The 53,167-nt window shown below is 66.9% G+C and carries 53 protein-coding genes; 29 read left to right on the top strand and 24 right to left on the bottom strand.

All coding sequences use genetic code 11. The features are described from left to right. Positions 1 to 197: 197 nt before the first annotated feature. The 4 genes from ACQCVD_RS09875 to upp all read right to left on the bottom strand — a co-directional run bounded on the left by ACQCVD_RS09875 (position 198) and on the right by upp (position 4,085). Positions 198 to 1,607: an NAD(P)H-quinone dehydrogenase gene (locus ACQCVD_RS09875; RefSeq protein ID WP_426823588.1), complete on the bottom strand. Its 1,410-nt coding sequence runs from the start codon at positions 1,605 to 1,607 to the stop codon at positions 198 to 200. A gap of 61 nt (positions 1,608 to 1,668) precedes the next feature. Beyond that, the gene (locus tag ACQCVD_RS09870; protein WP_426823587.1) at positions 1,669 to 2,859 is read right to left on the bottom strand and encodes a M20 family metallopeptidase; all 1,191 of its coding nucleotides are present in this window, start codon (positions 2,857 to 2,859) and stop codon (positions 1,669 to 1,671) included. A gap of 59 nt (positions 2,860 to 2,918) precedes the next feature. Next, complete coding sequence (locus ACQCVD_RS09865) at positions 2,919 to 3,377, bottom strand: helix-turn-helix domain-containing protein (RefSeq protein WP_426823595.1); 459 nt, start codon at positions 3,375 to 3,377, stop codon at positions 2,919 to 2,921. A gap of 72 nt (positions 3,378 to 3,449) precedes the next feature. After that, positions 3,450 to 4,085: a uracil phosphoribosyltransferase gene (gene upp / locus ACQCVD_RS09860; RefSeq protein WP_426823586.1), complete on the bottom strand. Its 636-nt coding sequence runs from the start codon at positions 4,083 to 4,085 to the stop codon at positions 3,450 to 3,452. Positions 4,086 to 4,145: 60 nt separating this feature from the next. On the opposite strand from upp, the gene ACQCVD_RS09855 reads away from it, so the two are divergent. From ACQCVD_RS09855 to ACQCVD_RS09845, 3 genes are all read left to right on the top strand, one after another. Continuing rightward, on the top strand, positions 4,146 to 4,430 hold the full coding sequence (locus ACQCVD_RS09855) for a hypothetical protein (protein WP_426823585.1): 285 nt from the start codon (positions 4,146 to 4,148) through the stop codon (positions 4,428 to 4,430). After that, positions 4,430 to 5,371, top strand: a complete 942-nt coding sequence (locus tag ACQCVD_RS09850) for a C40 family peptidase (protein ID WP_426823584.1) — start codon at positions 4,430 to 4,432, stop codon at positions 5,369 to 5,371. The genes ACQCVD_RS09855 and ACQCVD_RS09850 overlap by 1 nt, the downstream gene beginning before the upstream one ends. Before the next feature lie 64 nt (positions 5,372 to 5,435). After that, a complete protein-coding gene (locus ACQCVD_RS09845) occupies positions 5,436 to 6,665 on the top strand; it encodes a hypothetical protein (RefSeq protein WP_426823583.1) in 1,230 nt (409 codons plus the stop codon). Here the strand turns inward: ACQCVD_RS09845 and ACQCVD_RS09840 are convergent, their stop codons facing one another. Continuing rightward, positions 6,666 to 7,565, bottom strand: coding sequence for an adenosine deaminase family protein (locus tag ACQCVD_RS09840; protein WP_426823582.1), 900 nt, complete (start codon positions 7,563 to 7,565; stop codon positions 6,666 to 6,668). A gap of 69 nt (positions 7,566 to 7,634) precedes the next feature. Here ACQCVD_RS09840 and ACQCVD_RS09835 point away from each other — a divergent pair, with 69 nt between their 5' ends. After that, complete coding sequence (locus ACQCVD_RS09835) at positions 7,635 to 8,837, top strand: serine hydrolase (RefSeq protein ID WP_426823581.1); 1,203 nt, start codon at positions 7,635 to 7,637, stop codon at positions 8,835 to 8,837. Between the two features lie 11 nt (positions 8,838 to 8,848). Here the strand turns inward: ACQCVD_RS09835 and ACQCVD_RS09830 are convergent, their stop codons facing one another. From ACQCVD_RS09830 to ACQCVD_RS09815, 4 genes are all read right to left on the bottom strand, one after another. After that, positions 8,849 to 9,655 (bottom strand): RDD family protein, encoded by an 807-nt coding sequence (locus tag ACQCVD_RS09830; protein ID WP_426823580.1) that lies wholly within the window; start codon positions 9,653 to 9,655, stop codon positions 8,849 to 8,851. Positions 9,656 to 9,753: 98 nt separating this feature from the next. Further along, positions 9,754 to 10,830, bottom strand: a complete 1,077-nt coding sequence (locus ACQCVD_RS09825) for a YhjD/YihY/BrkB family envelope integrity protein (protein WP_426823579.1) — start codon at positions 10,828 to 10,830, stop codon at positions 9,754 to 9,756. A gap of 116 nt (positions 10,831 to 10,946) precedes the next feature. Continuing rightward, positions 10,947 to 11,978, bottom strand: coding sequence for a tryptophan--tRNA ligase (trpS, locus tag ACQCVD_RS09820; RefSeq protein WP_426823578.1), 1,032 nt, complete (start codon positions 11,976 to 11,978; stop codon positions 10,947 to 10,949). A 5-nt stretch (positions 11,979 to 11,983) separates the two neighbouring features. Next, on the bottom strand, positions 11,984 to 12,862 hold the full coding sequence (locus ACQCVD_RS09815; protein WP_426823577.1) for a helix-turn-helix domain-containing protein: 879 nt from the start codon (positions 12,860 to 12,862) through the stop codon (positions 11,984 to 11,986). 174 nt (positions 12,863 to 13,036) lie between these two features. Between ACQCVD_RS09815 and ACQCVD_RS09810 the strand changes: the two genes are divergently transcribed. Genes ACQCVD_RS09810 through ACQCVD_RS09800 form a run of 3 tightly spaced genes read left to right on the top strand, consistent with a single transcriptional unit; the run spans position 13,037 to position 14,949 of the window. Then, the gene (locus tag ACQCVD_RS09810; protein WP_426823576.1) at positions 13,037 to 13,396 is read left to right on the top strand and encodes a GntR family transcriptional regulator; all 360 of its coding nucleotides are present in this window, start codon (positions 13,037 to 13,039) and stop codon (positions 13,394 to 13,396) included. Continuing rightward, positions 13,393 to 14,235, top strand: a complete 843-nt coding sequence (locus tag ACQCVD_RS09805; protein ID WP_426823575.1) for an ATP-binding cassette domain-containing protein — start codon at positions 13,393 to 13,395, stop codon at positions 14,233 to 14,235. Before ACQCVD_RS09810 ends, ACQCVD_RS09805 begins: the two co-directional genes overlap by 4 nt. Positions 14,236 to 14,238: 3 nt before the next feature. Then, positions 14,239 to 14,949 (top strand): hypothetical protein, encoded by a 711-nt coding sequence (locus ACQCVD_RS09800; RefSeq protein WP_426823574.1) that lies wholly within the window; start codon positions 14,239 to 14,241, stop codon positions 14,947 to 14,949. Between the two features lie 104 nt (positions 14,950 to 15,053). Here the strand turns inward: ACQCVD_RS09800 and ACQCVD_RS09795 are convergent, their stop codons facing one another. From ACQCVD_RS09795 to ACQCVD_RS09780, 4 genes are all read right to left on the bottom strand, one after another. Beyond that, positions 15,054 to 15,248 (bottom strand): hypothetical protein, encoded by a 195-nt coding sequence (locus tag ACQCVD_RS09795; protein WP_426823573.1) that lies wholly within the window; start codon positions 15,246 to 15,248, stop codon positions 15,054 to 15,056. Positions 15,249 to 15,335: 87 nt separating this feature from the next. Beyond that, positions 15,336 to 16,229: a trimeric intracellular cation channel family protein gene (locus tag ACQCVD_RS09790; RefSeq protein WP_426823572.1), complete on the bottom strand. Its 894-nt coding sequence runs from the start codon at positions 16,227 to 16,229 to the stop codon at positions 15,336 to 15,338. A gap of 13 nt (positions 16,230 to 16,242) precedes the next feature. Further along, positions 16,243 to 17,142, bottom strand: coding sequence for an exodeoxyribonuclease III (locus ACQCVD_RS09785; RefSeq protein WP_426823571.1), 900 nt, complete (start codon positions 17,140 to 17,142; stop codon positions 16,243 to 16,245). A 10-nt stretch (positions 17,143 to 17,152) separates the two neighbouring features. Beyond that, positions 17,153 to 18,418, bottom strand: a complete 1,266-nt coding sequence (locus tag ACQCVD_RS09780; protein ID WP_426823570.1) for an MFS transporter — start codon at positions 18,416 to 18,418, stop codon at positions 17,153 to 17,155. A gap of 251 nt (positions 18,419 to 18,669) precedes the next feature. Here ACQCVD_RS09780 and ACQCVD_RS09775 point away from each other — a divergent pair, with 251 nt between their 5' ends. The 7 genes from ACQCVD_RS09775 (at position 18,670) to ACQCVD_RS09745 (ending at position 27,351) form a co-directional block, all read left to right on the top strand. Further along, positions 18,670 to 19,719, top strand: a complete 1,050-nt coding sequence (locus tag ACQCVD_RS09775; protein ID WP_426823569.1) for an iron-siderophore ABC transporter substrate-binding protein — start codon at positions 18,670 to 18,672, stop codon at positions 19,717 to 19,719. Between the two features lie 3 nt (positions 19,720 to 19,722). Next, positions 19,723 to 20,772 (top strand): FecCD family ABC transporter permease, encoded by a 1,050-nt coding sequence (locus ACQCVD_RS09770; RefSeq protein WP_426823568.1) that lies wholly within the window; start codon positions 19,723 to 19,725, stop codon positions 20,770 to 20,772. Then, on the top strand, positions 20,769 to 21,812 hold the full coding sequence (locus ACQCVD_RS09765) for a FecCD family ABC transporter permease (RefSeq protein WP_426823567.1): 1,044 nt from the start codon (positions 20,769 to 20,771) through the stop codon (positions 21,810 to 21,812). Before ACQCVD_RS09770 ends, ACQCVD_RS09765 begins: the two co-directional genes overlap by 4 nt. After that, complete coding sequence (locus ACQCVD_RS09760; protein ID WP_426823566.1) at positions 21,809 to 22,612, top strand: ABC transporter ATP-binding protein; 804 nt, start codon at positions 21,809 to 21,811, stop codon at positions 22,610 to 22,612. Before ACQCVD_RS09765 ends, ACQCVD_RS09760 begins: the two co-directional genes overlap by 4 nt. A 15-nt stretch (positions 22,613 to 22,627) precedes the next feature. After that, on the top strand, positions 22,628 to 23,542 hold the full coding sequence (locus ACQCVD_RS09755; RefSeq protein WP_426823565.1) for a siderophore-interacting protein: 915 nt from the start codon (positions 22,628 to 22,630) through the stop codon (positions 23,540 to 23,542). Positions 23,543 to 23,599: 57 nt separating this feature from the next. Further along, complete coding sequence (locus ACQCVD_RS09750) at positions 23,600 to 25,816, top strand: NADP-dependent isocitrate dehydrogenase (protein WP_426823564.1); 2,217 nt, start codon at positions 23,600 to 23,602, stop codon at positions 25,814 to 25,816. A 221-nt stretch (positions 25,817 to 26,037) separates the two neighbouring features. Beyond that, the gene (locus ACQCVD_RS09745; RefSeq protein WP_426823563.1) at positions 26,038 to 27,351 is read left to right on the top strand and encodes an O-acetylhomoserine/O-acetylserine sulfhydrylase; all 1,314 of its coding nucleotides are present in this window, start codon (positions 26,038 to 26,040) and stop codon (positions 27,349 to 27,351) included. A 42-nt stretch (positions 27,352 to 27,393) separates the two neighbouring features. Here ACQCVD_RS09745 and ACQCVD_RS09740 read toward each other — a convergent pair whose 3' ends face one another. Next, the gene (locus ACQCVD_RS09740) at positions 27,394 to 27,594 is read right to left on the bottom strand and encodes a hypothetical protein (protein WP_426823562.1); all 201 of its coding nucleotides are present in this window, start codon (positions 27,592 to 27,594) and stop codon (positions 27,394 to 27,396) included. A gap of 329 nt (positions 27,595 to 27,923) precedes the next feature. Here ACQCVD_RS09740 and metX point away from each other — a divergent pair, with 329 nt between their 5' ends. Together metX and ACQCVD_RS09730 are read left to right on the top strand one after the other, a co-directional pair. Continuing rightward, a complete protein-coding gene (gene metX / locus ACQCVD_RS09735; RefSeq protein ID WP_426823594.1) occupies positions 27,924 to 29,069 on the top strand; it encodes a homoserine O-acetyltransferase MetX in 1,146 nt (381 codons plus the stop codon). Positions 29,070 to 29,319: 250 nt separating this feature from the next. Further along, the gene (locus ACQCVD_RS09730; protein WP_426823561.1) at positions 29,320 to 30,546 is read left to right on the top strand and encodes an HNH endonuclease signature motif containing protein; all 1,227 of its coding nucleotides are present in this window, start codon (positions 29,320 to 29,322) and stop codon (positions 30,544 to 30,546) included. 9 nt (positions 30,547 to 30,555) lie between these two features. Here the strand turns inward: ACQCVD_RS09730 and ACQCVD_RS09725 are convergent, their stop codons facing one another. Together ACQCVD_RS09725 and ACQCVD_RS09720 are read right to left on the bottom strand one after the other, a co-directional pair. Beyond that, a complete protein-coding gene (locus ACQCVD_RS09725; protein ID WP_426823560.1) occupies positions 30,556 to 30,888 on the bottom strand; it encodes a DUF3017 domain-containing protein in 333 nt (110 codons plus the stop codon). Further along, the gene (locus tag ACQCVD_RS09720) at positions 30,881 to 31,735 is read right to left on the bottom strand and encodes a bifunctional methylenetetrahydrofolate dehydrogenase/methenyltetrahydrofolate cyclohydrolase (RefSeq protein WP_426823559.1); all 855 of its coding nucleotides are present in this window, start codon (positions 31,733 to 31,735) and stop codon (positions 30,881 to 30,883) included. The genes ACQCVD_RS09725 and ACQCVD_RS09720 overlap by 8 nt, the downstream gene beginning before the upstream one ends. Before the next feature lie 33 nt (positions 31,736 to 31,768). On the opposite strand from ACQCVD_RS09720, the gene ACQCVD_RS09715 reads away from it, so the two are divergent. Beyond that, complete coding sequence (locus ACQCVD_RS09715) at positions 31,769 to 32,245, top strand: tRNA (cytidine(34)-2'-O)-methyltransferase (protein WP_426823558.1); 477 nt, start codon at positions 31,769 to 31,771, stop codon at positions 32,243 to 32,245. Between the two features lie 6 nt (positions 32,246 to 32,251). Here ACQCVD_RS09715 and ACQCVD_RS09710 read toward each other — a convergent pair whose 3' ends face one another. After that, positions 32,252 to 33,607 carry a PH domain-containing protein gene (locus ACQCVD_RS09710; protein ID WP_426823557.1) on the bottom strand — a complete coding sequence of 452 codons (1,356 nt, stop codon included), beginning with the start codon at positions 33,605 to 33,607 and terminating at the stop codon, positions 32,252 to 32,254. Beyond that, the gene (locus ACQCVD_RS09705; RefSeq protein WP_426823593.1) at positions 33,604 to 34,053 is read right to left on the bottom strand and encodes a PH domain-containing protein; all 450 of its coding nucleotides are present in this window, start codon (positions 34,051 to 34,053) and stop codon (positions 33,604 to 33,606) included. Before ACQCVD_RS09705 ends, ACQCVD_RS09710 begins: the two co-directional genes overlap by 4 nt. A 145-nt stretch (positions 34,054 to 34,198) precedes the next feature. On the opposite strand from ACQCVD_RS09705, the gene ACQCVD_RS09700 reads away from it, so the two are divergent. Next, on the top strand, positions 34,199 to 35,005 hold the full coding sequence (locus ACQCVD_RS09700; protein WP_426823556.1) for a glycine betaine ABC transporter substrate-binding protein: 807 nt from the start codon (positions 34,199 to 34,201) through the stop codon (positions 35,003 to 35,005). 265 nt (positions 35,006 to 35,270) lie between these two features. On the opposite strand, the gene ACQCVD_RS09695 is transcribed toward ACQCVD_RS09700, so the two are convergent. Then, on the bottom strand, positions 35,271 to 35,939 hold the full coding sequence (locus ACQCVD_RS09695; protein WP_426823555.1) for a metal-dependent transcriptional regulator: 669 nt from the start codon (positions 35,937 to 35,939) through the stop codon (positions 35,271 to 35,273). Positions 35,940 to 36,066: 127 nt separating this feature from the next. On the opposite strand from ACQCVD_RS09695, the gene ACQCVD_RS09690 reads away from it, so the two are divergent. From ACQCVD_RS09690 to ACQCVD_RS09675, 4 genes are read left to right on the top strand one after another with little or no spacing between them, the layout of a single operon-like run. Next, complete coding sequence (locus tag ACQCVD_RS09690) at positions 36,067 to 37,011, top strand: metal ABC transporter substrate-binding protein (protein WP_426823554.1); 945 nt, start codon at positions 36,067 to 36,069, stop codon at positions 37,009 to 37,011. Continuing rightward, on the top strand, positions 37,012 to 37,734 hold the full coding sequence (locus ACQCVD_RS09685) for a metal ABC transporter ATP-binding protein (RefSeq protein ID WP_426823553.1): 723 nt from the start codon (positions 37,012 to 37,014) through the stop codon (positions 37,732 to 37,734). Continuing rightward, positions 37,731 to 38,648 carry a metal ABC transporter permease gene (locus ACQCVD_RS09680; RefSeq protein ID WP_426823552.1) on the top strand — a complete coding sequence of 306 codons (918 nt, stop codon included), beginning with the start codon at positions 37,731 to 37,733 and terminating at the stop codon, positions 38,646 to 38,648. The genes ACQCVD_RS09685 and ACQCVD_RS09680 overlap by 4 nt, the downstream gene beginning before the upstream one ends. Beyond that, positions 38,645 to 39,511: a metal ABC transporter permease gene (locus ACQCVD_RS09675; RefSeq protein ID WP_426823550.1), complete on the top strand. Its 867-nt coding sequence runs from the start codon at positions 38,645 to 38,647 to the stop codon at positions 39,509 to 39,511. Before ACQCVD_RS09680 ends, ACQCVD_RS09675 begins: the two co-directional genes overlap by 4 nt. Here ACQCVD_RS09675 and ACQCVD_RS09670 read toward each other — a convergent pair. Together ACQCVD_RS09670 and ACQCVD_RS09665 are read right to left on the bottom strand one after the other, a co-directional pair. Next, a complete protein-coding gene (locus ACQCVD_RS09670) occupies positions 39,508 to 40,902 on the bottom strand; it encodes a GntP family permease (RefSeq protein ID WP_426823549.1) in 1,395 nt (464 codons plus the stop codon). The genes ACQCVD_RS09675 and ACQCVD_RS09670 overlap by 4 nt on opposite strands. Positions 40,903 to 40,962: 60 nt before the next feature. Further along, positions 40,963 to 44,082 (bottom strand): error-prone DNA polymerase, encoded by a 3,120-nt coding sequence (locus ACQCVD_RS09665; protein ID WP_426823548.1) that lies wholly within the window; start codon positions 44,080 to 44,082, stop codon positions 40,963 to 40,965. Positions 44,083 to 44,188: 106 nt separating this feature from the next. Between ACQCVD_RS09665 and ACQCVD_RS09660 the strand changes: the two genes are divergently transcribed. The 4 genes from ACQCVD_RS09660 to ACQCVD_RS09645 all read left to right on the top strand — a co-directional run bounded on the left by ACQCVD_RS09660 (position 44,189) and on the right by ACQCVD_RS09645 (position 47,441). Continuing rightward, positions 44,189 to 44,563, top strand: coding sequence for a hypothetical protein (locus ACQCVD_RS09660; RefSeq protein WP_426823546.1), 375 nt, complete (start codon positions 44,189 to 44,191; stop codon positions 44,561 to 44,563). A 143-nt stretch (positions 44,564 to 44,706) separates the two neighbouring features. Further along, positions 44,707 to 45,588, top strand: a complete 882-nt coding sequence (locus tag ACQCVD_RS09655) for a MetQ/NlpA family ABC transporter substrate-binding protein (RefSeq protein WP_426823544.1) — start codon at positions 44,707 to 44,709, stop codon at positions 45,586 to 45,588. Positions 45,589 to 45,708: 120 nt separating this feature from the next. Continuing rightward, positions 45,709 to 46,767 carry a methionine ABC transporter ATP-binding protein gene (locus ACQCVD_RS09650; protein ID WP_426823543.1) on the top strand — a complete coding sequence of 353 codons (1,059 nt, stop codon included), beginning with the start codon at positions 45,709 to 45,711 and terminating at the stop codon, positions 46,765 to 46,767. Then, entirely contained in the window at positions 46,764 to 47,441 is a 678-nt protein-coding gene (locus tag ACQCVD_RS09645; protein ID WP_426823541.1) for a methionine ABC transporter permease, read from the top strand. The genes ACQCVD_RS09650 and ACQCVD_RS09645 overlap by 4 nt, the downstream gene beginning before the upstream one ends. On the opposite strand, the gene ACQCVD_RS09640 is transcribed toward ACQCVD_RS09645, so the two are convergent. Further along, positions 47,428 to 48,285 carry a sucrase ferredoxin gene (locus ACQCVD_RS09640; protein WP_426823540.1) on the bottom strand — a complete coding sequence of 286 codons (858 nt, stop codon included), beginning with the start codon at positions 48,283 to 48,285 and terminating at the stop codon, positions 47,428 to 47,430. The two genes, ACQCVD_RS09645 and ACQCVD_RS09640, sit on opposite strands and share 14 nt — an antisense overlap. Positions 48,286 to 48,393: 108 nt before the next feature. Between ACQCVD_RS09640 and ACQCVD_RS09635 the strand changes: the two genes are divergently transcribed. Next, positions 48,394 to 49,020 (top strand): AMIN-like domain-containing (lipo)protein, encoded by a 627-nt coding sequence (locus ACQCVD_RS09635; RefSeq protein WP_426823539.1) that lies wholly within the window; start codon positions 48,394 to 48,396, stop codon positions 49,018 to 49,020. Between the two features lie 12 nt (positions 49,021 to 49,032). On the opposite strand, the gene ACQCVD_RS09630 is transcribed toward ACQCVD_RS09635, so the two are convergent. Further along, a complete protein-coding gene (locus ACQCVD_RS09630; RefSeq protein WP_426823537.1) occupies positions 49,033 to 50,541 on the bottom strand; it encodes a Y-family DNA polymerase in 1,509 nt (502 codons plus the stop codon). A gap of 4 nt (positions 50,542 to 50,545) precedes the next feature. Continuing rightward, complete coding sequence (locus ACQCVD_RS09625; RefSeq protein WP_426823536.1) at positions 50,546 to 51,244, bottom strand: hypothetical protein; 699 nt, start codon at positions 51,242 to 51,244, stop codon at positions 50,546 to 50,548. Positions 51,245 to 51,288: 44 nt separating this feature from the next. Here ACQCVD_RS09625 and ACQCVD_RS09620 point away from each other — a divergent pair, with 44 nt between their 5' ends. Then, entirely contained in the window at positions 51,289 to 51,711 is a 423-nt protein-coding gene (locus tag ACQCVD_RS09620) for a hypothetical protein (protein WP_426823535.1), read from the top strand. A gap of 18 nt (positions 51,712 to 51,729) precedes the next feature. Beyond that, positions 51,730 to 53,079 (top strand): NtaA/DmoA family FMN-dependent monooxygenase, encoded by a 1,350-nt coding sequence (locus ACQCVD_RS09615; protein ID WP_426823592.1) that lies wholly within the window; start codon positions 51,730 to 51,732, stop codon positions 53,077 to 53,079. Positions 53,080 to 53,167: the final 88 nt, after the last annotated feature.

Here is a 53,167-nt window from a genome sequence, read left to right as displayed (position 1 = left end):
CGCTCGGCGACCCGGCGTTGGGTCCACCCGTGGATCAGAACCAGATCGATCATTTTGGCCCTACCCGTCGGGGTCAGGGGTGCGTTACGGTGTGTCACTAGGAACCTCCGGTGTTGGTGTGCGTGTCGTTACCCACCTGCCTACCGGAGGTTCCCTGTATCCGCTCACACTGTTTACAACCTCCCGAGGAAGTACACCTAGCCCAGGTCGTCGTGCTGGACCAGCTGACGCGCGGCCTCGGTGATGGAGCCGGACAGCGAGGGGTACACGGAGAAGGTCTCCGCCAGGTCCGACACGGTGAGCCGGTGGGTCACGGCGGTTGCGATGGGCAAGATCAGCTCGGAGGCGGTCGGAGCGACCACGACGCCACCGATCACCAGGCCGGAGTTGCGGCGGCAGAAGAGCTTGACGAAGCCGTGGCGCAGCGAACGCATCTTGGCGCGCGGGTTGCGGCGCAGGGGCAGCACGATCACGCGGGCGGAGATCTCCCCGGACTTGATCTGCTCGTGGGTGACCCCCACGGTGGCGATCTCCGGGCGGGTGAACACGGCGGTGGACACCGTCTTCAGCCGGATCGGAGACACACCCTCACCCAGGGCGTGGTACATGGCCACCCGGCCCTGCATGGCGGCCACCGAGGCCAGCGGGAACAGATCGGTGCAGTCGCCGGCGGCGTAGATGCCGGGGACATTGGTGCGGGAGACACGGTCGACCTTGATGTGGCCGGACGGTGCGGTCTCCACGCCCACCCCCTCCAGACCCAGGTCCTGGGTCTTGGGGATGGAGCCGATCGACATCAGGGCGTGGGAGCCGAAGATCTCGCGGCCGTCGGAGGTGCGCACGCAGACGCCCCCGTCATCGGTCCGGGTCACGGTGTCCACCCGGGCATGCTTGACCAGGGAGACACCCCGTTCGGCGAGCACGGTCTCCAGGACATCTGCGGCATCGGCGTCGTCATGCGGGAGGATGCGGTCGCGGGAGGCGACCATGGTCACCTTCACGCCGAGCTCCGCGAAGGAGGAGACGAACTCCGCGCCGGTGACGCCGGAACCGACGACGATCAGATGCTCCGGGGTTTCCTGGAGGTCATAGACCTGCTGCCAGGTGAGGATGCGCTCATTGTCCGGGACCGCGCCGGGCAGGATGCGCGGGGTGGCGCCGGTGCCCAACAGCACCATGTCGCACTCGATGGTCTCCTCGGTGCCGTCATGGTGCGTGGCCTTGATGTAGTGGGTGGTCTGCTTCGGCTCATAGTCGTCGAAGCGGCCGCGGCCGTCGATGATGCGTACCCCGATGCGCTCGAGCTGGGAGCGCACGTCCCCCGACTGCTCCCCGGCCAGCGACTTCACGCGCTCGTTCAACGCGCGGAGATCAATGGTGGATTCGCCGATGCCCCGGTTCAGCCCCATGTCATCTGCCCGACGCAGGTCGGTCTTGATGCCGGAACCAGCGATGAAGGACTTCGAGGGGACACAGTCATGGATGACCGAGGAACCACCCATTCCCTGATCCTCGATGAGGGTGATCTCGGCGCCATATTTGGCGCCGGCCAGGGCGGCCTCGTAGCCGCCCGGTCCGCCGCCGATGATGACAATTCTCTTGGTCAAGGGGTTTCCTCCACGCTGTTCATGTCGCTGTCAGATTTTGGGTGATTAGTCCCCTAACACCCTAATCCAAGAACTGTCCGGCTGTTGCCGCGCCCGAGCCGTACTGATCGACGACGGAGGCGAACAGGCGGACGCCGACGCCGAGAGCCCGCTCATCGACGACCAGGTCCGCCTGGTGCAGGTCCTGGGTCTCCCCTTCCCCGCTCCAGCACCCGAGCCGGGCCATGGAGCCGGGCACGTGCTCCAGATACCAGGAGAAGTCCTCCCCGCCGGAGGATTGCGGCGCCTCGACCACCGCCTGCGGATCCACGCCACGGGCGGCATCGACCAACAGTGCCGTGGCCAGGTCGTCATTGATGACGGGAGGCACACCGCGGGTGTAGGTGACCTCGAAATCGCAGCCGGTGGGCGCGAGCACCTGGCCGACCAGCTCCTCGAACAACGGCTGCAGGTTACGCCAGGTCCTGATGTCCGCGGTCCGCAGGGTACCGCTGACGACCCCGGACTCGGAAATGGCGTTCGGCGCGTAGCCGGCGTTGATCGTGCCGAAGACCAGGACGGTACCGGTGCGGGGATCCACCCGGCGCGAGAGCAGTCCTGGCAGGCTGGTGACCAGCAGGGACAGCGCGTAGACGACGTCGACGGTCAGGTGCGGCCGTGAGGAGTGCCCGCCGGGACCGATGACCTTGATGCGCACGATGTCGGAGGCCGAGGTGATCGCCCCGGTACGCACTCCCACCCGTCCCACCCGCAGTTTGGGCTCGGCGTGGACGGCGTAGATCGCACCGACCCCTTCGAGGGCACCCCATTCGATGACCTCGGAGGCGCCGCCGTCCATGACCTCCTCCGCGGGCTGGAAGATGATCCGCACCCCGGTGTTCAGTTCCACCTGGCTCAACGCGCACGCGAGGGCGAGGGCGATCGTGGTGTGGACGTCATGGCCGCAGGCATGCATCACCCCCGGGTTCCTGGAGGCGAAGTCCAGCCCGGTGATCTCGGTTATCGGAAGGGCGTCGATGTCCGCGCGGAAGGCGAGCCTGGGCTGGATGTCGGGACCGATGTCCACCATGAGGCCGGTGCCCGGGAAGCGGACCGGTTCCAGACCGTGGTCACGGAGGATCCGCTCCAAGAGATCGGTGGTTTCGTGCTCGGTGTGGGAGAGCTCCGGGTTGGCGTGTATCTGCCGCCGCCAACCGATGACGGTGTCCCGGTTGGTGATGAGCCAGTCATCCACGTGTGCGGCGATCCCCATCTGCTCCACTCCTTTCCCGGGCGGCCGTTATTCGGCCCACCGTGATGTGGAGTTCCAGTCTAGTCCGATCCAGCTCCGGGCGGCACCGACGGGCCGTCACCGTCGGTGGCCTCCAGGGGCCGGTGGAGTTCCAGCCGGGGTGGGCGTCCCTGCCGCATCTCGTGCAGGTGCTGGACGTCGAAGGGCATGGTGTCCTCCGGCTGCGCCGGCCAGACCAGATCGATATGCGGTTCTCCGGCGGTGCAGATGTCATCGACGTACTCGTCCCCGCCGGGCAATAACACGGCTGGCGGGACGTGGAGGGCGCGGGCGAGCATGTACACGGTGGAGAGCACCGGGTCAGTGGATTTGGAGTTGTTCTCGTTGCGCTCGATGTTGGAGACGACATTGCGGGTCAGTCCGGCCAGCTCGGCGAGGCGTTCCTGGGTCAGGCCGCGCATCTTGCGCAGCTCCAGCACGTTCAGTCCGAGACGGCGACCGTAGCTGATCCAGAATCTCCGCTCCTCCCTGCGCGCCATGCATTCCACGATGCCCAGCGCAGTGTTCAAGTACCGCCAAATGTATTGGGCGGGGCGGCCAGGGGCCGGACGTTAGAACTCGATGTTGCGTGGGCCGTACATCCGGTCGCCGGCGTCCCCCAGACCGGGGACGATGTAGGCGTTGTCATCCAGTCCCGGGTCGATGGCCGTGGTGACCAGCTTGACGGGCAGGCCGGAGTTCGCCAGGGCGTCGACCCCCGGTTGGGCGCTGACCATGCACACGGCGGTGATGTCCGTGGCACCGCGCCCGTGCAGCAGCCGGATGGCGTGCAGCAGGGAGCCCCCGGTGGCCAGCATCGGGTCGACCACGAACACCGGCTGACCGGTCAGGTCGTCGGGCAGCGCCTCCAGGTAGGGCACCGGTTCGTGCGTGTCCTCGTCGCGGGCGAGCCCGATGAAGCCGACCTGGGCGTCCGGGATCATCGACAGTGCCGGCTCCACCATGGACAGCCCGGCGCGAATGACCGGCACGATGATCGGCGGGTTCTTCAGCCGGGCGCCCTCCGCCACGGCCACGGGGGTCTGGGTGTTGAAGTGGTCCAGCGGCAGGTCCCGGGAGGCCTCATAGATGAGCATGGTGCCGAGGTCGCTGGCGGCGGCGCGGAAGGTGGAGTTGTCACTGCGTTCATCGCGCATGATGGTCAGACGGGCCTGCGCGAGCGGATGATCGACGATGGAGATTCGCATGGGGCCATCGTATGCGAGAGGTCCGGGAACCAGAGACGTCTGTCCGGGGTCAAACTGGGTATGAGCCTTCTCGACGAACTGGACCTCGATCCTGACCACGCCCGGCGCCTCGCTGCAGAGCTGTTGCGCAGCGGCGAAGTGCGCACTCCCCCGCCGCCCTCGCTTATCGACGGGCCGGGGCTCCACCGTTTCCGGACTGCTGCCACTGCCGCGATCGCCGCGAGTCTACGCCGCGGTGAGCGGGCCGGCGAACGGGCCTGCGAGCTCGCGGAATCCTCCTACAGTTCCATCTCCGCCTACGAGTTCAGTGATGCGGGACTGGCCGCCCGACTGGGGAGGTTGTGATGCAGCAGATCGTCAAGGCGCTGGGGGATCTGGTCAACCTGAATCCACCGCAGCTGCCCGGGGTACAACTGCCCCCGATCCCCGATTTCGCCGCGGCGGCTCCCCTGGCACAGTACGTGGGTGCCGGCGTGCATGCCGGGCAGCGGCTGCCGGAGTTGGCGGCGAACATCAACGGGGACCGTGACCGGATCAACCAGCTGGTCGGCACCGCACAGCAGCCCGTGGAACAGGCCCGCGGCGCGCTGGGAGGGATCGCGCTGAACCTGGGACGGCAGGCGGTTGCCACGGTGGCGTCCGCGGCAACCGGCGGGCCCGCCGGTCTACCAGCCCTCCAGGTGCAGCTGACCCAGCTGGCTCACACCCACCTGGAGGCGGCCCAGGCGGTGCTCGCGGATCTGGAGACCTCCCTCGAGCCAGCCACGGCGGAATTGGAGCAGCTGGCGGGCAAGGTTCACGGTATGGCTCCCGGAGCCGGATCCACACCCGCCCCGGTCCCGGTCGCCGCCGGCGTGGCCACCGGCCCTGGTGAATCAGTCCCAGAGGCCGAGGAACCACCGGAGCTGGAGACACCTGCCGAGGCTGAGACAGCCGGGGAGAACGCGCAGGGGGAGGCCGCTGTCGCCGCTGCCATGTCTGCGCTGGGGGCGCCCTATGTCTGGGGTGGAACCACCACGGCCGGGTTCGACTGCTCGGGGTTGACGCAGTGGGCGTGGCGCCAGGCCGGGCTGGAGCTTCCCCGGCTGGCGCAGGAACAGGATGTGGGACGGGCCGTGAGTGCCGATGAGCTGATCGCCGGGGACCTGGTGGTGTGGGACGGGCATGTGGCCATGTATGCCGGTGACGGGCAGATCATCGAGGCCGGCGACCCGGTGCAGACCAACCCGCTGCGGACCTCCAACATGGGCATGGCCTTCAAGGGCTTCTACCGGCCGACGGGATGACCACCCACGGCAGGGTCGCACACGGGCTGAGCGAGGGTGGGGTCGTCCGGTAGAATCGGCGGTCATGAGTGAAAATGCCATCCTCCCTGTCAAAGTCTCACTGACCGAGGGGGACTTCTACACCCTCTGGGCCCCGCTGTGGAAGGAACACGGTGCGGAGTGGCAGGCGTTTCTCGGCGATGATGACAATGTCCTCCTCTTCCGCTCGCCGGAGGACCTGCTGGTTTTCCTCGAGGAAGGATCCCCGCACGACCTCACCTCCCATCCGAAGTGGAAGAGTTTCGAGTCCGGTCCGGCCACCCGGGTCGTGCCGGTTGAGAAGGACTACTATGACGTGATCGGCGCGCCGGCCCTGCTGGCGGAGCGCCCCTCCTATGTCAATGTGAGCACCCTGGCGCGGATCTTCCGCCTCACCCGCAGCCTGGGTGAGGTCACCAGTGCCACCGAGACAACCGTTTTCTTCGCCTCGCACTCGGTGCTCGGCAACGTCGAGCGCGGTTACGATCACTTTGCCGAGGACCGGGGAATGTCCGAGTGGTCCGCGATCGGGCGCGCGGTGCTGACCAACTGGTCCAAGGTGGTCAGTTCCCTGGATGAGCAGATCCGCATCGTCGACGTCGATGACGCCCGGACCGCCGATGCCGCAGCCCGCATCGCCGCGGCCCGGGAGGAAGTGGAGAAAAAGAAGGCGGAAACCGAGGCCCGGCGCAAGGAGGAGGCTGAGCAGGCGGACCCGTATGACACCACCGCCTGGACCGCGGCCGGCATCGACCCAGTCAAGATCTCCCTCCAGGGAAAGTCCGTCTACACGTTGCGCACCTATGTGGACCGCCAACCGGTGTTCCTGGGCAAGTTCGGCGAGATCTACACCTTCAACAGCAGCAAGCTGCTGCTGCGCTGGATGACCGAGAATGACGACCACGATCTGGCGAAGGTCTCCACCTGGGAGGACCTGCAGCTCTCGGCCAACGCCGGTGAGCTGGAGGTCATGGTCCACCAGGACAATGCCTATTCCTTCACCGGCCTGGTCCACGACATCGGGCGCGGTCCGGAGGCCGTGGACACTGACCAGATGGCGCGCGCCTATGAGCTGATGGCCGACGCCGCCGACTGGGCGCAGGATGATTCCCTCAACTCCTACTTCCTGGCCAACCCGCGCATGCAGGACTACATCTCCTACATGCTGGGCGCCCCGGGCACCTCGGGCTATGTCCCGAGCGAGCCCTTCAACGACCACGCCGAAGGTTGGAAGGAGCTGGAGGAGATGCTGGTCAAGCGCTTCTCCAAGTTCTAGCTACTCTTCCTCATTCCACGCGGACTCCGCCGCCGCGGCATCGGCGGCGGTGTCCGTGGTGACGCCGGTGTCCCGGGTGTCCGGGTCCGCGAGCTCCTCATAACCGGGCAAAATCTCGCGCACCAGCAGCTGGTCGCGCCGCTCCTGCGGGGCGAAGGAATGGTCGATTGCCGCGGTGGTCAGTTCGAAGAACTCGTCCAGACCGTAGTCGAAGGTCTCCGCGAGCGCCCAGAGTTCCTCGGTCATCGAACCGGTTCCGGGATGCGCGGTGCAGGTGAAGCCGAGACTCTGCAGCAGTGGCAGCGGGTGATCTGCCAAGGCTGTCTCCTCATCCACGCTGTTCGTCGGCGCGAGCGTCAGCAGCAGGTGCCGGTCCCGCACCCAGGCCGACATCCGCTGCGGGTGGATCCCCTCGACGTCCACGGCGAAGTCCTCGAAGATGTGCACCCCGTTACCCAGGCGTGCCGCTCCCTGCAGGATGGCGTCGCTCATCGCCGCGACTTCGGCGTCCTCCCCGAAATCGACACTGAAGGGGATGAATGCGGTGCGCAGCTGGCCCAGGGTCGCGGCGTGGGCGGAGGCCAGGTGTTCCTCGTCCACCCCGGCGAGGTTGAAGCCGATCACCTTGTCACCGAAGTTGGCGGTCACCAGTTCCACGGTTTCGGCGACGGCGCCGTCGTGTGCGGCGCTGAGGACGACCCGGGCGTCGATCTCCGCGGCGTCGAGGCCGCGCAGGGCTGCGTCCAGATCCGTCTGTTCCCCACCGGGCAGTTCCAGCAGGAGTTCGGCGTAGACCACGTGGTCAGCAGCCAATTTCTTGACCTGCACGGCGAGGTCCTCGGTGGTCACCTGATGATGGAGAACGACCTTCGGTAGGTCGGCCAGGGTTTCTCGGGTCACGGCTTTGAACTCTGGGCTGATGTGCGGGGTTTCATGCATGCCCCTCAGCTTAACTACGATGTTCAAACGATGAAGATCCTAGCCTCCGCTGTTGCGGCCACGATGCTGCTGGCGGCCACCCCGACCCCGGAACCGACACCGGGGCAGGAGCCGCCAGATGAGACCACGACCCGGGAACACGCCCCGGTCACCGATGACTGTCCCAACGCGGAGACGCCGCCGGAGCCGAAGACCACCTCGGAGGCCGAGGTCGCTCCGCCGGATCCCCTCCCGACGAACAGCACCGTCCCGTGCGGGGTGATCGCCCCGGCCGGCTTCGAGGTACCGGCGGAACAGACCGCGGCAGCCTGGATGGTCTTCGACATCGACAGCGGGGAGATCATCGCGGCGAAGGACCCGCACGGTCGCTACCGGCCGGCGAGCGTCATCAAGGTGCTGCTCGCGCTGGTCGCGTTGCGGGACCTGGAGCTGAGCGAGGAGATCATGATCCCGGCGGACTGGTCCGGGGTGGAGGGCTCGGCCGTCGGGGTCGGTCCGGGTGGGACCTACACGGTGGAACAGCTGCTGTTGGGGCTCCTGCTGGCCAGCGGTAACGACGCCGCGAAGGTGCTGGCGGACCAGCTCGGCGGGGACGAGCACACGCTGGCGGAGGTCAACGCCCTGGCGGAGGAGATCGGCACGGAGGACACCCGGGTTGTCTCCTACTCCGGTCTGGACGGGGCCGGCATGTCCACCTCCGCGGCGGACCTGGCGCTGATGTACCGCTATGCCTGGGGCAATGAGGATTTCACCCGCATGGTCGACACCGAGTACATCGATTTCCCCGGCTACGGCGACCGGGAGGGCTATCAGGTGTGGAACGACAACGCCCTGTTCATGAATGATCCGGACGGCATCGGTGGCAAGACCGGCTACACCGATGACGCCAACCACACCTTCGTCGGGGCCATGGACCGGGACGGGCGGCGGCTGGCCGCGGTTCTGCTGGACACCACCATCGACAAGGGACGCCCGTGGGAGCAGGCCCAGCGATTCCTGAACGCGGCGTATGCGGTGCCCGTCGGATCCGGCGTGGGTTCCCTGGCCGTGGACAGTGACGAGCCGGAGGAGGCCGGGGCGGATCCCGCGCCCGACGTAGAGATCACCGAGCCACCTCGCGCGGAAGATGCGGCGTCCGGGGAGACCGGTTCCTGGATCTTCGGGGGAATCGCCGCCGCGGTGCTGGTGCTCTTCGGGCTGGCCTGTATTCCGCTGCTACGGCGGCGGAAATAGGTCGGCCGAGCCTAACTCTGTTTCTTCACCACCTCGGTACCCGACCAGCGGTCGTGGCTGCCGAGGTAGTTGTTCTCGGGCTTGATGGAGGAACCGATCGCGATCATGCCGACCAGGGAGACCAGTCCGCCGAGTCCCGGCACGATGGTGACCAACCGCCACCAGCTGCGCTTCGCGGACTGCTCCAGGCTGGGCTTGGCTCCGGTCTTCACGTCCCGGACCTCGTAGCCCAGCAGGTGCTTGGCCGGGGTGCCGCCGGTCTTCGTCTCGAAGCCGAGCATGTAGACGACCATGACCAGGAACGAACCGATGTAGGCCAGGGCTTCAGAGAAACCGACCACCCCGCCCACGATTCCTGCGGCGATACCCAGGATGATGCCGTCGATCAGCACCATGGCCAGACGCACGCCCGCGGAACCCCGGTCACTGTGCACCGCCGGGAACGGTACGGACTGCGGGTAGGAAGGCGCGTACGGCTGTCCCCGGTTGAAGTTGATCGGCCCGGCCGGAGCTGCAGCCTGGGGGTGCGCGGTGAAGGGATCCACCTGCGGCAGGGCACCGAAGTTGCCCAGGTACCGCACGTCCTCCCAGCTCAGGGGACGTCGCTGCAGGATGGCGGTGTCATACTCCCGGCGGGTGTGTTCCTGACCGAGTACCGCGTAGGCGGTCTGCAGCTGCTGCCGCTGTGGGTGGTCCGGCAGCACACCCTGCGTCTCCAGCTGCGCATCCCGGCCATTGAGCAGCAGGCGCAGCGAATCGGTGTCATCGCCGGGATCCAGCCCGAAGGCGGTGTAGAGATCCACGTTGTTGGGGTCCATGGCGGGGCCGTCCTTTCGTCGTCGGATACCAGCTTATTAGGCGTACCGACCCCGCCACATCGGGGAAAGCCCTGAGGAAACACCCAGATCAGATGGGGCTACTTCCGGTTGAACAGTGCCAGTACCCCGGCACCGACGGCTCCCAGGGCAGCTCCGGTACCGATCATCGCGCCGCGGCGCGGTTTACCGCCGATTTCATTGCGGACCCGGATGACAGCTGGTTCGGGGGCCTCCATCGGGGTCTGCCGCAGCGACTCGTCGGTGGTGGCCGCCCATGCGGAGACGTAGAGGACGATCCGCCAGATCAGGTACATCACGACCATGATGCCGATGATCGGGCCGAAGGTGGCACCGGCGGGGTTGGACAGGGCATTGGAAAAGAAGAGCGAACCCAGCTGCTTGACCACCTCGAAAGCGACCGCGCCGAGCAACGCGGCCATCATGCCGGACCTGATCGGGACCTTGGTACGCGGCAGGTACATGATCATCCACAGCATGACCAGGAAGTTGGCCAGTACACCGACCAGGATGGCCACGACGGTGGTGATGAGCTGGATGCCCGGCACATCGCCCAGCCCCACCATGTCCAACAGCTGCTGGGTCAGTCCGGAAGACCCCACGGCGGTGACGCCGAACGCAATGGCGAAGGCGATCAGCAGGCCGATCAGGCCGAGCAGGTCAGCGATCTTCTTGGCCACGAAACCCCCCTCGGTCGGATCCAGCTTCCACATCTTGGATACGCCGTAGCGGAGGTTGTTCATCCAGCCGAGTCCGGACCACAGGGTGGTCAGCGCACCCAGGCCGGCCACCGCGCCGCGCTGCTCGATGGCGGTCTCGATGATCTGGTTGATCATGTCCCCCATCTGGCCGCTGAGCTGCGCGCTGACCTGCGACTGGATGTCGAAGAGCAGCTGCTGATTGCGCGCCAGCACGAAACCGAGGGCGGCGAACGCCAGCATGAGCAAGGGGAAGATCGCCAGCACGGAGAAGTAGGTGATGCCGGCCGAGTACTGGTTGCCGCCCATGGAGGCGAACCGTTCCTGCATCCGCATGATGTGGTCGAACCAGCCCCAGCGGTCCCGCAGGCGGTCGACGAGACCCGGTTCGTCCTGGGTCGCGCGTTCAATCCCGTATTCGTCGGTGTAGCGACGGTCCGACTGCGTAGTGGTAGCCACGATTGCCATCCTTCGTTTCCGAACTGTTCAGGTAGCAACCAGATTAGAGAGAAGTCAGACCGCACGCAGCGGACACGGAGCCTGACTCCGTGGCGTTACTTCCGTGGTACCGGTGGTTACCGGCGCAGCGGGGCGAGGAAACCCACCCGGTCATAGACCTGCTCGATGACCTTCTGGGCGTACTCCCCGGCACGATCGGCACCGATGGCCAGGACGCGCTCGAGTTCCGCGCGGTCGGACATGTACTCGTCGTACTTCGCCTTCAGCGGGGTGGTGAAGGCCTCCAGGACGTCGGCTGTGTCCCCCTTCAGCGCGCCGTACCCCTGACCGGCGTAGCCGGTGACGATCTCATCGATCGGCTTGCCGGTCAGAGCGGACTGGATGACCAGCAGGTTGGACACGCCGGGCTTGGTCTCCGGGTCGTAGCGGATCTCCGATTCATTGTCGGTGACCGCGGACCGGATGCGCTTGGCGGAGACCTTCGGATCATCCAGCAGGTTGATGACGCCCTTCGGGTTCTCTCCTGACTTGCTCATCTTGGCGGTCGGGTTCTGCAGGTCGTAGATCTTGGCGGCGCCCTCCGGGATGAGGGCCTCCGGCACGACGAAGGTCTTCTTGTAACGGCTGTTGAAACGCTCCGCCAGGGTGCGGGTCAGTTCCAGGTGCTGACGCTGGTCCTCACCCACCGGGACAAATTGCGGGCGGTAGAGCAGGATGTCCGCGGCCATCAGCATCGGGTAGGTGAACAGGCCGGCGGAGGTCCGGTCGGCCCCCTGCTTGGCGGACTTGTCCTTGAATTGGGTCATGCGGTTGGCTTCCCCAAAACCGGTCAGACAGGTCAGCACCCAGGTCAGCTCGGCGTGCTGCGGGACATGGGACTGGACGAACAGGGTGGATTTTCCCGGGTCGATGCCGAGCGCCAGCAGCTGCGCGGCACCCGCGACGGTGCGCTGGCGCAGGTCCTTCGGATCCTGGTCGACGGTGATCGCGTGCAGATCCGGGATGAAGTAGAACGCCTCGTAGTCGTGCTGAAGATCAATCCACTGCTTGACCGCACCGAGGTAATTTCCCAGGTGGTAGGAATCTGCGGTGGGCTGGATACCGGAGAGGACGCGCTGCTTCTTTTCGCTGGTGGGCTGTTCAGTCATGTTGTTTACTGTAGTGCCCCACCCGTGGAACCGAATGATTGTGTCTGCGCCCACTCCCCCAGCCGTGCGAGCCGTCCGGCGGCACCTGACCCGGGCCGGGGGAGATAGACGCTGAGCACCAGCCCGGGCGCGCTGTTGAGGTTCATGGTCTCGTAGTTCAGATCCAGCTGCCCCACCACCGGGTGCCGGAAGCGTTTGAGTCCGCTGCGCAACAGGGTCACATCAGCCGACTTCCAGTGCCTCCGGAAAGTCTCGCTGCCGGCCAACAGCTCCCGGATCAGATCCCGTAGCTGCGGATCCACGTGTTTGACTGCGGCCTCCATCCGCAGCCGGGCCGCGAAGTCCTCGGCGAACTGGTCATGGTCCACCCAGAACTCCCGGGCACTGGCCCCCAGATAGCAGTGGCGGGCGGTGTTGGGACGGGTGGGCAGGTCGCGGTAGATCGGGTCATAGAGCGCCCGCCCCAGCCCGTTGGTGGCCAGGATGTCGAAGTAGCCGTTGCGCAGCCATGCCGGTGTTTCAGTGATCGCGTCGAGCATGCGCCGCACCGTGGCGCTGACCTGGGCCGGTGGGGAGTTACCCGAGGTGCGGCGGCGTCGACTGGCCCGGGCGAGGTTGCGGAGGTGGATCCGCTCAGCTTCGTCGAGCTGGAGCGCCCGGGCCAGAGCCGCGAGGATGTCCTCCGAGGCATTGCTGAGGTTGCCGCGCTCCAGCAGCACATAGTAGTCGACGGAGATCCCCGCCAACTGGGCGACTTCCTCGCGACGCAGCCCGGGGACACGACGGGCGGTCCCGTCCAGCGGGAGGCCCACCTGCCCGGGGGTGAGGCGGGCGCGCCGGGAGAAAAGGAACTCATTGATCTCAGTCCTGAGCCCATCTTTCATTGACCCCTCCACGGAAGTTGCTGTGGACCATCCGCCGTCCAGTGTAGGGCCGGCGGGTGAGCAGCTGTGGCCGGAGCTTTTACCTGGTCGGGGGGATTGGCCCTCGACAGCAACCTCTCCGCGTTATATGGTTACCCACATAGGTGGTTAACCCATAAACGAAAGGGGTTCGCCTTGAGTGACACCAGACCCATCTACCAGCAGCTCGCCCTCGGGATCCGGGACCAGATCGGTGCCGGCACCCTGGCCGAGGGGGAACGCGCCCCCTCCACCAATGAACTGTCCACCTTCCATTCCGTGAACCCCACGACCTCCGCCAAGGCCCTGACCTTCCTGGCAGATCAGGGACTGCTGGAAAAACGCCGGGGCCTGGGGATGTTCGTCGTCGCCGGGGCCCGCGAGCAGATCCACCGCGAGCGTCGGCAGGCACTCGCCGCCGCTTTCATCCGCCCGCTCCTCCGCGAGGCCGCGGCCCTGGGCCTAAGCGACCGGGAACTGGACGAACTGATCCAGGCCGAAAGGACGACACCATGACCATCACCCTCGACCACGTGCGCAGCCCCTACCTGGGGGCTCCGGTCACCCTCACCCTGGGCACCGGCATCCACGGGATCATCGGCCCCAACGGCTCCGGCAAGACCACGTTGCTGCGGCTGATCGCGGGACACCACCGCCCCACCGCCGGAACCGTGGCCACGGCGACGACCGTCCTGGCCCGCGCGGGCTCGGACGCCTGTTTCGCCGGCACGACCGTCCGCGACCACCTCGCCGTGGCCAGGATCGGGCACCCGGCCCTGGGTGAGGACCTGGCCGCCCAGGTACTGGCGATCGCCGGCATCTCCCCCACCGCGGTCATCCGGCGGCTGAGCGTGGGGCACCGCCAGCTCATCGCGGTCGCCGTCGCCCTGGCCGCCAACGCACCCGTCACCCTGCTGGATGAACCCTTCAACGGACTGGATGTGCGTACCCGCAGCGAACTTCGGCAGGTGCTGATCCAGGAGGCCGCCCGCCGGGAGGACTGGACGCTGCTGCTGACCTCCCACCGCTCCGAGGACCTGGCCGGGCTGGTCACCGACGTGACCGCTCTCCGCAACGGTGGTTCCACCGGTCCCACCGAACTGGATCAGGTCCGGGAGGATTTCCCCACCCTGGTGGGGCCGGCTGAGACCGTGCGCAGCCTCACGGGGGAGCACCCCGTTGTGGAGCGGGCGGTCCTCGGCCCCACCCTGCGACTGACGTTGGCTTCTGCGTTGTCCCCCTCGGAGGCCCGGCGTGCCGAAGCCGAAGGCGTGGAGATCACCCATCCCGATGACCGGACCCTGATCGATCTGTTGAGCACCGACGTGCTCAACCGGGATCCGAAAGGACTTTAAGTCATGTTCACCGCATTCCTCAGACCCGCCCGACGGGAACTGATCGTTGCCTTCCTCGTGCTCGCGCTGATGCTCGGGTTCGGAAGGTTCCTGGCCGGGGACGGTCAGGCCTGGAACATCCTGGCCTGCTCCGCCTCCGCCATCGCGTTCGCCGTCATCACGTCCCGCTTACCTGCCGTATTGTCCCTCGATGTCCCGTTGCGGACATGGCTGACCGGTTTGACCGTCAGCGCCCTGCTCTGGTCCGGTCTGCTCGCGGTGGTCGGCACCACTGCCGCTGTGATCATGCAGCTCCGGTCCCCCTACTACGCGTGGTACGACACATTCCTGGTCACCGATGGGCCGAAGGACTGGGTGGACACCAACGGCGCTCCTTACGTGGTGGACGAGGCCGGCATGAACCTCGCCACGGTTCTGCTGACCTTCCTGGTGTACTTCCTGGCGTTCGTGTTCAGCACCCTGATCGGGGCCATGGTCGGCATCATCCGGTTCCGTTTCGGCGTGGTGGCCGCTGTGCTGTCGGTGGCTCTGGTGTTGGCTGCCGTGATCGGCGCGCTCATCTGGATCAACATGTCGACCCTGGACCACTCCCTGGCGCCGTTTCCGGTGCCCACCAGCCACAACTACCAACGGGAATATCTGACCGTCCTCATCCCCGGCATCCTCATCGCCGGCCTGCTCACGTGGCTTTCAGCCCGCAGGACGGAGCCTTAACAGCTAAGCCTTGACCAGGTCGAGCCTAGGCACCAGCCCGGACACAGTTGAACCCCAGCGGAAGTTCCGCTGGGGTTCACACGGCCATCCGGCCGGAATAGTTCCTAGCGGCCGAGCTTGCGGGAGGTGGGGCTGACCTTGTTCAGCAGCAGGGCCCAGGCCGCGATGATCAGGCTGACGCCCAGAGCGATGATCAGGCCACCGACGATCGCCATGACGGAGGCACCGACCTCGGCCACCAGCCACACGCCGCCGACCAAGGCGATGATGCCGAGGATAAGGGTGATGATTCCGCTCATGAATTCTTCTCCTAGTACTGGTTCAGTCAAACTCTGCGGAGCACGGCCGCTATCACCTTCAAAATAGCAGCACGGGGCGCCCGGGGCCTACTTACTCTCCCCTTCTCCTTCATCCCCGTCAGGTTCAGTGGTGGGTTTTCCCGGCCACTTCTGGATACGGAAGTTGGCGGGCCGTGATTCTCCCGCCGGGGGCGGCTTCTTCATTTCGGTGTCCATACTCCAGGTGGAGTCGTCCCGCCCGGACCGCTTCGCGGCCCGCCGGTTGAGCAGACGGTAACGCACCGCGTCAATGCCGGTGCGACGGCGTGCGGAGCGCCAGCCGCGGCGCAGGAGGCGGTAGGACAGACGCACCCGCGGATCGATCGGCTGATCCGCACCGCGGTACTCGAAGACGGGCAGCCCCATCTTGTAGTAGATGGCGAAGACCCGGATGAGGAAGGCGACCAACAGGGTGACGATGATGGTCGCGGTGGTGTCCACCCCGAGCTCGTTCAGGCCGACGTAGACGCAGGCCGCGATGACGGCGACCATGGCGTAGATCTCGGTGGAGAAGACCAACGGCACCCGGTCCGAGAAGATGTCGCGCAGCATGCCGCCGCACACGCCGGTGACCACGGCCGCCACGATCGCGATGACCAGGCCGTGCCCCTGATCCAGGGCCACCTGCGTGCCCAGCACCGCGAAGACGGACAGTCCCACGGCGTCGAGCAGCAGAAAGAGCACCCGGAAGTAGTGCATGAGGAAAGACAGCGAGACCGTCACCAGGGCCGCGCCGACGACGATCAGCAGATACATCGGGGTCTCGACCCAGATCAGCGGATAGTTGTCCAGCAGAAGGTCACGGACCGTGCCACCGCCCAGGGAGGTCATGCAGGCGATAGCCATGACGCCGAACAGATCCATCCGCTGGCGGCCGGCCGACAGCGCGGCCGTCACCGCTTCCGCCGTGATCCCGACGATGTAGAGCACCGAGAGCAGCATGGTGGGCCGGCCCCTAGCGGTAGGTCACGTTCAGTGGAGAGTGGTCGGACCAGCGGGTCTCCACGCTCGCTGCCCGGTCCACCCAGGTCTTCTCCGCCCGGTCGAGCATGCTCTTCGTGGCTGCCTGGTAATCGATGCGCCAGCCGGCGTTGTTGTTGAAGGCCTGGCCGCGGTACGTCCACCAGGTGTAGGGGCCCTCCTCCCCGGGATGGAAGCGACGGGCCACGTCGAACCACTGCGGGGCAGAGCTGGCCTGGCGCTCGCGTGCGGAGGTGTACTCGACGGCGCCGAAGTACTCTCCCGCACCGACCTCGACCTGGGAGAGCTCATCGGGGTAGGAGCCGAACACCGCGTCCATGAAGCGGCGTTCATCGGGCAGGAAGCCGGACTTCTTCTGGTTGCCCTTCCAGTTCTTCAGGTCCTCACGGCGGTGGCAGATATTCCAGTCGCCGCCGATGACCATGTTCTCGTGGGCGGCGGCCTTTTCCTTGAGCACCTCCTCGAACTCATCGAGGAAGAGGTACTTCTCGTCCTGCTTGGCGGTGTCCGCGGATCCGGAGGGCAGGTAGAGGGAGGCGACGGCGACGTCGCCGTAGGTGCCCTGGATCCAGCGGCCCGAGTCAAGGAAGGAACCGAAACCGACCTCCACGTCCGTCAGCGGCTCACGCGAGAGGATACCGACGCCGGCCCGCCCTTTCGCGGCCGCGGGGGCGCCGACATAGTGCCAGCCGGCCTCGAGCGCGGGGGCCAGTGCCTTCTCGGTCTCGGCGAGGGTGGCACGCACCTCCTGCATGAGCACGACGTCGGAACCCGATTCCTGCAGCCACGGCAGCATGCCCGGGTTGTCCTCGTTGCGCTGCTTCACGGCGGCGCGGATGCCGTTGACGTTGACGGAGGTAATCGTGATACTCATGCCGCTCAGCCTATCCTCGCCCGGCGGTGTCCCGGGCACCTGCCCCGGTCCGCAATTGCCGTCGCCGGAGCAGGAAGGTGGGTACCCAGATGATGATCGCCGCCAGCGCCAGGGCGGTGCCTGCCAGGGCCGGCGCGGAGTAGTTGAACCCCGCGGCGATGACCGCCCCGCCGATGGCGGCGCCCGAGGCGTTGGCCAGGTTCAACGCGGAGTGGTTGAGCGCGGCCGCCAGCGTCTGCGCCCGGCCGGCAACGTCCATCAACCGGATCTGCAGGCTGGGCACGAGGCTGGAGCCGAAGAAGCCGATGAGCCCGAAGTTGATGGTGCCCAGCAGCGGATGGGCGGAGAAGAAGTAGAAGCCGCTGAGCACCACGGCGATCATGATGAGGGCCAGGAGGATGCCGAACTCGAGGTTGCGGTCGGCCAGACGACCGCCGAACCAGTTGCCGCCCACGGACCCCAGGCCGTAGACCATCAGCACGAGCCACATCCAGTTCGGGTCCAGCCCGGCGCGCTCGGTCATCGTCCAGGAGATGTAGGTGTAGACGGCGAACATGCCGCCGAAGCCGACGGTGCCCATCGCCAGTGTCAGCCACACCTGCGATCTGGCCAGGGCGCCGAGCTCCGTGCGGGGGTTGGTGGGTTTCATCTCGCTCATGTGCGGCATGAGGAACCACAGTCCGAAAATGGTGACCAGCCCGAGGGCCGCCACCAGGCCGTAGGCCCAGGACCAGCCGAAGCCCTGGCCGAGCGCCTGGGCGGCAGGTACGCCGATGACGGTGGCGACGGACAGTCCCATGCCCACGAAGGCGATGGCCCGGCCGCGCTGCCCGGGCGGGGCCATGGACGCCGCCGACAGCCCGGCCACCGAGAAGTACGCGCCGTGCGGCAATCCGGCGATGAAGCGGGCCACGAGCAGCACCTCATAGCTGTCGGCGAACACCGACAACCCGTTGCCGATGGTGAAGGCGGCCATGAGGATCAGCAGGAGGCGTCGTCGCGGCACCAGCCCCGTCACGGCGGTGATGAGCGGGGCGCCGACCACCACGCCCAGGGCGTAGGCGGTGATGATGTGCCCGGCGGTGTCCTCGGTGATCTGGAAGTCTTCCGCGATCAGGCTGAGCAGACCCATGGACACGAATTCGGTGGTGCCGATGGCGAAGCCGCCGAGGGCCAGCGCCACCATCACGATGATGCGGCGCGGATTGGTGATCTCGGTCTGGCGTGGCAGGGGACGTCGTTGCGGGATACCCGACTTAGGGAAGCGGTTTTGCACAAGGGCACACCCTACTAGCGCGGGCAAATTCCGCTGACCGGGGAGCGGCGAAGTAACCGTTGAGCTCGCCGACCGAGAGATTTCACGGCAAATACCCAGGAAAAATTAGGGGAGCGACACTAGGAGAAGGCCCCCTCGGGTGCTAGCATAAGCAAGCCTTACCTAAAGCAGGTGTTCAGGAGGGGGTGGGTCATGTCACTTATTGCCTCGAACGCCACCTCAGCCTACATAAGATTCCGATTGGAGCAGCCATGTCCACTCGCCGCCTGGCGGCCGGCCTCGTCGCCGCAACCCTGACCATCTCGCTCGCCGCGTGCAGCTCAGATACCGAGGGCACCACGGATGGTACCGCCGACGCCCCGGACTCCGCCGCCGCGTCCGACGGGAACTTCCCGGTCACGATCGAGCACGCCTTCGGGGAGACCGTGATCGAGGAGGCCCCGGAACGGGTGGCCACCGTGGCATGGAACAACCACGAGGTGCCGCTCGCCCTCGGCGTCACACCGGTGGGCATGGAGAAGGTCACCTGGGGTGACGACGACAACAACGGCATGCTGCCCTGGGTCGAGGAGAAGCTCAGTGAGCTGGGCTCCGAGACACCGGAGCTCTTCGACGCCACCGACGCCCTGCCCTTCGAGACGATCGCGAACACCCAGCCCGACGTCATCCTGGCCTCCTATTCGGGGCTGACCCAGGAGGATTACGATCAGCTCAGCCAGATCGCGCCCGTGGTCGCCTACCCGGAGCAGGCCTGGGGCACCTCCCTGGAGGAGATGATCGAGATGAACTCCACCGCCATCGGCAAGCCCGAGGAAGGGCAGGAACTGATCGACTCCATCCACGCGGACATCCAGACCGCCATGGACGACCACCCTGAGCTGCAGGGCACCAAGCCCGCGTTCGCGTTCATCGACAACAGCGACACCTCCAAGATCGGGATCTACACCCCCGCCGATCCTCGCGTGAGCTTCCTGGTCAACGCCGGCTTCGAGCAGCCCCAGGTGGTCACCGACAATGACTCCCCGGACAGCTTCTACACCGAGGTCTCCGCGGAGAACCCCGAGGCCTTCGAGGACGTCGACTTCCTGATCACCTACGGTTCCGACGATGCGGCGGAGAATGAGGCCTCCCTCAAGGCCTGGCAGGAAGATCCCCTGCTCTCCCGCATCCCGGCGATCTCCGAGGGCAAGGTCGCCTTCCTGGGCAACGGCCCCGTCGCCGCCACCGCCAACGCCTCCCCGCTGTCCGTGGGCTGGGGCGTGGACCAGTACTTCTCCATCCTCGAGGAAGCCGCGAAGTAATTCATGACTGTTGCCGCCCCGGCTGCGACAGCACCGCCGAACGCCGAGCACCTGCGGCATTGGGCGGTTCGCCGTTTCAGCTACCTTCTGCTCCTGATCGCCCTCCTGGTGGTCGCGTGCGTGTGCTCGATGATGTTCGGTGTGCGTTCCATCGAACTCTCCGACGCCGTGGCCGCCCTGCTCGGCCATGCCGACACCACGGAACAGGCGGCCGCCACCGCCCGCATCCCGCGCACCGTCCTCGGCTTCGCGGTGGGCGCCGCGCTGGCGGTCTCCGGCACCGCCATGCAGGCGGTCACCCGTAACCCCCTGGCCGATCCCGGAATCTTCGGGGTGCTGTCCGGCGCCAGTCTGGCGGTGGTCATCGGCATCGCCTTCTTCGGGATGACCAACCCGGTGGCCACCATGGTCGTGGCGGTCATCGGAGCAGCGGCCGCCGCGGTGTTCGTGTACACCGTCGGCTCCCTCGGCCGGGGTGGGGCTACCCCGCTGAAACTCGCTCTCGCAGGCGCGGCCACCAGTGCCGCGCTCTCCGCTCTGGTCAGCGCGGTCCTGCTGCCCCGCATCGACGTCATGGACAGCTTCCGGCACTGGCAGATCGGCGGGGTCAGCGGGGCCAACTGGGACCGGTTGTCCCTCGCCGCCCCCCTGCTCATCATCGGCGGCCTGATCTGCTGGCTGAGCGCCCGCGGCATGAACGCCCTGGCCCTGGGCGATGAGATGGCCACCGGCCTGGGCGAGAGCGTCCTGCGCACCCGACTGGTGGCCTCCCTCGGGGCGGTGCTCCTGTGCGGCGTCGCCACCGCCCTGGCCGGCCCGATCGGCTTCGTCGGCCTCATCGTCCCCCACCTGTGCCGGCTGCTCGTGGGGACCGACCACCGCTGGCTGATCCCCTTCTCCGCACTGGCGGGAGCCGCACTGATCATCTACGCGGACACGCTCGGACGGGTGCTCACCCGACCCAGCGAGATCGCCGTGGGCATCATCATGCCGCTGCTGGGCGCGCCGTTCTTCATCTGGATCGTCCGCCGGCAGAAGGTGCGTGAACTGTGACCACCACGTTGCGTCCCGAGACCGCGCAGCTGCGCGCGTCCCGCCGCCGGCGCCTGGGCCGGCGGGCCTGGATCACTGGTGTTCTCCTGCTGCTCCTGGCCGCCGTCTTCTGCTTCAGCCTGATGTGGGGCGAGGTCTTCTACACCCCCGCCGAAGTGGTCCGGGTCATCCTCGGCCAGCAGGTCCCCGGCGCCAGCTACACCGTGGGCAACCTCCGGCTGCCCCGGGCCACGATGGGGCTGGCGGCCGGCCTCGCCTTCGGCGCCGCCGGCGTGACCTTCCAGACCCTGCTGCGCAATCAGCTGGCCTCTCCCGACATCATCGGCATCTCCGCGGGCGCCTCCGCCGCCGGGGTGATCGGCATCGTGATCTTCGGCCTCGGCCAGACCCAGGTGTCGGTCGTGGCGCTGATCGCCGCCCTGTCCGTGGCCCTGCTGATCTACGGCCTTTCCTACAAGGGCGGTTTCGCCGGCACCCGTCTGATCCTGATCGGCATCGGTATGGCCGCCATCCTGCAGTCGGTGGTCACCTACGCCCTGTCGCAGGCCGACACCTGGGACCTGCCGACCGCCACCCGCTGGCTGACCGGCTCCCTCAACGGTGCGACCTGGGAGCGCACCCTGCCGCTGCTCCTGACCGTCGTGGTGCTCCTGCCTGTCATGCTGCTGTTCGGCCACCACCTCAATGCGCTCCGACTCGGTGATGACTCCGCGGCCGGGCTGGGGGTGCCCGTGCAACTGACCCGGATCTGCGTGATCATCGCCGCCGTCACCCTGATCGCGGTGGCCACCGCCGCGTGCGGGCCGATCGCCTTCGTCGCGTTCGTCTCCGGCCCCATCGCCGCCCGCCTCCTCGGCCCCAGTGCCTCCCTGGTGTTCCCGGCCGCGGTCATCGGCGCGCTGATCGTGCTCACCGCCGACCTGGTGGGCCAGTTCTTCCTGGGTACCCGCTATCCCGTCGGCGTGATCACCGGCGCACTCGGCGCCCCCTTCCTCATTTACCTCCTCGTCCGTTCCAACCGTGCAGGGAGCTCACTGTGACGATCAACCATCAACTCACCGCCCGGGGCGTCTCCCTCGGCTACGGCGAACGCAGCATCATCACCGGTCTGGACCTGGAGGTCCCGCCGGGCAGAATCACCTCGATCGTCGGCCCCAACGGCTGCGGCAAATCCACCCTGCTGCGCTCCCTGTCCCGCCTGCTCCGCCCCACCGCGGGCGACGTCCTGCTGGACGACACCCCGCTGGGCAGCCGCTCCGGCAAGGAACTGGCCCGCACCCTCGGTCTGCTCCCGCAGACCCCGGTCGCCCCGGAGGGCATCGTCGTCGCCGACCTGGTCGGCCGCGGCCGTCACCCGCACCAGGGGCTGATGGGCCGCTGGTCCACCCACGACTATGAGGTCGTGGCCCGGTCGCTGACCGCCACAGCCACCATGGAGCTGTCCGAACGCGCCGTCGACGAACTCTCCGGCGGCCAGCGCCAACGTGTGTGGATCGCCATGGCCCTGGCCCAGGAAACCGACATCCTGCTGCTCGACGAGCCGACCACCTACCTCGACATCGCCAACCAGCTGGAGGTGCTCGACCTGCTGACCGACCTCAACCGGGAACAGGGCACCACCATCGTGATGGTGCTGCACGACCTCAACCTCGCCGCCCGCTACTCCGATTACCTGGTGGCCATGCACCACGGCCGGATCCACTCCCAGGGTGGCCCCGACCATGTGGTCACCCCCGAAACCATGGCGGAGGTCTTCGGGGTGCGCGCCGAAGTCCACGCCGACCCGGTGTCCGGCACCCCACTGGTCATGCCCATGGGGCGCCACCACGTCCACCACTAGATAAGGAGTCCTGTCTTGGCACCCACCTACGGTCCCGTCCACGCCATCGTCGAATCCGTCGAGGACCTGTCCCCCAATTTCCGACGCATCGTCTTCTCCGGCCCCGACCTGAACCATCTGGCCACCGAAGGCCCCTTCTACGACCAGCGCATCAAGCTGATCTTCCCCGCCGGCGACGGCCGCCTCCCCGACCTCGGCGACGACCCCGAGTGGTACCAGACCTGGCTGGCCCTGCCGGATGACGAACGCGGCCTGATGCGCACCTACTCCATCCGGGAACTCACCCGCGAAAACGACGTCACGCGCCTGAGCGTGGACTTTGTCCTCCACCTCTCCCCCGGCGGCTCCGGACCCGCCGCCGAATGGGCCGCCGGCGCCGAGGAGGGGGCGGAACTGCTCATCATCGCCCCACGCCGGGGCGCCGAGTCCGGCGGCATCGAGTTCAATCCCGGCCAGGCAGCCGAGATCGTGCTGCTCGGCGACGAGACCGCCGCGCCGGCGATCGCCCGGATCCTGGAGGACCTCCGGGAGCAGGACAACCCCGTGCGCGGGACCGCCTATCTCGAGGTCCCCACGACCGCGGACCGGCTCGACATCGCCGGCCCGGATACCATGGCGGTGCGCTGGCTGCCCCGGGAGGGCGCCGACCACGGTGAGGAACTCGCCGCGGCACTCGGTTGGCACTGCACGGAGGAGGCCCCGGCCGACGACGCCGACGCGGAGGACCTGGTCTGGGAGACCCCGGCTTATTCGGCGACCGGTGAAGAGATCGGCCCGGCGGCCCCGGTGACCGGAACGTACTACTGGATCGCGGGGGAAAGCGGCGTCGTCAAACGGCTGCGTCGTTTCCTGGTCCGCGAGGTCGGCGTGGACCGCAATCAGGTGGCATTCATGGGCTACTGGCGCCAGGGGGTGGCCATGCGCGGCTGAGTGTCGGGCCGGTATCCTGGTAAACGCTATCAAGAACTCGTAATTTAGGGAGTTACATTGGCTAAGATCATCTACACCCGCACGGACGAGGCTCCGCTGCTCGCGACGTACTCACTCAAGCCCGTCGTGGAGGCCTTCGCCGGAACCGCCGGCATTGAGGTGGAGACCCGCGATATTTCGCTGGCCGGCCGTATCCTCGCCCAGTTCCCCGACCGACTCACCGATGAGCAGCGCGTCGACGACGCCCTCGCCGAGCTCGGCGAGCTGGCCAAGACCCCGGAAGCCAACATCATCAAGCTTCCGAATATCTCCGCTTCCGTTCCGCAGCTGCAGGCCGCGATCAAGGAACTGCAGGAGCAGGGTTATGACCTCCCCGACTACCCGGCCAACCCGGCCAGCGATGAGGAGAAGGACGTCCGCGCGCGTTATGACGCCGTGAAGGGTTCCGCCGTGAACCCGGTGCTGCGCGAGGGCAACTCCGACCGTCGTGCGCCGATCGCCGTGAAGAACTTCGTGAAGAAGTTCCCGCACCGTATGGGTGAGTGGAGCTCCTCCTCCAAGACCAAGGTGGCCACCATGTCCGCCGAGGACTTCCGCCACAATGAGCAGTCCGTGATCATCCCGGATGAGGACACCCTGACCATCAAGCTGGTCCAGGCCGACGGCTCCGAGGAAGTCCTCAAGGACGATCTGAAGGTACTGGCCGGCGAGGTCATCGACGGCACCAAGATGTCCGCCGAGGCACTGGATCACTTCCTCGCCGAGCAGATCACCCGGGCGAAGGAAGAGGGCATCCTCTTCTCCGTGCACCTGAAGGCCACCATGATGAAGGTCTCCGACCCGATCATCTTCGGCCATGTGGTCCGCGCGTTCTTCGCCGACGTCTTCGCCAAGTACGGCGAGCAGCTCGAGGCCGCCGGCCTCAACGGCGAGAACGGCCTGGCCGCCATCTACAACGGCCTGGAGGACCTGGACAACGGCGCCGAGATCAAGGCCGCCTTCGACGAGGCCCTGGAAAACGGTCCGGACCTGGCCATGGTGAACTCCGACAAGGGAATCACCAACCTGCACGTGCCGTCCGACGTCATCGTCGACGCCTCCATGCCGGCCATGATCCGCACCTCCGGCCAGATGTGGAACAAGAACGACAAGACCCAGGACACCCTGGCTGTCATCCCGGACTCCTCCTACGCCGGTGTCTTCGAGACCGTCATCGAGGACTGCAAGGCCAACGGCGCCTTCGACCCGACCACCATGGGTACCGTCCCGAACGTCGGGCTGATGGCCCAGAAGGCGGAGGAGTACGGCTCCCACGACAAGACCTTCAAGATCCCGGCCGACGGCAAGGTCCAGGTCATCAACTCCAAGGGCGAGATCCTCATCGAGCACGAGGTCGAGCAGGGCGACATCTGGCGCGCCTGCCAGACCAAGGACGCCCCGATCCAGGACTGGGTCAAGCTGGCCGTCACCCGCTCCCGCCTGTCCGGCATGCCGGCCATCTTCTGGCTGGATTCCGAGCGTGCCCACGACCGCAACCTGATCGAGCTCGTGAAGAAGTACCTCGGCGACCACGACACCTCGGGCCTGGACATCCAGATCCTGTCCCCGGTCGAGGCCGCCAAGGTGTCCGTCGAGCGCATCCGCCGCGGCGAGGACACCATCTCCGTGACCGGTAACGTCCTGCGTGACTACAACACCGACCTCTTCCCGATCCTCGAGCTGGGTACCTCCGCCAAGATGCTCTCCGTCGTCCCGCTGATGGCTGGCGGCGGCCTCTTCGAGACCGGCGCCGGTGGCTCCGCCCCGAAGCACGTCCAGCAGGTCCAGGAGGAGAACCACCTCCGCTGGGACTCCCTGGGTGAGTTCCTGGCCCTGGCCGAGTCCCTGCGGCACTTCGCCAACACCGGCGACGCCCCGAAGGCCTCCGTCCTGGCCGATGCCCTGGACAACGCCACCGAGAAGCTGCTGAACGAGGGCAAGTCCCCGTCCCGCAAGGTCGGCGAGATCGACAACCGCGGCAGCCACTTCTACCTCACCAAGTTCTGGGCCGAGGAACTGGCCAACCAGTCCGAGGACGCCGAGCTGGCTGAGACCTTCAAGCCGGTCGCCGAGGCTCTGGCCGGTGCCGCCGAGCAGATCGACAAGGATCTGATCGACAACCAGGGTCAGCCTGTCGACCTGGGCGGTTACTACCAGCCGGCCGACGACAAGACCACCAAGGTCATGCGGCCGTCCGAGAAGTTCAACGAGGTCATCGCTGGCCTGACCAGGTAGCAGGTTTTCGCCACCGCCTCCCGGCGCCCCGTCCCCGGTATCATCCGGGCACGGGGCGCCGTTTGTTTTTGTCTCCTGCAACCGCTCTGTCTAGTAACTCTCCTGCTGTTTCACCCCTGTTTTTGAGGAATACTAGACCGAGCTGTTTGCCCCGCGGCGCAGTGTCCCGCTATCGTCGGAGGAAACAACTGCTCCCTCAACCGCGAAGGACCACAACCATCATGGCGAAGTACGACAACAGCGCTGCCGAGCAGTGGGGCTTTGAGACCCGCTCCATCCACGCCGGCCAGCCCGTCGATGCCCAGACCAGCGCCCGCAACCTGCCGATCTACCAGACGACGGCCTATGTCTTCGACTCCGCTGAACACGCCAAGCAGCGCTTCGCCCTGGAGGACATGGGGCCGATCTACTCGCGCCTGACGAACCCGACCGTCGAGGCCCTGGAAAACCGGATCTCCTCCCTGGAGGGTGGCGTCCACACCGTCGCCTTCGCTTCCGGGCAGGCCGCCACCACCGCCGCCATCCTCAACCTGGCGGGCGCCGGCGACCACATCGTCACCTCCCCGCGCCTCTACGGCGGCACCGAGACTCTCTTCCAGGTCACTCTGGCACGCCTGGGCATCGAGGTCAGCTTCGTGGAGAACCCGGATGACCCGGAGTCCTGGCAGGCGGCCGTGCAGCCGAACACGAAGGCCTTCTTCGGCGAGACCTTCGCCAACCCGCAGGCCGACGTCCTGGATATCCCAGCCGTCGCCGAGGTCGCGCACCGCAACAGCGTCCCGCTGATCGTGGACAACACCATCGCCACCGCGGCGCTGGTGCGTCCGCTCGAGCTGGGTGCCGACATCGTGGTCAGTTCGCTGACGAAGTTCTACACGGGCAACGGCTCCGGTCTGGGCGGCGTCCTGGTGGACGGCGGCAAGTTCGACTGGACCGTCGAGCGCGACGGCAAGCCCGTCTTCCCGGTCTTCGTCACCCCGGATCCCGCCTATCACGGCCTGAAGTACGCTGACCTGGGCGCACCGGCCTTCGGTCTGAAGGCGCGCGCCGGTTACCTGCGCGACACGGGCGCCACCCTCTCCGCCTTCAATGCCTGGGCTTCCGTACAGGGTCTGGACACCCTCTCACTGCGTCTGGAGCGCCACAACGAGAACGCGGTGCAGGTCGCCGAGTTCCTCAACCAGCACCCGAAGGTGAAGTCCGTGGCCTTCGCCGGCCTGCCGGATTCCCCCTGGTACGCAGTGAAGGAGAAGCTGGGCCTGAAATACACCGGCTCCGTCCTCACCTTCGAAATCGACGGTGGCAAGGACGAGGCCTGGGCGTTCATCGACGCCCTGAAGCTGCACTCCAACCTGGCCAACATCGGTGACGTGCGCTCCCTGGTGGTCCACCCGGCCACCACCACCCACTCCCAGTCGGACGATCAGGGCCTGGCCCGCGCGGGCGTCACCCAGTCCACCGTCCGCCTGTCCGTGGGCATCGAGAATGTCGACGACATCATCGCCGACCTCAAGACGGGCTTCGACACCGTGTAACTCGGACGTCCACCAGTCGCCGCTGCATCTTCCCCGGTCCTCCTAGAAGGTGCAGCGGCCGTCGTTCTCCCAGGAGCCGGTGGTCAGCATGACGGGACAGATCACGAAATAGTGGACCGACATTGCGGCGATGAGCAAGGCGACCCCCACAGGACTCTGGACTGAGAGCTCGTAACTGGTCTGCGCCGGATTCTCCATGGACTGCTCCCAGGAGGGTTGCGCGGTGGCGGTCGGTGCGGCCACGGGGGCCACGCTGAGAGACACTGCCGCAGCAACCGCCACCGCAGCGCGTGATAGTTTCCTGCTCCGTAGTTTCATGACTCGAACATAACTGCCCGGAGTTCAGTGTCGGGCGGAAGTCACCCAACCGTGACTCTTCCGGGATGGAGTCGTTTCCCTTCCGCTCGGGTCGCCTCGATGATCCAGTCGCCTGGGGCGACCGGAAAACCTGGGGCGGCGGCCACAAGACGCCACCTGCCCGGCGACACCCCTCCTGAATGAAATTATGATTAGACAGAGCGGTACAGTTAGACTGATCGCCAATGGCCCCAATCTCCCAGGAGGACACACGTATGGCGGAGCTGGCTGCCCCCGGCAAGCTGGGTATCGAACCGATCGGCAACTTCCGCACCGAAGCCGACGGCATCATCGATGACGCTTTCCTCGCCTACCAGCGCTGGGGAGAACTCCGCACGAATAAAGACGGCACCACCAACGTCCTCCTCATCGAGCACGCCTTAACCGGCGACTCAGATGTCGCCGAATGGTGGAAGGGCCTGGTCGGCCCCGGCATGGCACTGGACACCGACCGGTTCTGCGTGATCTGCACCAACGTGATCGGCGGCTGCATGGGCTCCGTCGGCCCGGCTTCCCGCCACCCCGACGGTGACTTCTGGGGTTCCCGCTTCCCAGCCATCTCCATCCGGGACCAGGTCACCGCGGAGAAGCAGCTTCTCGACGCCCTGGGCATCAGGCACATCGCCGCAGTGATTGGTGGCAGCATGGGTGGGGCCCGCACCCTGGAGTGGACGCTGATGTACCCCGAGCGAGTCGCCGCCGCCCTGGTCATCGCGGTCTCCGCCCGGGCAAGTGCCTGGCAGATCGGCATCCAGTCCTCCCAGATCAGCATGATCGAGAACGACCTGTTCTGGCACGGCGGGGACTACCACGACACCGGCTACTCCCCCAACGCCGGTCTCGGCGGCGCCCGCAAACTGGCGCACCTGACCTACCGTGGTGAGATGGAGGTGGACGAGCGTTTCGGCACCGATGCCCAGGAGAATGAGAACCCGCTGGGCACCTTCCGCAGCTCCCGCCAGCGGTTCAGCGTGCAGAGCTACCTGGACCACCAGGCGCGCAAGCTGGTTCAGCGTTTCGACGCCGCCTCGTACGTCATCCTCACTGAATCACTGAACCGGCACGACATCGGCCGAGACCGCGGCGGCCTGAACAAGGCCCTGGCCTCATCTACCGTGCCGACGATGGTGGTGGGTGTGGACACAGATATCCTCTACCCCTACCACCAGCAGGAACACCTCTCCCGCAACCTCGGCAACCTCCTGGCCATGGCAAAGATCTCCTCCCCCGTCGGCCACGATGCCTTCCTCACCGAATTCCGGCAGATGGACAACATCCTCAAGCGCTTCATCATGTTGGCAGAGCCCTCCCTGCAGGTCCCGGACCCCGAGACCACCGGCGAAATCGAGTTCTACATCTGAGACTCTCCCGGGCACCGGGCCATCCGGGAAGGGAGCCTGAAAAGCCGCGGTATCCGGGCGAACGATAAGCCACCCCGTCATCCTGGAAGGGCCCGTTCGGGTGCCTGCTGGTTGTCGGGGTTGACCTGCCTCTACGTGGGGACACCACCCCCGTTTCCCGGCGATGTCCGGCCCGGTTCCTAGGTTAGGGCTCGAACACAGTTTCTGATGGCTGAAACACCCCGCCCGGGGTGTCTTCGGGGGAGGACCGATGAAACCTGATCAACCCTATTACCGCTGCACCGACCCGGACGACCCCGGAGCGGTCTGGCACATGACCCGCAACCGCACCGACCTCACTTTCTGGCGGGCCATGACACCCGCCGATGATGCCGACGTCGACACCGTGATCGCCGCCCTTTCCACCCGCACCGGGCAGAGCAAGGGCACCACGCTGACCTGGACCCGCATCGTGGACCTGCTGGGCGACTACCCGCTGCTGGCCGCCCACAATGATGCTCTGGGCCTGCTGGATTACCCACGCCTGCAGGCCATTGAAAAAGGCCTGATGGCCGTGACCGATCCCGCCGTCACTGCCGAGATCGACCGACGGGTGGTCGCCTACCTGACCCCGACGAGGAAGAATCAGCACCTGCCCGGGGCCAAGGCGATCGGGGCGATGCTCCGCAAGATCGTCGCCGAGCTCGACCCGGCCGCCGCTGAACAGGAGACCTCCCCGGACCGGGAGTCGATCACCTTCTCCTCTGACGGGCACGGTGCGACGACCATCAGTGTCTCGGTCGCCGATGACACCGCCCGCGAGATCCGGGAGATCCTGGCCCTGCTGGCCGCGGAGAAAGCGGCCCGGGGTGAGAAACGGGCCACCCTGCTCGATGCCCTGCTGAGCCTGATCCGGGGCAAGGACTACTCACCGAAAGTCGTCTTCAATGTCTACGGCCCGGCAGGTGGGGTGCCGGAGTATGTATCCGGTGGTGGGTGGTTGGATGACCGGCAGGCCGCGGACTGGTGGGACAAGGTCACTCAGGTCCGGGACATGGACCAGGCCATCCAGGAGTCCACCGAGGCGTATCGGCCGACGACTGCGATTGCTGCGGCCGTACGCGGGCGGGACGGGACCTGCCGCGGGCCGGAGGGCTGTGACGTGGATGCCGCGGACTGCCAGCTCGATCACGTGGTCAACCACGCTGCTGGTGGGCAGACCACGGTGGAGAACCTGCAGAGTCTCTGTCCGCGGCACCACAACATGAAAACCGGGCGGCGGGTGCAGGCCACGATGACCCCGGACGGGGTGGTGACGTGGTTGTTCCCGGATGGATCGACGGTGGTCACCGTGCCCAGTGGTCCGCTGGCGAAGATCAATCAGCGGTTCGGGCAGACTTTTGCGCAGCAGCGCACTAAGCGCATTCAGCGCCGCCGGGAGGCCAACCGGGAGAACCCACCGCAACTGTGGAAGGACCTCAACGAGCCACCGTTCTGAAACCAGGAATCAGCTTCCCAGCGCATCCACCGAGGAGGACACAAAGAGCAGCCCCCCGCCAAGCAGGAAACTGAAGCAGGTGTCGAACCGCCGGGAGCGCACTGACAGCAGCCCGAGCACCTTCGAGTCACAGCTCAGGCGCAGGATGGCCAACCAGACCATCGCGCCTCCCAGGATGAAAGTCGCGCGGCGCCAGTGTTCGGTGACGGCATAACCGGCCGTGGCCAGCAGCGCGAGACAGAAGAGCGCGATGCCCAGAGTCTGAACGATCCTGGGCAACGGGGAGGGCTTGAGCCCGAGATCATGCGGGTTATCCAGCGCCTCCGGGGAATACTCAGCCATTGGCGAGCAGTTCCGCCCGTTCCACGACATTCGCCAGCAGGAAGGTACGGGTCATCGGACCGACCCCGCCGGGGTTCGGGGAAATCGCACCGGCAACCTCCCAGACGTCCGGATGGACGTCGCCGACAGTCTTGCCGTCAACCCGGGAGACACCGACATCGAGGATGGCGGCCCCGGGCTTGACCATGTCTGCAGTCAGCATGTGGGGTTTTCCGGCGGCGGCGACGATCACGTCCGCTGCGCGGGTCTCGGCAGCCAGGTCCTTGGTGCCGGTGTGGCACAGCGTGACGGTGGAGTTCTCGGTGCGGCGGGTCAGCATCAGTCCGATGGGACGCCCCACGGTCACACCGCGGCCGATGACGACGACCTTCGCCCCGTTCAGGTCAACGCCGAAACGGCGCAGCAGGTGGATGGAGCCATTCGGGGTGCACGGCAACGGAGCCGGCTCGTTGAGCACCAGTTTGCCCAGGTTGACCGGGTGCAGGCCGTCCGCGTCCTTGGTGGGATCGATGCGTTCGAGCACGGCGTTTTCATCCAGGTGCTTCGGCAGCGGCAGCTGCACGATATAACCGGTGCAGGCCGGGTCCTCGTTCAGCTCGTCGATGACGGCGAGCAGGTCCTCCTGGCTGATGTCGGCGGGCAGATCCTTGCGGATCGAGGTGATGCCCACTTCCTCGCAGTCGCGGTGCTTCATCTTGACGTAGGAGTGGGACCCCGGGTCATCACCGACGAGCACGGTCGCCAGGCCCGGGGTGATCCCCTTTTCCTTGAGGGCGGCCACCCGCTCCGTCAGATCGGCGAGGAGCTCCCCGCGGTAAAGTTTTCCGTCCAGTTTGATCGCAGTCACGGCCCTCATTATTCCACGCTTACACTGAAAGCCATGCCCGCTCCCCTCTTGCACGTGATTTTCGATAATCCGGTGATTCCCCCGAACACCGGCAACGCCATCCGAATGTGTGCCGGAGTCGGCGCTCACCTGCACCTTGTGGAGCCGCTCGGATTCGACCTCTCCGAGAAACACCTGCGCCGGGCGGGGTTGGACTACCACGATCTCGCCGAGGTCACCGCGCACCCGGACCTGGATGCCTGCTTTGCGGCGCTGCCCGGATCCCGCATCTTCGCGTTCACCACCCGCTCCCGGAACCACTACACCGGCACGGCCTTCCAACCCGGCGACGCCCTGCTCTTCGGCACCGAACCCACGGGGCTGCCCGAGGAGCATCTCCGCCATCCGCGAATCACCACGGAGCTGCGCATCCCGATGCTGCCCGGCCGACGTTCGATGAACCTGTCGAACACCGCCGCGGTGGCCACCTACGAAGCCTGGCGGCAACTGGGTTTCCCGGGCGGAGTGTAGCGGTATTTAATCCACCGGCCGGGAAAACACCGGCAACCGGCGGGCGCGCAGTACATCGAGCAGCGCCTCACCGTCCGGGACCGAGAGATCCTCGCCTGCCATGTGCACCGGCCCGGCCACCAGATCCATGCGCACCGTACTCAAGTTGAGCAGTTGCTGCAGCGGGCCGCGCTGCAGTGTCACCTCCTGGATGTGGGAGGGCTCGATCATCGAGACCCTTCGCCCCAGCCGCCCCTTGTGCACGATCACCGTGTGCGGCACCAGCGTCACCCCCTGCTGCCGGCGATCCACCGGGGACACCCAGCGTGCCGACGCCGGGCTGGTGAAGCTCGGCTGCGCCGCACCCTCCGGTGCAGCCAGCTCCTCCAGTTCCGCCCGTTCCAGGGGACCGAGCACCGCGGCCAGAGCCACCGCCTGTTCGCGGGAGCCGACGGGCAACAGGGAGGTGGTCCCCGTCTTCTTGTTCTCCTCCGCGCCATACCCCGCGATGCTGACCTTGACCTCCCACCAGCCGGTCAGCCGCCAGAGCACGGGCTGGCGGATCTGCACCCCGTGCATCCGGTGCAGCGGGATCGACTGGCGGCGCCGGTCGGCCAGCCCGTAGGCCACGTTGAGCACCTCACCGGCCAGATGGGCGTTGAAACGCCAGCTGTTGTCCACGTAGTTCCAGATCACCGGCACCACACCGACCAGTACCGGGATCACGGTGGCAATCCCCACCGGGGAGAGCACCACGGCGAGGATACCTGCGCCCGAGACGAGCGTCGGCAGCCGGAGCAGGGCCCCGAGCAGGGAGCGGTGGATGGGAACCTCGGGCACCAGGGCGTCCGGCTGGCCCGGTTCCGCCGACGGCTCCACCGCCTGTTCCACGCCCGGCTTCCCCCGGGTGTGCGCCAGCAATTCCTGACGCAATGCCTCGGCATCGGCCTTGCGGAGATAGGCGATCTCAATGACCGAGTCACCGCCACCGGCGGTTTCCACCCGCACCGAGGCGAGCCGGAAGATGCGCGCGATGACGGACTCGACGACGTCGACGGCCTGGATCCGGTCATAGCGTGCGGTGCGGAGCGAACGGCTGATCACCCCACGCTTGAGGGAGACCTCCTCATCGGTCAATCGGTAACCGGTGGCCTTCCACCAGGCGTGGGAAACCAGCCAGATCACTACACAGAGCAGGACAAAGATCCCCAGCCCGATGATCAGCGGCACCACTGCCCCGGAGCGCAGCAGATCCCATCCGCGGGTGATCAGATCCCAGTCGATGCTGACCAGTGCACCCGCCAGCAACGCCAGAATCAGTGTCCAGAACCGCAGCAGCGGGGTGAGCCGGTGGACGTGGCGGTATTCGGCGACGTCACTCACAGCCCACTCATCCTCTCCCGGGCCTTGCCGGCCAGACGGTCGCGCAGGGCGTCGGCCTCTGCGGCCGGCAGCCCCTGCACGGTGGAGTCAGAGGTTGCGGATGCGGTGTGCAGAATCAGCGATTTCATGCCGAAGGCCCGTTCGACCGGGCCCGCTTTGACGTCCACGTACTGGATGCGGCCATAGGGCACCACGGTGAAGGTGTGCCAGAGCCTGCCCTTGGTGATCAACAGCTCGTCACTGGTTTCCAGCCACCCGAGCAGCTTCACCTGGGCCGGGATCAGCCAGAGCTGCCACAGCAGGAGCAACACGCCCACGGCGGTGCCGGTGTGGAACCAGGGGCTCAGGACGAAGCCCAGCACCACGAACACGATCACCACGACAAGGATCCAGGGCAATCGCCCCACGTAACGGGCGAGGGTCAGTTTCGGTGACACCGGGTTCATGCCCCGGTGACTGCTGCTGGGTCGTGGCGTTGGTGCTTCCGTCATGGCCACCACTCTGCCAGATCCGCCAATTCCCCCTCCGACCTCCCGGTTCCCTGGTAGTCTCTGGCGTTGTATCCATGACCTGAGACGGGAGCTGACCGCCATGACCGACGAGTCGCCGATCATCTACGGCCGCATCAACGAATCCTTCCACCAGGTGGGCGCCGCCGTGGTCGAGGAGGTGCTCCTGCGTCTGGGACACGAGGTGGAGGTGCACGAAGGACCGCACCCGGAGATGTACCCGAAGATCGCGTCCGGTGAGCATCACCTCTTCGCCGATGCCTGGCTTCCCGGTGGCCACGCCGTCTACTGGGAGCAGGTCAAGGATGAGGTCGTGGAGGTCGCCCCGCTCTACGATGACGCGAAGTTCTTCTGGGCGGTACCGGACTATGTGGATGAGAACATCCGCAGCCTGAGCGATCTGGCGAAGCCGGAGGTGGCCGAAAGGTTCACCACCCGCACGGTGCAGGGCACCGGCTCCTACGCCGGGCTGACCATGATGGGCGATGAACTGCTGGAGACCTATGGGCTGGCCGAGCTCGGCTGGAGCCAGCCTGCCGGTGACATCCATGCGGTGATTGACACCGTCAATTCGCGTTTCGCCGCCGGTGACTGGTTCGTCACCCCGCTGTGGCAGCCGATGTTCCTCAATGAGGTCCATGAACTGCGTCCGTTGGAGGATCCGGAGGGGGCCTTCCCCGCCCCGGACCGTGCGTCCCTCCTGGCCCACCGCGGTGCCTGGGAGAATCTGCCGGAACGCACCCGGGAGGTGCTGGGCAGGATCCGTTTCGATGTCAGCGATGTCAATGAGATGGATCTGCTGGTCAACGTCGAAGGTCTGGACATCCTGCCGGCGATCCGGGAATGGGTGCAGCGTCACCCGGACACCCTCGACGCCTGGTTCAACTAGAGCAGATTCAGCTGGCCCCGGATCGCCGCCGCACAGGATTCCGCCGCTGAGTGGGCACGGCTTGCCGGGGGCACTCTCGCACGATAGAACGGCCCGTCAGGCACCACTTCATCCGCCCCCACGGTAATCACCACGCGAAAGAACCGGACGGCCACAACTCCGAGCAGCATGAGGATTGTTCCCGACCACAAAGGTCACCACGGCCGGTGTCAGAATCACCAGTGGAATGATCTTCCAGGCCAGCGGAGCGGTGACCTGAAACCGCTCAGCCGTCCCGCCGCACCCGGATCTCCCCGAGTGCGGCCTCAGCCAGCATCACCGTCTCCTCGCCGACAGCGACCCGGAGCATCCCCGCTGCCGGAGGGCCCGTCACGGTGAGCTGGGAACCGGGAACCAGACCATTGGCCGCGAGGTAACGCAGCAGCTGGGGGTCATGGTCATTGGCCTGCTCCACGGTGACAGTCTCCCCCTCCCCCACTGCGGCGAGACTGATCCAGTCGATCCTCTCCACATGTCCTGCGGCGTCAGGGATGGGGTCCCCGTGCGGGTCGCGCCCGGGGTGCCCCAGATGGGCGTCGATACGCGCCATGAACCGGTCCGAGACAGAATGCTCCAGCAACTCCGCGTCTTCGTGCACCTCGTCCCAGGTGTAGCCGAGCACCCGGACCAGGAAGGTCTCCAGGAGCCGGTGCCGGCGCACCATGTCCACCGCCAGCTTCCGCCCGGACTCAGTCAGTGTGACGCCCCGGTAGGGCTCCTGCACCACCAACCCCTTCTCAGCCAGGCGGCGGATCGCCTCGGAGGCTGTCGTCGTCTTCTGGCCCACCCGCGAAGCCAGTTCCCCCAGTGGGGCCGGCCCGGCGGAGTGTTCGGCGATATTCCAGATGGCCTTCAGGTAGTCCTGGGATCGGTCGGGCAGCTCGCTCACGTGCATGGCTCCAGAGTATCCGACCCCGCCGGGGGTGAAGTCGCCTTGCCGCGAGGGAAAGTTCAACGCTAACATCCAATAATGTTCAATTGATTGAACTTTTAGTTTCATTCACTACCAGAATAGGTGCGACATGATATTCCCCCGCAGTCTGCTCATCACAGCCGCAATCCTTCCCCTCGCCGCCCTGACGCTCACCAGCTGCGCCACCTCCGACTCGGACACCGGCGACGGGAACGGGCCGCTCACGGTCTACGCCACCACCGGCTACCTCGCCGATGCCGTGGCCAACATCGCCCCGGATGCCGAGGTCACCACCATGGTGGGGCCCGGCGGAGATCCACACACCTACCAGCCCTCCACCCGCGACATCGAGGCGATGCGCGGTGCGGATCTGGTGCTCTGGAACGGACTGCACCTGGAGGCCCAGATGATCGAGCAGCTGGAAAGCCTCGGCGACAGCCAGCTGGCCGTCGGCGAACTCCTTCCGGAGGAGTTGTTGCTGAGCTGGCCGGAGACCGATGACGAGGGAAATCCGCTGCACGATCCCCACATCTGGAACAGCCCCGAAGCCTGGAGCCTGGTTGTCGGACACGTCGCTGAGCGGTTGGGCGAAGCGGAACCGGAACAGGCCGCGGAGTACCGGGACAATGCCGCCGCTTACCAGGCGGAGATCGCGCACGTGCACGAACAGGCGGAACAGCAACTGGCGGGCATCCCCGAACCCCGCGTTCTGGTCACCGGCCACGACGCCTTCGGCTACTTCGGTGACACCTACGGACTGGAGGTCCGCGCCACGGACTTCATCTCCACCGAAGCGGCCTTGTCCGCCACCGAGCTCTCTGAGCTGGCCGACTACATCGTGGACCATGAAGTGCCGGTGATCTTCCAGGACAACCAGGCCAATCCCCAGGCGATTACCTCCCTGCGTGAGGCCGTCGAAGCCCGCGGCTGGACCATCGAGGTCTCCACTGAAGAGCTCTTCGCCGATTCACTCGGCCCCACCGCACCGGTGGACACCTATCTCGGGGTCTACGAGCACAACGTCGATACCGTCGCAGAAGCTCTGGGGGCTTAGATGAACGCAGTCCACTGCACCGACCTTTCCGTCGCTTACCGCGCCGAACCGGTGGTTCGTGGCGTCAGCCTCAGCGTCCCGCAAGGGGTGGTGATGGGCATCGTCGGCCCCAACGGCTCCGGGAAATCCACTCTGCTCAAAACCATGCTCGGTCTCGTCCCCACGTTGAGTGGTCGCGCCGAGTTCTTCGGCGAGCCCCTGTCCCGGGTGCGTGACCGGGTCGGCTACATGCCCCAGCGCACCAGCGTGGACTGGGACTTTCCCACCACCGTGCGCGATGTCGTGCTGATGGGCACCTACGGCCGTCTCGGTTGGCTGCGCCGGCCGGGCCGGGCCGAAAAGGAACTGGCCGCCGACGCGATGGCGCAGACCGACGTCACTGACCTGGCAGGGAGGCAGATCGGGCAGCTCTCCGGTGGGCAGCGCCAGCGCGTCTTCCTGGCCCGCACGCTCGCTCAGCAACCCGATCTCTGCTTCATGGACGAGCCGTTCCAGGGCGTGGACGCGTTCAGTCAGCAGGCGATCGTCGACGTGCTCCGCCAGTTGCGGGAGGACGGCAAGACGATCGTGCTGGTACACCATGACCTGGGCACCGTCCCCGACTACTGCGACCAGGTCACTCTGTTGCATGCCGGCCGCTTGGTGACCAGCGGCGAGGTCCACACCCACTTCACCGAGGACAACATCCGCACCGCTTATGGGCTGGCGGGTGGTCTGCCGTGAGTCCCACTGAATTCTTCGCCGACCACACCTTCTCCATGGTGTTCTTCGGCACGGGCGTCATCGGGATCGTCGCCGGAGCGTTGGGTTCCTTCGCCTACCTGCGGCGGCAGTCACTGATCAGCGACGTCATCTCCCATTCCGCTCTCCCCGGAACCCTGATCGCGTTTCTCACGTTGTCTGCCCTGGGCCTGTACGCCCGCAACATGCTCGCCCTGATCATCGGTGCCGTCATCATCGGCACCCTCGCGGTCCTGACCACCAACTGGATACCGCGGATCTCGAAGATCAAGACCGATACCGCGATGGCCGTGGTGCTCTCCTCCCTGTTCGGGCTCGGCATGCTGCTGATGCAGTACATCCAGAACAACCCGCTCCCGGACAAGGGCGGCATCCAGGACTACCTTTTCGGCAACGCTTCCACCATCACCCGCGTGGACCTCACCGTCTCCCTGCTCACCGGTGGTCTGGCGCTGGCCCTGATGCTCCTGCTCTGGAAGGAATTCGCGATCACCACCTTCGACCGTGAGCATGCCGCCGTGCTCGGTTTCAACAACCGGCTCATCGACGCCGCGATGTTCGCCGCCATCGCCGTGGCCACCGTCATCGGGGTCAAGGCCATCGGCCTGGTGCTCATGGTCTCCTTCGTGGTCACCCCACCGGCAGCGGCCCGGCAATGGACCACCACGCTGCCGGGCATGGTGGTACTCGCCGGGGTGATCGGCGGAGTGGGTTCAGCTGCCGGAACCTATCTGTCCATCGCCTTCGGCCCCCTGCCCACCGGCCCGGTGATCGCCGTGACCCTCTTTGCGATCTTCCTGTTCTCGCTGCTGGCTGCACCCGAGCGCAGTCTCATCGTGCGGGCGGCGCGGCGTCGGAAAGCACGCGCAGAGCTCAAGGCGGTGAGCCTGTCATGAGCTTCGCACTGGGGGCGGCCCTCCTGGCCGTGGCCACGGCCCTGGCGTGTGCCCTACCGGGGGTGTTCGTGGTCCTGCGGGGAAACTCCATGGTGGTGGACGGCATCAGTCACGCCGTGTTCCCCGGCATCGTGGTCGGGTACGCGTTGACCTCGGACCTGGAGTCCCCCTGGCTGATCCTCGGGGCGGCTGTCGCGGGACTACTGGTGGCCACGGGTTCGGAATGGCTCTCCCGCACCGGACTCCTGTCCGGCGACGCTCCGCAGGGATTGATCTTTCCAGCGCTGTTCGCGGTCGGTGTGATCCTGGTCAGTGGCCAGTTCAGCAATGTCCATCTGGACACCCACGTGGTGTTGGTCGGTGATCTCAACCTGGCGTCCTTCGAACATCTGGTCCTCGGCGGCCGGGACTTCGGACCGACATACATGTATCTCATGCTGGCGATGCTGCTGCTCAACGTGGCTTTCCTAGCCGTGAACCACCGGCGGTTGAAGGTGTCCACCTTTGATCCGGAATTCGCCGAACTGATCGGCATCCGCACCCGTCGGTTGAACCTGACCCTGATGTTTCTGGTCTCGCTGACCGTGACCGCCGCCTTCCACGCGGCCGGTGCGATCCTGGTGATCGCGCTGGTGGTGGTCCCGGCGGCCACCGCCTACCTGTTCAGCGACCGTCTGCCGCAGCTGATCTTCCGGACGCTGGTGATTGCGCTCATCGGAGCGGTGGCCGGGTTCCAGGTGGCCTACCAGCTCGATGCCGCCACGTCGGCGGCGATGGCCACCTTCTACGGTCTGATCTTCGCAGTGGTGCTCGCCGCAACCCGGTTGGCGCGGCAGCGGAAGATCAGGGCCGGAAAGCTCTAGCCCAGTCCGGCGGTGACACCGAACAGCACCCAGGCCAGGGCGAAGCCCATGACGGCGATCGCCGTCTGGTTGACCGTCCAGGTCTTCAGGGTGGTCGCCACATCCATGCCCATGAGGCGGCCGACCAGCCAGAAACCGGAGTCGTTGACGTGGCTGGCGATCACGGAGCCGGCAGCCGTCGCGATGACGATCGTGGCCAGCTGGAATTCATTGAACCCTCCTGCGGCCACAGCCGGTGCCATCAGGGCGGCGGCCGTGGTCAGGGCGACGGTCGCGGAACCCTGGGCCACGCGCAGCACGGCGGCGACCACGAAGCAGCCGACGATGACGGGCAGCCCCAGGTTGGACATCGAGTCGGCGAGGGCGTCACCGATGCCTGAGGTACGCAGGACGCCACCGAACATTCCGCCGGCGCCGGTGATCAGCACGACGGAACAGATCGGGCCGAGCGCTCCCTCCACGGTCTTCTCCAGCGCAGAGCCTCCCACGCCGCGGCGGGTACCCAGGGCCCAGAGGGCGACCAGGGTGGTCAGCAGCAGGGCGACGGGGGTCTCACCCAGGAAGCTGAGCACCTGCACAACGGTTGATTCGGCATCCACCGCGCCGGCGGACGCCAGCATGCTGGAGCCGGTGTTACCGAAGATCAGGATCATCGGGATCAGCAGGATGGCGATGACCACGCCGGAACCGGCGGGGTTCGCCGGCTGCTCATCCGCCATCTTGCCGCCGCTGAGGATGTCCGGCACGGACAGCGGGAACTTCTTGCCGAAGTACCTGCCCAGCAGATAGCCGGTCACGTACCAGGTGGGAAGCGCGATGATCAGGCCGACGAGCAGGACGAAACCGACCTGTGCGTCATAGAACTCCGAGGCCGCGATCGGACCCGGGTGCGGCGGCAGGAAGACGTGCATCACGGAGAAGGCGCCGGCGGCCGGGATGCCGTAGGCCAGGACCGGGCTGTTCATCCGGCGGGCGACGGCGAAGATGACCGGCAGCATGACCACCAGGCCGGCGTCGAAGAAGATGGGGAAGCCCATGATCAACGAGGCGACGCCCAGGGCGAAGGGGGCACGTTTTTCCCCGAATACCCGGACCATGGTGTCCGCGAGGGATTTGGCGCCGCCGGAGGTTTCGACGAGCCTGCCGAGCATGGCGCCGAGGCCGACCAGCAGCGCCACTGAGGCCAGGGTGCCGCCGAAGCCGTCCAGCAGGGTGTCCACGACCCCGCTCACCGGGATACCGGCGACCAGGGCGGTGACGATGGAGACGAGCACGAGTGTCAGGAACGCGTGCAGTTTGAAGACGATGACCAGTACGAGAATCAGGGCGATTGCGCCGGCGGCGATGCCGAGCAGGGGGCCTGCTCCCAGTGTCTGCTCCCAGGTGTCCACGGGAGAACTCCTTTAACTAGGAATGTGAGGTTTCCCTGAAAGTATGGCTGACGTCCTCAGTCACCGGAAGTCCCGGGATCCCCTACTGAGCCACTCCCCGATCGCCAGCGGCTCGATCTTGTCCGCCACCAGACTGGCTGCCCCGGTGGTGTTCTGGATGATACCCCGGATGACCAGGGCCTTCGAGGTACGCACCAACACCCGGTGGCGTTGCCAGAGTCCGGGCGAGACCATCACGTTGATCAGCCCGGTCTCATCCTCCAGTCCCAGGAACGTCACACCCGACGCCGTCTGCGGTCGCTGTCGGTGCGTGACCACCCCGGCAATGCGGATACGTGATCCGTCCTCCACCTGGAGCAGGTGCCCGGCGGGCACGATACCCGCCGCGTTCAGGCTGCCCCGCAGCAGCTCCATCGGCTGGACCTGATGTGTCACGCCGGTGCTGGCGATGTCAGCGGCCATGAGCTCAAAGGCGGACATCCCCGGCAGCGCGGGAGCCTCGACCGCGGACATCCCGGGCAGCATGCCGGGCTTTTCGGTGGCCGCCACCCCCGCCTGCCACAGCGCCTGCCGGCGGTCCACCCCCAGGCAGTCCAGGGCCCCGGCCCGCGCCAGGGCCTCCACCTGGGGCACGCTCAGCCCGGCCCGGCGCGCCAGATCCGGGATCGAGCCGAAGGGGGCGCGCCGTGCCACCCGGGTCGCGGCATCCGCCCCCAGTCCCTGGACCAGGTTCAGGCCGAGCCGGATGCCGCCGTCCTCACAGTCGGCCTCCACCCCGGAATCGTTGACGGTGACCGGGTGAATCTCCACGCCGTGGCGGCGGGCGTCCTGGATCAGCGACTGCGGCGAGTAGAAGCCCATCGGTTGGGCGCGCAGCAGACCCACGTAGAACTCGGCCGGATGATGGTGCTTGAACCAGGCGGAGAAGTAGACCAGGGAGGCGAAGGACTGGGAATGCGACTCCGGGAAGCCGTAGGCGGCGAACGCCACGACCTTGTTCCACAGGGTCTCCGCCACTTCCCCCTCGATACCGTTGGTCTCGGCCAGGCCGGTGAAGAAGCGGGAGCGCAGCGCCGCCATCTTCGCGGGCGAGCGTTTGGCCCCCATCGCCCGGCGCAGGTTGTCCGCCTCTGCACCGGAGAAGCCGGCGGCATCCACTGCGATCTGCATCAGCTGTTCCTGGAACAGCGGCACGCCGAGCGTCTTGGCCAGGGATTTCTCCAGCACGGGGTGCTCGTAGCTGACCGGTTCCTCCCCGCTGCGCCGCCGGAGATAGGGGTGCACCGAGCCGCCCTGGATGGGGCCGGGGCGGATGAGCGCCACCTCCACCACCAGGTCATGGAAGTTGCGGGGCTGCAGGCGGGGCAGGGTGGACAGCTGGGCCCGGGACTCGACCTGGAACACGCCCACGGCGTCAGCCCGTGCGAGCATCGCGTAGACCTCCGGTTCGGTCAGGTCGAGTTCCCAGAGTTCGATGCGGTCCCCGGTGGTCTGGGCCACCAGGTCGATCATGTGGTGCAGGGCCTCGAGCATGCCCAGGCCCAGCAGGTCGAATTTCACCAGGCCGGCTGAGGCGCAGTCGTCCTTGTCCCACTGCACCACGGAACGGTTCTCCCGCCGGGCCCACTCGGTGGGCACCACATCGGCGATCGGACGGTCGCAGATGACCATGCCGCCGGAGTGGATGCCCAGGTGCCGTGGCTGACCCCGGAAACGCTCCGCCAGCTCGAGCACCTGGGCAGGTGGTTCGGCGGTGCCCTTCGACCAGGCGTCGGCGCTGCCCGGCGGGTGCCCGAGCGCGCGGGCGGCGTCGCGGACCGCGCCTTTTCGACGGTAGGTGATCACGTTGGCCACCTGCGCGGCATTGTCACGGCCGTACTTGTCGTAGACGTACTGGATGACCTCCTCCCGGCGGCCGGACTCGATGTCGATGTCGATGTCGGGCGGGCCCTCCCGGTCGGGCGAGAGAAACCGCTCGAAGAGCAGGCCGGCGGCGATCGGTTCAGCATTGGTGATGCCGAGGGTGAAGCACACCGTGGAGTTGGCGGCCGATCCCCGCCCCTGGCAGAGGATGTCGGCGTCGTGGCAGAAGTCCACCAGATCCGTGACTATGAGGAAGTAGCCGGGAAAGTCCAGCTGCTCGATCACGTCCAGTTCGTGTTCGATCTGTTTCCCCGCCTGCTCCCGGACCGCCGTGGGTCGGCTGGCATAGCGGAGGGCCATGCGTTCGGTGACCAGGTGGCGCAGCCAACTCATCTCGGTGTGGCCGGCCGGGGTGTCCCAGGTGGGCAGGTTGGGGGCCACCAGGTCCAGGGTGAAGGCGCACTCCCGGGCGATCGCCACGGTTTCCGCCAGCAGCTCGGGCCTGCCGGGCAGCATGGCGGTGATCTGTGCGCCGGAACGCAGCCATCCGGTTCCCATCGGGTGCAGTTCGGGCTCGGTCTGGCTCATGGACTCCCGGCGGGCGAGGGACTGCTTCGCGCGGGCGAGCGGGGCATCGTGACGCGTGGCGGCGGCCGGGCGCGCGGAGACGATGGCACGCAGGTTGTTCCAGTCGTCCAGTTTCCGGTGGTGGTCCGCGTCCTCGGGCACCATCGTCACGTCATATTCCCGCACCACGTGGGCTGCCCCGAACAACTCCACCAGTTCAGCGATACCGGCGGTCCAGGCGTGGTCGGCGAGCACGAGCCAGTGCCCGCCGGCCTCCGCGGCGATCAGCTCCAGGGGCGGGTAACGCAGCACGCCCTTCTTCCCACCAGCCATGTGGGCGTCGGCGATCACGCGCGAGAGCCGTCGGTACCCTTCCGGATCCCGGCAGAGGACGGTGAGTGGGCGGCCGGGCAGGCCCAGCTCGGCACCGAAAACGGTGGGCAGGTCAACTTGCGCGGCGGCCTCGGCGAATTTGATCGCGCCGTAGAAGCCGTCGCGGTCCACCAGGGCCAGGGCCGCAAGACCGAGTTCCACGGCGCGTGCGACCATCGCCTCCGGTTCGGAGGCCCCGGCCAGGAAACTGTAGCTGGAGGTCGCGTGCAGCTCCGCGAACGGTACCGCCGCTTCATGACGCCGCGGTGTGCGGGTCTGCTCCAGGTACTCGGCGGGCACGGGCTCCGGCCCGGTATGGCCGGAGAGAATCCGCTCCAGCCGGGACCAACTCAGTGGCGCGCCGCCATGGAATCTCATGGTGCCCAGAATAACCCGGATGAGAACAGGTGTTCTAATATTGCAGAAGGGGGAACATTTCATAACTTCGAGCACGGGTGACACCCGGGCGGGTTACGCTCAGCCCATGAACCGCCACCTCACGTCCATCCTGAGCACCACCCTCCTGACGCTGGGAGCACTCGTCTCCGGCGGCGCCGACGCCGCCCCGACGGCACCCGAACCCCCACCCCCGGACTCCGGCGAGTGCACCGCAGAAGCCCTCGCCCGCGACGTCGACCCAGAGCTGGACACCGTCCTCCACTGTGACGGCCAGTGGCTGCACGGCGGCAAGGGGCAGACGGACTGGGTGGTGTTCGCCCACTGGGAGAACGGCCGCTGGGCCGGATACGAGAAACACGGCACTTCCCCCCTCAGCGGTTACCCCTGCTTCCACCTGCCCCAGGCCTGGGCGGACGGCGCCCCGGCGGAGATCCTCGGCGACATGCTGCCCTGCGAGTGACCGCAGCGGCCGGGGCGATGCAGGCCGGCCACTGATCAGCCCCGATCAGTGCAGTTCACAGCAACTAGACCAAGCGGTATGTCGCGTGCTAGCGTGATCCTTCAACAGCACTGAGTAGTTTCCCAGCAAAGGATCACAGCACCATGAAACTCCGTCGCATCTTCGGTGGGGGCGCCGCCACCCTGCTCGTCGCCACCGCTCTTGTCGCCTGCTCCGCCGACTCCGAGGGAGAAAACGGCGAGGGCCCGATCCGCATCGGCACCACCGACGCCTCCCAGCAGGCCTGGACCGTGTTCGAGGACATCGCCGCCGAGGAGGGCATCGAGCTGGAGATCGAGAACTTCTCCGACTACAACACCCCGAACCAGGCGTTGTCCCAGAATCAGATCGACATCAACAAGTTCCAGCACCTGAAGTTCCTCGCCGAGTACAACGTCGGCGCCGGGGATGACCTCGTGGCCATCGGCGCCACCGAGATCTACCCGCTGGACCTGTTCTGGCAGGGCCACGACTCCCTCGACGGCATCGAGGGCGAGGAAGTCGCCATCCCCAACGATCCCTCCAACCAGGGCCGCGCCATCAACGTGCTGGTCCAGGCGGACCTGGTCACCCTGCGCGAGGAGGGCCTGATCACTCCAACCCCGGCCGACATCGACGAGGAGGCCTCGCAGGTCTCCGTCACCCCGGTCGACGCCGCCCAGACCCCGGCCGTCTACGGCGAGGGCCGCCCGGCGATCATCAACAACTCCTGGCTGGACCGCGCCGGCATCGACCCCGAGTCGGCGGTCTTCAAGGACGACCCGAACTCCGAGCAGGCGGAGCCCTACATCAACGTCTTCGCCACCCGCGCCGAGGACGCGGATGACCCGCGGCTGAACAAGCTCGTCGAGCTCTGGCACTCCGAGGAGGTCATGGCGGCCGTCGCCGAGGACTCCCAGGACACCGCCATCGAGGTCGAACGCACCCAGGAGGAGCTCGCCGAGATCCTCAACCGCCTGGAGGAAGCCGAGCGCGACCAGGGCTAGTCACCCGTCACACAGGTGCCACCCCGTCGCTTTCCCGCGGCGGGGTTTAACATTGTCTGCGTCGCAATCGCGCAGCCGCCGCGCCTGTGCGTCCTGCACCCGCCCGCCCACCTGAATCGAATGGTCCCCACAGTGACAGCATCACCGCAGCACGGAACCAGAGGAACCCGAGTCGAGTTCCGTGACCTCACCAAGGTCTTCACCACCGGAAAAACCGAGACGACGGCGCTCAACGGCGTCACCCTGACCGTCGAACCCGGCGAGATCCTCGGCGTCATCGGATACTCCGGGGCCGGTAAATCCACCCTGGTCCGCATGGTCAACGGCCTGGACGTGCCCACCTCGGGCGAACTACTGCTCGACGGCACCGACGTCGTCGGCATGTCCGAAGGAAAACTGCGCAAGATCCGTTCCGGCATCGGCATGATCTTCCAGCAGTTCAATCTCTTCTCCTCCCGCACCGCCGCCGGCAATATCGAGTACCCGCTCAAGCTGGCGGGCATGCCGAAGACAGAGCGCAAGGCGCGGGTCGCTGAGCTCCTCGAATTCGTCGGCCTGGGTGAGCGGGGCCGCAGCTACCCGGAGCAGCTCTCCGGCGGGCAGAAACAGCGCGTGGGTATCGCCCGCGCCCTGGCGACGAACCCCTCCCTGCTGCTGGCCGACGAGGCCACCTCGGCGCTCGACCCGGAGACCACCCAGGAGGTTCTGGAGCTGCTCCGCCGCGTCAACCGGGAGTTCGGCATCACCATCATCGTGATCACCCACGAGATGGAGGTCGTGCGCTCCATCGCGGACAAGGTCGCCGTGATGGAGGCCGGGCAGGTCGTCGAGTACGGCAGCATCTACGACGTCTTCTCCCACCCGCAGACCCCGGTGGCGCAGCGCTTCGTGGCCACCGCCCTGCGCAACACCCCCGACCAGGTCGAGGCGGGTGATCTGCTCGCCCACGACGGTCGGCTGTTCACCGTCGACCTGACCGAGGAGTCGGGCTTCTTCGCCGCCGCCGCGGTCCTGCGGGAGGCCGGGGCGTCGATAAACATCGTGCACGGTGGCGTGACCACCCTGCAGCAGCAGTCCTTCGGCAAGATGACCGTGCGCCTCAATGGGCCGCACCAGGCCATCGAGAACTTCCGCGCGACCCTCTCCCAGACCACCGACATCCAGGAGATCACCCGATGACCGTCACCACCCTCGCCGCCGACTGGGACCGGCTCGGCCCCACCTTCGTCCAGTCGATCATCGACACCCTCGTCATGGTGTCGGTGACCATGGTCGTCGGCGGCATCCTCGGCCTGCTGCTGGGAATCCTGCTCTACACCACCCGGGACGCCGGCATTCTGCGTAATAAACCGTTGTACTGGGTGGTCAACGTTCTGGTGAACTTCATCCGCCCCATCCCGTTCATCATCCTGATCGCGATGTTCACCCCCTTGACGCTCTCGGTGGTGGGGACCACGATCGGCCGGGAGGCGGCGACCTTCATCATGTGCATCGCCGCCACCTTCACGGTGGCCCGCATCGTCGAGCAGAACCTCGTCGCCATCAACCCCGGGGTGATCGAGGCCGCCCGGGCCATGGGTGCCGGCCCCTGGCGGATCATCAGCACCGTGATCATTCCGGAGGCCCTCGGTCCGTTGATCCTGGGTTACACCTTCATCTTCATCGCCGTCATCGACATGTCCGCCATGGCCGGCTACATCGGCGGCGGCGGTATCGGTGACTTCGCCATCGTCTACGGCTACCGCGCCTTCGACTATGAGGTCACTTACGTCGCCGTCATCGCGATCGTCATCATTGTCCAGATCGCCCAGCTGCTGGGCAACTGGCTGTCGAAGAAGATCATGCGGCGCTGATCTGTTCCGCCACCCAGCTCGTCCCGGTCTTCGGGGCGTCCCCGCAGGAGGAGACCACCCCGGTCACCTCCTGCTTTTTCATGGCCACGGTCCAGCGCCGGCCGTCGGTATGCGTCACGACGTCACCGTCCGCGGCCAAATCGCCGAAGCGCAGCGTCTCACCGGCCTCCGTCAGCGACGTCGCCACGGCGAGCTCGGCGACCTGTCCGACCGGACCGTACAGGCCGCGGCCCCGGTTGCCGGGCAGGAAGTACTCGCCGGCCAGAGCGGCGTCGACAAGCGCGGTGGCGGCCGAGGGGTTGAGGCGTCCGAAGGAGTAACCCCAGGGCATCAGCAACAGTGAAGGCGCGAAGCGGTGGCCCTTGGTGTGGGAGGTCTCCCAGACCACCTCCCCCGGGTACCGTTCCACCAGCTCCGCGGCCAGCGGCCGGCCCTTGAGGGCGCAGCACACATCCCGCTTACCGTGGGTGCAGACCAGCACCAGCGGATGGCCGACAGGTTCGGCGCCGTTGCGGCCCGGTCCACCGAGGTCGAGCTGCAGGATCGCCTCCGGCCCGGCCACGACGAGCTGTTCGGCGACCCCCTCGTCCGCGAAGACCAGGTACAGGCGCCGTGGCCCTTCCGCCCGTCCGGCGCGACCGGGGCGGCGGATGAGCTGCAGGCCGGCCCGGCCCTTGAGGTGGGCCTTGAGTTCGGCGGTCAATTCCGCGCCGAAGGTACCGCCGTCGAGCACGTCCCGGCTCCAGCCGCCGACATGTTCGAGGATGACATAGACGCGTTCCTGCTTCGCCGTTCCGGGAAGCGGTTCAACCTGGATATCTGAGCATCGTGCCTGATCTGTCATACCGACGAGTTTAGCCAGCGACACGGTTTTGCAACGATTAGCAAACAATTGTGTCAGATCACCATGCTGGCTTCGCCGCTTCCGGGCCCGCAGGTTACGGTGTTGTGCATGACTGTGTTTTTCGGCTCTCCGTGTCGTCGCATCGCCGTGGGTCTGGCTGCCGTGGCCACCCTCGGCCTTGCCGCCTGCGGCGCCAACGGGGGGTCCGGACCGGGCACACTGACCGCCACGGAGACCCTCTCCGCCTCCACCACGGGAGACGACGCCGCCGGTATGTCGCCCAACGCCGGGGTCACCGCCTTAGGTGATGCGGACACCTCCATGAAGACACTGCGTCCGGCGGCCCCCTCCCAGCTGGTGGTCACCGATGTGCGCGTGGGCAGCCACCAGGGTTTTGACCGTGTGGTCCTCGACCTGGCCGGGGAAGGCGATCCGGGCTGGTTCATCGACTACACCACCAACCCCACCCAGCAGGGCTCCGGACACTCGGTGGACTTCAACGGCACCGTCGCGATGAACGTCAATCTGGACGGTACCGTCTACCCCTTCGATCTGGGCATCGAGGATCCGCAGCTGGGCACCGTCGAGGGCACGGGCAAGGTGACCGAGGTGATCAGCACCGGAACCTTTGAGGGCCGCTCCCAGTTCGTGATCGGCCTGCGCGAGCAGTTGCCCTACTCCGTGCAGGTGCTCGAGGATCCGAAGCGCGTGGTCATCGACATCGTGCAGCGCTAGACAGCTAGCACCTCAGTACTCCGCCTCCACCCGCCAACAGCGGTCCCGCCAGACCAGCAGCCAGGCGCGGGGTGTGTCATCCCCGGCCTTCTGTCCCATCACCTGCAACCGTGCGCAACGCTGGTCGGGGGTGTCCACCGGCCAGGGCCCGGCCCAACCGAGTACCCGGTAGTTACCCACCCCGGCCCCGCGCAGTACCGCGGGCGCGACGTTGAGCAGCGCCTCCGCGGTCACCAGCACCAGCCCACCCCGGCCATCCTCCAGCTGCACCGGGGTGTCCGGCCCCAACCGGGCCGGGAGTGGCCCGAGGATCTTCCCCGGCCAGGTGCCGGTGTCCGGCTGACCGGGGGCGTCGCCATAGGGGACGAAGGAGATGCGCTCCCCCACCCCGCGGCCGCCCTGCAACCGGGGTTGAATCACGGCGTCCACCCCGAGAGTGGACTGCACCCGGGAGATCACCCGTCTCGCCTGGTCGGTGTCGGCGCCGCTGCGCCACAGCTCCCCGAGGATCTCCGGGGCGGAGACCTCCACCGGCTCCAGCAACAGGGTGGTGATCGTGCCGGCCCCGCCGGCGGTCAACCAACCATCCAGTTGCCAGCGCACCCGGTCCGCGGTGGCCTGTTCGTTCAACGCCTCCCGGGTCCGCCAGGTCCGTTCCAGCCGTCGTCCGTCGGTCAGCTCCGCCACGACCTTCATTCGTAGGCAGACCAACCCCGCCTCCTGCAACCCCTGATGCAGCTTCGCTGCCAGGGAACGGGCGACGAAGGCCGCGGCATCGACGCGCTCGACGGGTTCCTCCGGGGTGATCGCCACCGCCAGGTCCGCCCCGGGCAGCTTCGGGGCCACCCGGCGGTCGGGCACGCCGGCGGCGATCCGGTGGCAGTGCTGCCCGGCCCGCCCGAAACGCGTGCCCACCGCGGTCGAGGGCAGGTCCGCCAATTCGCCGAGGGTCCGTATCCCCAACTGAATCAGGGAGTCCACCACCCCCGGCTCACAGCCCAGGGCGGTCTCGGCCACGAGCAGCTCCACGGGCCGGCGCCGTAGGAACTGCGCACTGCCACCAGTCGGTACCACCGCGCCGACGCGGGCTGCAATCAGAGCGGTATTGATGTCATCGGCAATGCCCGCCAGGCAATCCACTCCCCGGCGCGAGGCGGCGTCGATCAGCAGCTCCGCGGCTCTGCCTTCCCCACCGTGGTAGCGGCCGGCAGCCAGGGCATCCACCACCACGAGCCCGGGACGCAGCACCTCGACGGCGGAGGCGACATCGTCCAGGCCGCCGGCGATGGATTCGAACATGCGGCTGTCACGGTCGGGGTCATCCGCCAGCACCTCCAGATCCGGACAGACGGCCCGCGCCTGCCGCACCCGCATGCCGCGGCGCACCCCGGCGGCACGGGCGAGGGTGTCACACACGCGGATCCGGTGGTTCGCGCTGACCGCCAGGGGCGGGCGCACACCTCCTCCCAGCAGCGCCGCCCGGACCGGCCAGTCCGGGAACCAGAGAGCCATGACCCGCACCCACTCACACCGCCCGCAGCCGGGGTTTCTCCCCCAGTGTCAGCCGCGTGCGGGCCGGCCGGTGTCCTTTGGCGGTGACGGCGACGTCAATGTCCACCCCGTTGATCCGGCCCGTGCCGGTGCCGAGCCCACGGTAGGTGCTGACCCTGGCGTCGATGTCCGCTGCCGGGGAGGCGACCTCCGCGCCGATGAGCACCAGCGCGGCCGTGCCGGAACGCAGCTTCGCCAGCAGCGGCCGGGCCCGGCCAGGACTCAGCTCCAGCCGGCCGGGAAAGCGGTGGATCACCAGGTCCAGCCCCTCCACCAGCACTGCGGAGATGTTCAGCGGCTCCGGGCCGGGGTCGGGCACGGCGATGATGTTGCCCAGCTTGCCGCCGGAGTCCACCACCCCGGCGTAGGACAGTTCCGGCCAGCCGACCACCGCCACGTGTCCGCCCCGGGCGCTACAGTGCGCGATGAGTTCGACGACCAGCGCCGGGCAGTCCGCCAAGTGGGTGTGCCGCCGCCGGACCAGGCCCCCGCCGGGCAGGATCCCCGCCAGTTCCTCGCCCACGGCGACCACCCCGACGTCTTCTGCCGGGGCCTCCCCACCCGGGGTCTCCAGGGCGTTCATGCGGGCCCGGAGCGCCGAGATGCGCGCCTCCCGGCTCAAACCCTGAAGGTCAGGGACCCCAGCCGCCTTTCGAACACCTGTCCTAGTCACGGTTCCAGTATCGCCCACCTGGAGCGGAACCGTCAACTGCTAACGTGAACGGCATGGACGCCTACAGCAACATGCGCTCACACATCACGCCGATCCCCACACCCCAGGTCGTGAGGTTCGGCGCCTCCGCGCTACTCGGCGTGGGCGTGGCCGTGCTGTCGGTGGATCTGTCCCGTGGCATTCAGGTCGCGGTCATGGTGCTGGCCATCGGGGCCGCCTTCCTGCTGACCTTCAGTCACCCCTACCGCCGGGAGATCCGCGCTTATCTGGAGAAGCGCAATGTGGAGTACAAGCCGCGGCTGAGTCAGGTGATCCCCCTGTTCCTGGTGTGGCTGGCACTGATGCTCGTACCTGCCCTCGGCCCCCTCCCGATGTGGGGCACCGCGGTCGTCTGGCTGGTGATCTTCGCCTGGATGTACTGGGTGTTCCCACACGTGGACGGCAGCCGGGCCCTAGCTTTCCTCTGAGGTCTTTGCCGTGGGAACATACAGGGCATGATTCTCTCCGCCCTCGACATGCTCGTTCCCACCCACCAGACCTCCGGCCTGTGGCGTCATCCCGCGGCTGCCCCGGAGCAGTACCGGGACTTGGACTTCTGGGTCGCGCACGCGAAGCTGCTGGAGGAAGCCGGTTTTGACACGGTCTTCTTCGCCGATGTCGCCGGTGTCTACGACGTCTACGAGGGCTCCGGCCGCACCGCCATCCGCGCGGGCATGCAGTACCCGCTGCTCGATCCCCTGCTGCTCATCTCCGCCCTGGCCCGCGCCACGACGCGCCTCGGTTTCGGCGTGACAGCGAACGTCTCCTGGGAGTCCCCCTTCCTGCTGGCCCGGAAATTCGCCACGTTGGATCACCTGACCGGCGGCCGCATCGCCTGGAACATCGTCACCGGCTACCAGGAGTCCGCGCTGCGCAACATCGGCGGCGGCCTGCTCCCCCACGACCAGCGCTATGACCGTGCCGACGAGTACATGGACGTGGTCTACGGCCTCTGGGAGGGCTCCATCGCACCCGACGCCCTGCGCATCGACGCCGCCACCAACACCTACCTGGACCCCGACCGGGTGCGTCCGATCAACCACCGCGGACAGTGGTTCGACGTCCCTGGGCCCGCGGTCACCCTCCCCGGCCCGCAGCGCGTCCCCTTCCTCTTCCAGGCCGGTTCCTCCCCGCGGGGCATCGCCTTCGCCGCCAAACACGCCGAGGCGCTCTTCTTCGCCGGCACCACCCCGGACAACGTCCGCCCGCTGGTCGACGCCGCCCGCGGCCGTCTGGCCGAAGAGGACCGCGCCCCCTCGGAGATGCGAACGATCACCTCGGTCACGGTCATCGCCGCCGAGACCGATGCCGCCGCCCGACAGCGCTACGAGTCCTATCTCCGCTATGTGGACGAGGACGCCGCCCTGGCACTGTTCGCCGGCTGGACCGGCCTGGACCTGTCCACCTACGGCCCCGATGACGTGTTGGAGGAGGTCCACATCGAGGGAAACCGTTCCGCCCTGCAGTCCTTCACCGCCATGGATCCGGACCGCGCCTGGACCATCCGGGATCTGGCCGCCCACATGACCATCGGTGGCCGGGGGCCGGTTGTCGTCGGTTCCGGGGAAACCGTGGCGGATGAGCTGGAGCGGTGGATGATGGAGTCCGGCGTGGACGGCTTCAACATTGATCACGCCCTGCGGGGCCCGGATCTGACGGCCTTCGCGGAGCACGTGACCCCGGTGCTGCGGCGTCGGGGGCTGCTACAGGAGGGCACGGGCACCCTGCGTAGCCAGCTCACCGGGGCCGATCTGCTGCCCGACACGCACCCGGCGGCGAGCTTCCGGCGGGGTTGACCGCGCTACGTTTCAGGGAGAACTGTCAGTAGCACGCACGTCAGACCGACGCCGAGGAGTAGAACAACGATCCCGCCAGGCCATCGCG

This window comes from Corynebacterium halotolerans (genome assembly GCF_050107895.1).
Classification (GTDB): domain Bacteria; phylum Actinomycetota; class Actinomycetes; order Mycobacteriales; family Mycobacteriaceae; genus Corynebacterium; species Corynebacterium halotolerans_B.
The sequence above is the reverse complement of the archived record's forward strand: the minus strand, read 5'-3'. Positions and strand labels throughout refer to the sequence as shown.

Bases quoted from the DNA above. Each gene is read 5' to 3' on its own strand.
- ACQCVD_RS09870 (WP_426823587.1), bottom strand. From the start codon at position 2,859: ATGGGGATCGCCGCACACGTGGATGACTGGCTCATCACCAACCGGGAC.
- ACQCVD_RS09865 (WP_426823595.1), bottom strand. From the start codon at position 3,377: ATGGCGCGCAGGGAGGAGCGGAGATTCTGGATCAGCTACGGTCGCCGT.
- upp (WP_426823586.1), bottom strand. From the start codon at position 4,085: ATGCGAATCTCCATCGTCGATCATCCGCTCGCGCAGGCCCGTCTGACC.
- ACQCVD_RS09855 (WP_426823585.1), top strand. From the start codon at position 4,146: ATGAGCCTTCTCGACGAACTGGACCTCGATCCTGACCACGCCCGGCGC.
- ACQCVD_RS09850 (WP_426823584.1), top strand. From the start codon at position 4,430: ATGCAGCAGATCGTCAAGGCGCTGGGGGATCTGGTCAACCTGAATCCA.
- ACQCVD_RS09845 (WP_426823583.1), top strand. From the start codon at position 5,436: ATGAGTGAAAATGCCATCCTCCCTGTCAAAGTCTCACTGACCGAGGGG.
- ACQCVD_RS09835 (WP_426823581.1), top strand. From the start codon at position 7,635: ATGAAGATCCTAGCCTCCGCTGTTGCGGCCACGATGCTGCTGGCGGCC.
- ACQCVD_RS09830 (WP_426823580.1), bottom strand. From the start codon at position 9,655: ATGGACCCCAACAACGTGGATCTCTACACCGCCTTCGGGCTGGATCCC.
- trpS (WP_426823578.1), bottom strand. From the start codon at position 11,978: ATGACTGAACAGCCCACCAGCGAAAAGAAGCAGCGCGTCCTCTCCGGT.
- ACQCVD_RS09815 (WP_426823577.1), bottom strand. From the start codon at position 12,862: ATGAAAGATGGGCTCAGGACTGAGATCAATGAGTTCCTTTTCTCCCGG.
- ACQCVD_RS09805 (WP_426823575.1), top strand. From the start codon at position 13,393: ATGACCATCACCCTCGACCACGTGCGCAGCCCCTACCTGGGGGCTCCG.
- ACQCVD_RS09800 (WP_426823574.1), top strand. From the start codon at position 14,239: ATGTTCACCGCATTCCTCAGACCCGCCCGACGGGAACTGATCGTTGCC.
- ACQCVD_RS09795 (WP_426823573.1), bottom strand. From the start codon at position 15,248: ATGAGCGGAATCATCACCCTTATCCTCGGCATCATCGCCTTGGTCGGC.
- ACQCVD_RS09790 (WP_426823572.1), bottom strand. From the start codon at position 16,229: ATGCTGCTCTCGGTGCTCTACATCGTCGGGATCACGGCGGAAGCGGTG.
- ACQCVD_RS09785 (WP_426823571.1), bottom strand. From the start codon at position 17,142: ATGAGTATCACGATTACCTCCGTCAACGTCAACGGCATCCGCGCCGCC.
- ACQCVD_RS09775 (WP_426823569.1), top strand. From the start codon at position 18,670: ATGTCCACTCGCCGCCTGGCGGCCGGCCTCGTCGCCGCAACCCTGACC.
- ACQCVD_RS09770 (WP_426823568.1), top strand. From the start codon at position 19,723: ATGACTGTTGCCGCCCCGGCTGCGACAGCACCGCCGAACGCCGAGCAC.
- ACQCVD_RS09745 (WP_426823563.1), top strand. From the start codon at position 26,038: ATGGCGAAGTACGACAACAGCGCTGCCGAGCAGTGGGGCTTTGAGACC.
- metX (WP_426823594.1), top strand. From the start codon at position 27,924: ATGGCGGAGCTGGCTGCCCCCGGCAAGCTGGGTATCGAACCGATCGGC.
- ACQCVD_RS09730 (WP_426823561.1), top strand. From the start codon at position 29,320: ATGAAACCTGATCAACCCTATTACCGCTGCACCGACCCGGACGACCCC.
- ACQCVD_RS09725 (WP_426823560.1), bottom strand. From the start codon at position 30,888: ATGGCTGAGTATTCCCCGGAGGCGCTGGATAACCCGCATGATCTCGGG.
- ACQCVD_RS09715 (WP_426823558.1), top strand. From the start codon at position 31,769: ATGCCCGCTCCCCTCTTGCACGTGATTTTCGATAATCCGGTGATTCCC.
- ACQCVD_RS09705 (WP_426823593.1), bottom strand. From the start codon at position 34,053: ATGAACCCGGTGTCACCGAAACTGACCCTCGCCCGTTACGTGGGGCGA.
- ACQCVD_RS09700 (WP_426823556.1), top strand. From the start codon at position 34,199: ATGACCGACGAGTCGCCGATCATCTACGGCCGCATCAACGAATCCTTC.
- ACQCVD_RS09695 (WP_426823555.1), bottom strand. From the start codon at position 35,939: ATGCACGTGAGCGAGCTGCCCGACCGATCCCAGGACTACCTGAAGGCC.
- ACQCVD_RS09690 (WP_426823554.1), top strand. From the start codon at position 36,067: ATGATATTCCCCCGCAGTCTGCTCATCACAGCCGCAATCCTTCCCCTC.
- ACQCVD_RS09685 (WP_426823553.1), top strand. From the start codon at position 37,012: ATGAACGCAGTCCACTGCACCGACCTTTCCGTCGCTTACCGCGCCGAA.
- ACQCVD_RS09675 (WP_426823550.1), top strand. From the start codon at position 38,645: ATGAGCTTCGCACTGGGGGCGGCCCTCCTGGCCGTGGCCACGGCCCTG.
- ACQCVD_RS09665 (WP_426823548.1), bottom strand. From the start codon at position 44,082: ATGAGATTCCATGGCGGCGCGCCACTGAGTTGGTCCCGGCTGGAGCGG.
- ACQCVD_RS09660 (WP_426823546.1), top strand. From the start codon at position 44,189: ATGAACCGCCACCTCACGTCCATCCTGAGCACCACCCTCCTGACGCTG.
- ACQCVD_RS09655 (WP_426823544.1), top strand. From the start codon at position 44,707: ATGAAACTCCGTCGCATCTTCGGTGGGGGCGCCGCCACCCTGCTCGTC.
- ACQCVD_RS09650 (WP_426823543.1), top strand. From the start codon at position 45,709: ATGGTCCCCACAGTGACAGCATCACCGCAGCACGGAACCAGAGGAACC.
- ACQCVD_RS09645 (WP_426823541.1), top strand. From the start codon at position 46,764: ATGACCGTCACCACCCTCGCCGCCGACTGGGACCGGCTCGGCCCCACC.
- ACQCVD_RS09640 (WP_426823540.1), bottom strand. From the start codon at position 48,285: ATGACAGATCAGGCACGATGCTCAGATATCCAGGTTGAACCGCTTCCC.
- ACQCVD_RS09635 (WP_426823539.1), top strand. From the start codon at position 48,394: ATGACTGTGTTTTTCGGCTCTCCGTGTCGTCGCATCGCCGTGGGTCTG.